The 52,868-nt window shown below is 54.7% G+C and carries 71 protein-coding genes and 1 tRNA gene (2 of these 72 only partly in view); 21 read left to right on the top strand and 51 right to left on the bottom strand.

The annotated features are described in order from the left end of the window. Window positions 1-138: the 3' portion of a hypothetical protein gene (locus BM074_RS22480; RefSeq protein ID WP_091925755.1), read on the top strand. 99 nt of this gene lie to the left of the window's left edge; only the last 138 of its 237 coding nucleotides appear in the window; its start codon lies off the left edge, out of view; its stop codon occupies window positions 136-138. 2,634 nt (window positions 139-2,772) lie between these two features. Here the strand turns inward: BM074_RS22480 and BM074_RS22460 are convergent. From BM074_RS22460 to BM074_RS22875, 5 genes are all read right to left on the bottom strand, one after another. Next, on the bottom strand, window positions 2,773-3,489 hold the full coding sequence (locus BM074_RS22460) for a class I SAM-dependent methyltransferase (protein WP_244533074.1): 717 nt from the start codon (window positions 3,487-3,489) through the stop codon (window positions 2,773-2,775). Window positions 3,490-3,491: 2 nt separating this feature from the next. Continuing rightward, the gene (locus tag BM074_RS22880) at window positions 3,492-3,710 is read right to left on the bottom strand and encodes a hypothetical protein (protein WP_139217711.1); all 219 of its coding nucleotides are present in this window, start codon (window positions 3,708-3,710) and stop codon (window positions 3,492-3,494) included. A gap of 308 nt (window positions 3,711-4,018) precedes the next feature. Further along, a complete protein-coding gene (locus BM074_RS22455; protein WP_091925741.1) occupies window positions 4,019-5,869 on the bottom strand; it encodes a sulfatase-like hydrolase/transferase in 1,851 nt (616 codons plus the stop codon). Next, the gene (locus BM074_RS22450) at window positions 5,866-7,263 is read right to left on the bottom strand and encodes a methyltransferase domain-containing protein (protein ID WP_244533072.1); all 1,398 of its coding nucleotides are present in this window, start codon (window positions 7,261-7,263) and stop codon (window positions 5,866-5,868) included. The genes BM074_RS22455 and BM074_RS22450 overlap by 4 nt, the downstream gene beginning before the upstream one ends. Window positions 7,264-7,265: 2 nt before the next feature. Continuing rightward, entirely contained in the window at window positions 7,266-7,493 is a 228-nt protein-coding gene (locus BM074_RS22875) for a hypothetical protein (RefSeq protein WP_139217710.1), read from the bottom strand. 226 nt (window positions 7,494-7,719) lie between these two features. On the opposite strand from BM074_RS22875, the gene BM074_RS22445 reads away from it, so the two are divergent. The 3 genes from BM074_RS22445 (at window position 7,720) to BM074_RS22435 (ending at window position 11,558) form a co-directional block, all read left to right on the top strand. After that, the gene (locus BM074_RS22445; protein ID WP_091925735.1) at window positions 7,720-8,775 is read left to right on the top strand and encodes an acyltransferase family protein; all 1,056 of its coding nucleotides are present in this window, start codon (window positions 7,720-7,722) and stop codon (window positions 8,773-8,775) included. 51 nt (window positions 8,776-8,826) lie between these two features. Beyond that, window positions 8,827-9,717, top strand: a complete 891-nt coding sequence (locus BM074_RS22440; protein WP_091925733.1) for a glycosyltransferase — start codon at window positions 8,827-8,829, stop codon at window positions 9,715-9,717. A 62-nt stretch (window positions 9,718-9,779) separates the two neighbouring features. After that, window positions 9,780-11,558 (top strand): methyltransferase domain-containing protein, encoded by a 1,779-nt coding sequence (locus tag BM074_RS22435; RefSeq protein WP_175499106.1) that lies wholly within the window; start codon window positions 9,780-9,782, stop codon window positions 11,556-11,558. Here the strand turns inward: BM074_RS22435 and BM074_RS22430 are convergent. The 5 genes from BM074_RS22430 to BM074_RS22405 form a co-directional block, all read right to left on the bottom strand. Beyond that, window positions 11,555-12,394, bottom strand: coding sequence for an NAD-dependent epimerase/dehydratase family protein (locus tag BM074_RS22430; protein ID WP_175499105.1), 840 nt, complete (start codon window positions 12,392-12,394; stop codon window positions 11,555-11,557). The genes BM074_RS22435 and BM074_RS22430 overlap by 4 nt on opposite strands. Window positions 12,395-13,004: 610 nt before the next feature. Continuing rightward, window positions 13,005-13,373, bottom strand: a complete 369-nt coding sequence (locus tag BM074_RS22425; RefSeq protein ID WP_051614472.1) for a DUF1515 family protein — start codon at window positions 13,371-13,373, stop codon at window positions 13,005-13,007. A gap of 222 nt (window positions 13,374-13,595) precedes the next feature. Beyond that, window positions 13,596-13,955: a hypothetical protein gene (locus BM074_RS22415; RefSeq protein WP_091925708.1), complete on the bottom strand. Its 360-nt coding sequence runs from the start codon at window positions 13,953-13,955 to the stop codon at window positions 13,596-13,598. After that, a complete protein-coding gene (locus BM074_RS22410) occupies window positions 13,952-14,257 on the bottom strand; it encodes a hypothetical protein (RefSeq protein ID WP_091925705.1) in 306 nt (101 codons plus the stop codon). The genes BM074_RS22415 and BM074_RS22410 overlap by 4 nt, the downstream gene beginning before the upstream one ends. A gap of 2 nt (window positions 14,258-14,259) precedes the next feature. Further along, window positions 14,260-14,691, bottom strand: coding sequence for a M15 family metallopeptidase domain-containing protein (locus tag BM074_RS22405; protein ID WP_091925702.1), 432 nt, complete (start codon window positions 14,689-14,691; stop codon window positions 14,260-14,262). Between the two features lie 108 nt (window positions 14,692-14,799). On the opposite strand from BM074_RS22405, the gene BM074_RS22400 reads away from it, so the two are divergent. Beyond that, window positions 14,800-16,503 (top strand): hypothetical protein, encoded by a 1,704-nt coding sequence (locus tag BM074_RS22400; protein ID WP_139217709.1) that lies wholly within the window; start codon window positions 14,800-14,802, stop codon window positions 16,501-16,503. Here BM074_RS22400 and BM074_RS23390 read toward each other — a convergent pair. The 28 genes from BM074_RS23390 to BM074_RS23385 all read right to left on the bottom strand — a co-directional run bounded on the left by BM074_RS23390 (window position 16,500) and on the right by BM074_RS23385 (window position 37,237). After that, the gene (locus BM074_RS23390; RefSeq protein WP_244533070.1) at window positions 16,500-16,973 is read right to left on the bottom strand and encodes a hypothetical protein; all 474 of its coding nucleotides are present in this window, start codon (window positions 16,971-16,973) and stop codon (window positions 16,500-16,502) included. The genes BM074_RS22400 and BM074_RS23390 overlap by 4 nt on opposite strands. Before the next feature lie 2 nt (window positions 16,974-16,975). Further along, complete coding sequence (locus BM074_RS22390) at window positions 16,976-18,454, bottom strand: hypothetical protein (protein WP_091925696.1); 1,479 nt, start codon at window positions 18,452-18,454, stop codon at window positions 16,976-16,978. Then, complete coding sequence (locus BM074_RS22385) at window positions 18,454-18,642, bottom strand: hypothetical protein (protein ID WP_091925694.1); 189 nt, start codon at window positions 18,640-18,642, stop codon at window positions 18,454-18,456. The genes BM074_RS22390 and BM074_RS22385 overlap by 1 nt, the downstream gene beginning before the upstream one ends. A gap of 13 nt (window positions 18,643-18,655) precedes the next feature. Continuing rightward, window positions 18,656-18,955 carry a hypothetical protein gene (locus BM074_RS22380; RefSeq protein ID WP_091925691.1) on the bottom strand — a complete coding sequence of 100 codons (300 nt, stop codon included), beginning with the start codon at window positions 18,953-18,955 and terminating at the stop codon, window positions 18,656-18,658. After that, window positions 18,952-19,434: a hypothetical protein gene (locus BM074_RS22375; RefSeq protein ID WP_091925688.1), complete on the bottom strand. Its 483-nt coding sequence runs from the start codon at window positions 19,432-19,434 to the stop codon at window positions 18,952-18,954. The genes BM074_RS22380 and BM074_RS22375 overlap by 4 nt, the downstream gene beginning before the upstream one ends. A gap of 1 nt (window position 19,435) precedes the next feature. After that, window positions 19,436-19,876, bottom strand: coding sequence for a hypothetical protein (locus BM074_RS22370; protein WP_091925686.1), 441 nt, complete (start codon window positions 19,874-19,876; stop codon window positions 19,436-19,438). Next, on the bottom strand, window positions 19,876-20,259 hold the full coding sequence (locus BM074_RS22365) for a hypothetical protein (protein ID WP_091925684.1): 384 nt from the start codon (window positions 20,257-20,259) through the stop codon (window positions 19,876-19,878). The genes BM074_RS22370 and BM074_RS22365 overlap by 1 nt, the downstream gene beginning before the upstream one ends. Then, window positions 20,252-20,656, bottom strand: coding sequence for a hypothetical protein (locus BM074_RS22360; RefSeq protein ID WP_091925681.1), 405 nt, complete (start codon window positions 20,654-20,656; stop codon window positions 20,252-20,254). The genes BM074_RS22365 and BM074_RS22360 overlap by 8 nt, the downstream gene beginning before the upstream one ends. A gap of 3 nt (window positions 20,657-20,659) precedes the next feature. Beyond that, entirely contained in the window at window positions 20,660-23,257 is a 2,598-nt protein-coding gene (locus BM074_RS22355) for a phage tail protein (RefSeq protein ID WP_091925679.1), read from the bottom strand. A 9-nt stretch (window positions 23,258-23,266) separates the two neighbouring features. Next, window positions 23,267-23,704 carry a GNAT family N-acetyltransferase gene (locus BM074_RS22350; RefSeq protein ID WP_091925676.1) on the bottom strand — a complete coding sequence of 146 codons (438 nt, stop codon included), beginning with the start codon at window positions 23,702-23,704 and terminating at the stop codon, window positions 23,267-23,269. Beyond that, window positions 23,701-24,378: a hypothetical protein gene (locus tag BM074_RS22345; RefSeq protein WP_091925673.1), complete on the bottom strand. Its 678-nt coding sequence runs from the start codon at window positions 24,376-24,378 to the stop codon at window positions 23,701-23,703. Before BM074_RS22345 ends, BM074_RS22350 begins: the two co-directional genes overlap by 4 nt. Continuing rightward, the gene (locus tag BM074_RS22340) at window positions 24,378-25,007 is read right to left on the bottom strand and encodes a hypothetical protein (RefSeq protein WP_091925654.1); all 630 of its coding nucleotides are present in this window, start codon (window positions 25,005-25,007) and stop codon (window positions 24,378-24,380) included. The genes BM074_RS22345 and BM074_RS22340 overlap by 1 nt, the downstream gene beginning before the upstream one ends. After that, complete coding sequence (locus tag BM074_RS22335; RefSeq protein ID WP_091925651.1) at window positions 25,007-27,076, bottom strand: tape measure protein; 2,070 nt, start codon at window positions 27,074-27,076, stop codon at window positions 25,007-25,009. Before BM074_RS22335 ends, BM074_RS22340 begins: the two co-directional genes overlap by 1 nt. After that, window positions 27,076-27,225 carry a hypothetical protein gene (locus BM074_RS23150; RefSeq protein WP_153666398.1) on the bottom strand — a complete coding sequence of 50 codons (150 nt, stop codon included), beginning with the start codon at window positions 27,223-27,225 and terminating at the stop codon, window positions 27,076-27,078. Before BM074_RS23150 ends, BM074_RS22335 begins: the two co-directional genes overlap by 1 nt. Window positions 27,226-27,257: 32 nt before the next feature. Beyond that, window positions 27,258-27,641 (bottom strand): gene transfer agent family protein, encoded by a 384-nt coding sequence (locus BM074_RS22330; protein ID WP_091925646.1) that lies wholly within the window; start codon window positions 27,639-27,641, stop codon window positions 27,258-27,260. Next, window positions 27,638-28,078: a phage tail tube protein gene (locus tag BM074_RS22325; protein ID WP_091925644.1), complete on the bottom strand. Its 441-nt coding sequence runs from the start codon at window positions 28,076-28,078 to the stop codon at window positions 27,638-27,640. Before BM074_RS22325 ends, BM074_RS22330 begins: the two co-directional genes overlap by 4 nt. A 22-nt stretch (window positions 28,079-28,100) precedes the next feature. Continuing rightward, window positions 28,101-28,505, bottom strand: a complete 405-nt coding sequence (locus BM074_RS22320; protein WP_091925642.1) for a DUF3168 domain-containing protein — start codon at window positions 28,503-28,505, stop codon at window positions 28,101-28,103. After that, a complete protein-coding gene (locus tag BM074_RS22315) occupies window positions 28,502-28,912 on the bottom strand; it encodes an HK97-gp10 family putative phage morphogenesis protein (protein WP_175499104.1) in 411 nt (136 codons plus the stop codon). Before BM074_RS22315 ends, BM074_RS22320 begins: the two co-directional genes overlap by 4 nt. Continuing rightward, entirely contained in the window at window positions 28,912-29,259 is a 348-nt protein-coding gene (locus BM074_RS22310; RefSeq protein ID WP_091925795.1) for a phage head closure protein, read from the bottom strand. Before BM074_RS22310 ends, BM074_RS22315 begins: the two co-directional genes overlap by 1 nt. Continuing rightward, window positions 29,243-29,425 carry a hypothetical protein gene (locus BM074_RS22305; protein ID WP_091925639.1) on the bottom strand — a complete coding sequence of 61 codons (183 nt, stop codon included), beginning with the start codon at window positions 29,423-29,425 and terminating at the stop codon, window positions 29,243-29,245. The genes BM074_RS22310 and BM074_RS22305 overlap by 17 nt, the downstream gene beginning before the upstream one ends. A 52-nt stretch (window positions 29,426-29,477) precedes the next feature. Next, entirely contained in the window at window positions 29,478-29,777 is a 300-nt protein-coding gene (locus BM074_RS22300; RefSeq protein ID WP_091925636.1) for a head-tail connector protein, read from the bottom strand. Further along, complete coding sequence (locus tag BM074_RS22295; RefSeq protein ID WP_091925633.1) at window positions 29,777-30,853, bottom strand: collagen-like domain-containing protein; 1,077 nt, start codon at window positions 30,851-30,853, stop codon at window positions 29,777-29,779. Before BM074_RS22295 ends, BM074_RS22300 begins: the two co-directional genes overlap by 1 nt. Beyond that, window positions 30,853-32,205 (bottom strand): phage portal protein, encoded by a 1,353-nt coding sequence (locus tag BM074_RS22290; RefSeq protein ID WP_091925630.1) that lies wholly within the window; start codon window positions 32,203-32,205, stop codon window positions 30,853-30,855. The genes BM074_RS22295 and BM074_RS22290 overlap by 1 nt, the downstream gene beginning before the upstream one ends. 3 nt (window positions 32,206-32,208) lie before the next feature. Continuing rightward, complete coding sequence (locus BM074_RS22285) at window positions 32,209-32,499, bottom strand: hypothetical protein (RefSeq protein ID WP_091925628.1); 291 nt, start codon at window positions 32,497-32,499, stop codon at window positions 32,209-32,211. A gap of 70 nt (window positions 32,500-32,569) precedes the next feature. Continuing rightward, window positions 32,570-34,540 carry a phage major capsid protein gene (locus tag BM074_RS22280; protein WP_091925625.1) on the bottom strand — a complete coding sequence of 657 codons (1,971 nt, stop codon included), beginning with the start codon at window positions 34,538-34,540 and terminating at the stop codon, window positions 32,570-32,572. Between the two features lie 12 nt (window positions 34,541-34,552). Beyond that, window positions 34,553-36,226 (bottom strand): terminase large subunit, encoded by a 1,674-nt coding sequence (locus BM074_RS22275; RefSeq protein ID WP_091925622.1) that lies wholly within the window; start codon window positions 36,224-36,226, stop codon window positions 34,553-34,555. Next, a complete protein-coding gene (locus BM074_RS22270) occupies window positions 36,226-36,654 on the bottom strand; it encodes a hypothetical protein (RefSeq protein ID WP_091925619.1) in 429 nt (142 codons plus the stop codon). Before BM074_RS22270 ends, BM074_RS22275 begins: the two co-directional genes overlap by 1 nt. A 421-nt stretch (window positions 36,655-37,075) precedes the next feature. Beyond that, entirely contained in the window at window positions 37,076-37,237 is a 162-nt protein-coding gene (locus tag BM074_RS23385; protein ID WP_244533083.1) for an HNH endonuclease, read from the bottom strand. Window positions 37,238-37,595: 358 nt separating this feature from the next. Here BM074_RS23385 and BM074_RS22255 point away from each other — a divergent pair, with 358 nt between their 5' ends. Next, complete coding sequence (locus BM074_RS22255) at window positions 37,596-38,123, top strand: DUF4142 domain-containing protein (protein ID WP_091925611.1); 528 nt, start codon at window positions 37,596-37,598, stop codon at window positions 38,121-38,123. A gap of 142 nt (window positions 38,124-38,265) precedes the next feature. After that, window positions 38,266-38,445 carry a DUF3606 domain-containing protein gene (locus BM074_RS22250; protein WP_091925609.1) on the top strand — a complete coding sequence of 60 codons (180 nt, stop codon included), beginning with the start codon at window positions 38,266-38,268 and terminating at the stop codon, window positions 38,443-38,445. A 283-nt stretch (window positions 38,446-38,728) separates the two neighbouring features. On the opposite strand, the gene BM074_RS22240 is transcribed toward BM074_RS22250, so the two are convergent. The 10 genes from BM074_RS22240 to BM074_RS22195 all read right to left on the bottom strand — a co-directional run bounded on the left by BM074_RS22240 (window position 38,729) and on the right by BM074_RS22195 (window position 43,755). Beyond that, window positions 38,729-38,806: transfer RNA gene (locus BM074_RS22240), tRNA-Met, on the bottom strand. A gap of 150 nt (window positions 38,807-38,956) precedes the next feature. Further along, on the bottom strand, window positions 38,957-39,541 hold the full coding sequence (locus BM074_RS22235; protein ID WP_091925605.1) for a transcription termination/antitermination protein NusG: 585 nt from the start codon (window positions 39,539-39,541) through the stop codon (window positions 38,957-38,959). A 40-nt stretch (window positions 39,542-39,581) separates the two neighbouring features. After that, the gene (locus tag BM074_RS22230) at window positions 39,582-40,154 is read right to left on the bottom strand and encodes a helix-turn-helix domain-containing protein (protein ID WP_091925602.1); all 573 of its coding nucleotides are present in this window, start codon (window positions 40,152-40,154) and stop codon (window positions 39,582-39,584) included. 11 nt (window positions 40,155-40,165) lie between these two features. Then, window positions 40,166-40,396: a hypothetical protein gene (locus BM074_RS22225; protein WP_091925599.1), complete on the bottom strand. Its 231-nt coding sequence runs from the start codon at window positions 40,394-40,396 to the stop codon at window positions 40,166-40,168. Continuing rightward, a complete protein-coding gene (locus tag BM074_RS22220) occupies window positions 40,383-40,997 on the bottom strand; it encodes a YdaU family protein (protein WP_091925595.1) in 615 nt (204 codons plus the stop codon). Before BM074_RS22220 ends, BM074_RS22225 begins: the two co-directional genes overlap by 14 nt. Beyond that, window positions 40,994-42,031, bottom strand: coding sequence for a radical SAM protein (locus BM074_RS22215; RefSeq protein WP_091925592.1), 1,038 nt, complete (start codon window positions 42,029-42,031; stop codon window positions 40,994-40,996). Before BM074_RS22215 ends, BM074_RS22220 begins: the two co-directional genes overlap by 4 nt. Continuing rightward, window positions 42,028-42,384: a DUF1064 domain-containing protein gene (locus tag BM074_RS22210; RefSeq protein WP_091925589.1), complete on the bottom strand. Its 357-nt coding sequence runs from the start codon at window positions 42,382-42,384 to the stop codon at window positions 42,028-42,030. Before BM074_RS22210 ends, BM074_RS22215 begins: the two co-directional genes overlap by 4 nt. A gap of 2 nt (window positions 42,385-42,386) precedes the next feature. Then, complete coding sequence (locus tag BM074_RS22205) at window positions 42,387-42,590, bottom strand: hypothetical protein (RefSeq protein WP_091925586.1); 204 nt, start codon at window positions 42,588-42,590, stop codon at window positions 42,387-42,389. Beyond that, on the bottom strand, window positions 42,587-43,276 hold the full coding sequence (locus tag BM074_RS22200) for a hypothetical protein (RefSeq protein ID WP_091925583.1): 690 nt from the start codon (window positions 43,274-43,276) through the stop codon (window positions 42,587-42,589). Before BM074_RS22200 ends, BM074_RS22205 begins: the two co-directional genes overlap by 4 nt. A 164-nt stretch (window positions 43,277-43,440) precedes the next feature. Continuing rightward, the gene (locus BM074_RS22195) at window positions 43,441-43,755 is read right to left on the bottom strand and encodes a hypothetical protein (protein ID WP_244533064.1); all 315 of its coding nucleotides are present in this window, start codon (window positions 43,753-43,755) and stop codon (window positions 43,441-43,443) included. Here BM074_RS22195 and BM074_RS22190 point away from each other — a divergent pair. Further along, window positions 43,754-44,185: a hypothetical protein gene (locus BM074_RS22190; RefSeq protein ID WP_175499094.1), complete on the top strand. Its 432-nt coding sequence runs from the start codon at window positions 43,754-43,756 to the stop codon at window positions 44,183-44,185. The two genes, BM074_RS22195 and BM074_RS22190, sit on opposite strands and share 2 nt — an antisense overlap. An 11-nt stretch (window positions 44,186-44,196) precedes the next feature. Here the strand turns inward: BM074_RS22190 and BM074_RS22185 are convergent, their stop codons facing one another. Continuing rightward, on the bottom strand, window positions 44,197-44,460 hold the full coding sequence (locus BM074_RS22185) for a hypothetical protein (RefSeq protein WP_091925574.1): 264 nt from the start codon (window positions 44,458-44,460) through the stop codon (window positions 44,197-44,199). Beyond that, window positions 44,457-45,320, bottom strand: coding sequence for a DUF2312 domain-containing protein (locus tag BM074_RS22180; protein WP_091925571.1), 864 nt, complete (start codon window positions 45,318-45,320; stop codon window positions 44,457-44,459). Before BM074_RS22180 ends, BM074_RS22185 begins: the two co-directional genes overlap by 4 nt. 225 nt (window positions 45,321-45,545) lie before the next feature. Between BM074_RS22180 and BM074_RS22175 the strand changes: the two genes are divergently transcribed. The 4 genes from BM074_RS22175 to tcmP are packed head-to-tail and all read left to right on the top strand — an operon-like array spanning window position 45,546 to window position 47,586. Then, window positions 45,546-46,214 (top strand): XRE family transcriptional regulator, encoded by a 669-nt coding sequence (locus BM074_RS22175; RefSeq protein ID WP_244533062.1) that lies wholly within the window; start codon window positions 45,546-45,548, stop codon window positions 46,212-46,214. Between the two features lie 11 nt (window positions 46,215-46,225). Further along, window positions 46,226-46,516, top strand: coding sequence for an NINE protein (locus tag BM074_RS22170; protein WP_091925565.1), 291 nt, complete (start codon window positions 46,226-46,228; stop codon window positions 46,514-46,516). Next, window positions 46,516-46,755 carry a hypothetical protein gene (locus BM074_RS22165; RefSeq protein WP_091925561.1) on the top strand — a complete coding sequence of 80 codons (240 nt, stop codon included), beginning with the start codon at window positions 46,516-46,518 and terminating at the stop codon, window positions 46,753-46,755. The genes BM074_RS22170 and BM074_RS22165 overlap by 1 nt, the downstream gene beginning before the upstream one ends. Before the next feature lie 3 nt (window positions 46,756-46,758). Further along, entirely contained in the window at window positions 46,759-47,586 is an 828-nt protein-coding gene (gene tcmP / locus BM074_RS22160; RefSeq protein WP_091925558.1) for a three-Cys-motif partner protein TcmP, read from the top strand. Here tcmP and BM074_RS22155 read toward each other — a convergent pair. After that, a complete protein-coding gene (locus BM074_RS22155) occupies window positions 47,583-48,335 on the bottom strand; it encodes a DUF5131 family protein (protein ID WP_091925555.1) in 753 nt (250 codons plus the stop codon). The genes tcmP and BM074_RS22155 overlap by 4 nt on opposite strands. A gap of 298 nt (window positions 48,336-48,633) precedes the next feature. Between BM074_RS22155 and BM074_RS22150 the strand changes: the two genes are divergently transcribed. The 9 genes from BM074_RS22150 to BM074_RS22120 form a co-directional block, all read left to right on the top strand. Then, on the top strand, window positions 48,634-49,065 hold the full coding sequence (locus BM074_RS22150; protein WP_091925552.1) for a hypothetical protein: 432 nt from the start codon (window positions 48,634-48,636) through the stop codon (window positions 49,063-49,065). Continuing rightward, the gene (locus BM074_RS22145; protein ID WP_091925549.1) at window positions 49,065-49,286 is read left to right on the top strand and encodes a hypothetical protein; all 222 of its coding nucleotides are present in this window, start codon (window positions 49,065-49,067) and stop codon (window positions 49,284-49,286) included. The genes BM074_RS22150 and BM074_RS22145 overlap by 1 nt, the downstream gene beginning before the upstream one ends. Window positions 49,287-49,404: 118 nt before the next feature. Beyond that, on the top strand, window positions 49,405-49,578 hold the full coding sequence (locus BM074_RS23145; RefSeq protein WP_175499103.1) for a hypothetical protein: 174 nt from the start codon (window positions 49,405-49,407) through the stop codon (window positions 49,576-49,578). Further along, on the top strand, window positions 49,575-50,093 hold the full coding sequence (locus BM074_RS22140) for a siphovirus Gp157 family protein (RefSeq protein ID WP_091925546.1): 519 nt from the start codon (window positions 49,575-49,577) through the stop codon (window positions 50,091-50,093). The genes BM074_RS23145 and BM074_RS22140 overlap by 4 nt, the downstream gene beginning before the upstream one ends. Then, window positions 50,093-51,094, top strand: a complete 1,002-nt coding sequence (gene bet, locus BM074_RS22135) for a phage recombination protein Bet (RefSeq protein ID WP_091925543.1) — start codon at window positions 50,093-50,095, stop codon at window positions 51,092-51,094. The genes BM074_RS22140 and bet overlap by 1 nt, the downstream gene beginning before the upstream one ends. An 18-nt stretch (window positions 51,095-51,112) precedes the next feature. Next, window positions 51,113-51,628 carry a hypothetical protein gene (locus BM074_RS22130; RefSeq protein ID WP_091925540.1) on the top strand — a complete coding sequence of 172 codons (516 nt, stop codon included), beginning with the start codon at window positions 51,113-51,115 and terminating at the stop codon, window positions 51,626-51,628. 165 nt (window positions 51,629-51,793) lie between these two features. Beyond that, window positions 51,794-52,393 (top strand): hypothetical protein, encoded by a 600-nt coding sequence (locus BM074_RS22125; protein ID WP_091925536.1) that lies wholly within the window; start codon window positions 51,794-51,796, stop codon window positions 52,391-52,393. Then, on the top strand, window positions 52,390-52,542 hold the full coding sequence (locus BM074_RS23140; RefSeq protein WP_175499102.1) for a hypothetical protein: 153 nt from the start codon (window positions 52,390-52,392) through the stop codon (window positions 52,540-52,542). The genes BM074_RS22125 and BM074_RS23140 overlap by 4 nt, the downstream gene beginning before the upstream one ends. Then, on the top strand, window positions 52,542-52,868 hold the 5' portion of the coding sequence (locus tag BM074_RS22120) for an HNH endonuclease (protein WP_091925532.1). The gene runs 78 nt beyond the window's last position; the window shows 327 of its 405 coding nt (coding positions 1-327); the start codon lies at window positions 52,542-52,544; its stop codon lies beyond the right edge, outside the window. Before BM074_RS23140 ends, BM074_RS22120 begins: the two co-directional genes overlap by 1 nt.

The following is a 52,868-nucleotide window of genomic DNA, read 5'->3' as shown; positions in this document are numbered from 1 at the left end:
ATATCCGAGCAGGACGAGCGGGAGGTTTACGAGTTCGCACTCCAGTTGCTGGAACAGAACCAACCAGAGGGACCGGCAACAGTGTTCGAAATGGCGCGGGAAGTAATCGAGGAGCAACTGAGACCAAGCACTCCTTAAAAAAAGCCCGCCGGTTATTGGGCGGGAGTGGGTATTGGCAACGTTAGCGGGAGCAATCTAATGAAAAATGAGTTGGAGCCTCCATCACCGGAAGGCGTCGCGTGTGATACAAAACTTGCCCGACCATTAGCAGAACGCTTGGCGATAAAACCGCACGAAGGCCCGCTAAAGAAAAAGAAGACTTGGTTTAAGCGGGGAATGAAACATCCAGAGTATGCTGACTTTGCTCTTACTGTGACGATCGACTTTGCGTACGGGGGTATGACATCCTTTTCACTGAAACCGGGCGACGATCACTCAGTGCCGTGCCGGACAACCGCCCCTTATGATACCTTTTGTGTGGATTGGGATCGCCCTTGCGTCCCCTCTAAGAGTGCTGTCGTCAGGGGCGGAAAAACATACAGTTGGTACGTCTAGCAGGCACGCCAGCTTGGTGCGAAACACAAAAGAGCCCGCCAACCGGATAACCGGCGGCGGGCGATTTCTTATCTCAATGATGGATGCTGGCTTATCCGAGTGTGCCAGCCACCGCCTATACGTCGAGGCCTCACCCGAAATAGGGACGGAGAAAAGCTTTACGTCGTAGCGACGAAACCGAAGGGCCAACTCTCGCTTTTTGTCAGCCGATGATATTACCGGTCAGAGACTTGGAGAGAAAGCTTATGGACGGAGCGACCTTCGTATCTGTGGAATCATCAGAGGTTGTGGAGCAATTGGGCCCCGCTGGACCAATTCAGCCTGAAACAAAGCGGGCGATTGATTGGCCCATGGTCATAAAAGCTCTCATTATGATAACTGCTGTGCTCGCATACAGTTACTTCGGCGCGATCTATACTCTCTCGCAATAGGACGGCATCACTGGCAGAGCGATAAAGGTTGGGCTGAACGGGTCGCGGGACCTGATGGCTCGGTCGTGTCAGCCTGGTTCTTCCGTTCTTTGATGCGAGATCGGATCATGAATCGTCGCTTTGCAAAGCGGCCGTCGGGCCCAAGCATCCCCTGCTGCACTTTAAATCGTTGGATTCAAACATTGTTTGCGGAATGAACTTCGGGCTGATCAAGTCCGATTCGCGCCGTGGCCGTTGCTGTCCGGGGTCGCCTTGTCGATCTGCCTTAGCATTTCTGCTGACAGAGTTGCTTCGCTCGCGGCGAACGTATAACGGTGGCTTTAATCTCTAGTCGGGTAGTCTGCTTTGAAAAATGATTCTCTTGAGGGCCTGCGAGGACTCGCGGCTCTAGGTGTGCTCCTTGCGCACATCTTACTCGCATTGTTCCCTTATCTCGCGCACTATTCGCCGCGTGCTGGCGACATCCCCCAGGCTCATTGGTGGGAAACGTATCTGTCTCTGCCAATCTTTACCGTGTTCTTTAACGGGAATTTTGCGGTATCGATATTTTTCGTTCTCAGCGGCTACGTACTAACCAAAAAATTTTTTGAAACGGATGACATTCGCGTTCTGAGGAAAGGCGCCATAAAGCGCTACCCTCGGTTGGTAATCCCTGCGGCTTTCTCAGTAATCTTCGCTTGGAGTCTAATGTCGCTTGGTTGGATAAGAACCGATCTAGTACCTAAGCTTCAAGGCGCAGGATGGCCCACTAGTCAATATCGGACGGTCTACACGTTCCAAGAGGCTTTGTGGAATGGTTTCGTTGGTGCCCCAATTTTAAACGATATTGCACTGAACGTTCCCCTCTGGACAATCCAAATTGAACTTTTCGGCTCACTATTCCTGTTTGCTGCCTAGGTTCTCGTTGGCCAGCGTAGCCTCCTTCTAACCCTTGCCGCTTTCCTAATGTTCACACTCTTTTTTAAGCCGGGAACTGTGCTGCTGATGCATTTCCTGACGATTTTTGCTGGCAGTTGCCTCCACCGGATACGGGAATGGTTGATTAGCTACCAGAAGTTGGCAACGGCATTGATCTTTCTCGGCCTATACATCGGTGGATACGATACTTCAGCGGCGTATATGTGGTTGGACCTGAATTTCGGTTCCCTTCCCTTTCCGCTTCCAGACCTGACTGGGAAAGAACGACTACTGATGAACATAATTGGGGCATTGTTTATCGTGTGCGGCGTTTTGGGGAGCACGAAAGCAGCAGGCCTTTTGACTTCGCGAGTACCAACGTTTCTCGGCAGGATTTCCTTCTCCAGCTATCTCATCCACTGGCCAATTATATGTTCATTCACCTTCGCAACCATGGGACTTCTTATGCTGGATTGGGGGTTTAACCACGAACTCGCCGCCGTTATAACAATACCGCTCACGATTGGCCTGATATTGATGATCTCCCATTTCTATGAACGTCTCATAGATTCCCCAAGCACAAGTTTGGCCAACTGGTTATCGGCACGCTTTTGGGATGATAAAAGGACGACAATCCCTATAGGGGTCGCTACAACTCGCGGCTCATCTTTATAACGCACCACCCAATATAATATACCAAGCGTTGCAGCAGCCGACATTCTTGGGAAAACGCGCCAATTAAATAAGCCAGGCGCCTGTCACGGGGCTTACCTAGAATAGGCAGCTATGCAGTCGAGATGAAAAGTAAGCACTTAAATTAGAGACCCCAGCCAAAGTCGCGATTATGATCGCGGTCCGAAAACGGACGATATTGGTTAGCATCGTTGCTCTAACTCTTCTTCATCCAGAACGCACCGCCGCTCGGTTCCACGCCCGCGAGCGGCCCGTTGTTCAATACTGCGTTAAGCGCGGACAAGACCTCTTGCTCCATAACGGTGTAAGCGAGTGGCAACACAATTTCATCACCCATAGCACCACCAAGCAGGTACATCATTAAGAGATACTGCTCATTATAATAACGCTCCGTCCATTGCGCTGGATAGTCTTCAGGCAAAAAAACATCATGGATGCCGTAAAAGCAACCCGCTTTTAAAAACGGCAATATCATTGTGAAAAACACTGTTACATCTGAATATTGGAAACTACGGTGAGAATTGTCAATGAAGGCAATGTCACCGGGCTGTAAGCGCGCGAAAATGGACAAATCGACATCCTGAAGGCCGGTCCGCACAACCTCATCGCAAATCTTATCTATCTCGGCTCGCGGTAAAGGATCGATCGAAATTATTTTGGTTTGCAGGCCGTGATCGCGGACAGCTCGCTTGGCAAACTTGGTTGAATTTCCAGATCCAACCTCAAGGTAAAGGTTAGGGTTGTTTTGGACGAGCAAGCAATAGATACTAATGCCGTCGAGAACAGACAACCAACCATTCGACCAATACGGCTGCTCAATATCAGCCGGTTCATCCAGCGATATGCGATGAAGAAAAGGCTGCAATTCACAAAATGAAGCTAGTAGGCGTTTGTATTCTTCGCGCCGTTTCACGATCAACGACTTCCATGGGTTCCTACGCGTGGGAAGTAGGGATAGTCGAATTCTAAAACAAAACGACCATTCCTGCGTTCATTTTGATGCAGAAGCATGTGCTTGATCTCAGATATCTCAGCACGAAGCTGCGCGTTTTCTACCAACGCGGTGTTTCGTTGGTGTCTGAGGCGCGCAATCGCCGGAATTTTAAAGGCAAGATGCTTCAGCGAGTTTGTCATGAAGGCGTGAGATCCCAAATGTATTGGAAAACATTAAAGTCAACTTATTCACACTTGCACTGCTATAATGATCTCACTACCGGAGATATCCCGAACTGCAGATTGATCGAATTAACTATTATTCAATCTCGACAGGACTAACTAGGATCGCTGCGGAATGAACCGCGGAGGATACAGCGTGTGAAACCAAAATAGAGCGACCGCTCATAATATCAGGAATTTCCACTTGCTGTTAGCCTCGTAAAGGGCCCCGGCGGGCCCGCGGGTATGGCTTACTTGTCGGCTTCGCATGCGAGCACAACTCACGATCACCAAGCAAGGCCCACAACGTTTTTTGTATTCTCAATTCGCAGTTTCAGCGCACTCGTCAACATAGTCTGCGCCTCCAACTCGGTGAGCTTACACGGCGGATTGGGCGCGTCGAGCACTCCGGAACTAAATTTGTCACTGCCGCCAAATACGGCGTATCTATTGCAAACAATGCCTGTTATCAGATTTCGGCCGTTGTTAGTCTCGCTGGATCGAACCCACCCACTTTTCGAGTTTCGTGAGCTAACAACATTTGCACTAAATATCATTCGCGATTGCCCGAGGGACTGCACTTCAAGCAGGCTGTCACCTTCCATCCAATTAGGTTTTTGCACGCCTAAGACAGAAAGAATCGTCGGGGCTATATCAATACGCTGGACAGATTGGGCGACTACGCCTGGACTAACGCTTGGAAAGCGAACCATCAAAGGTATACGCTTATGAGCATTATATCCCTGTCCATGATCCGATGTAATTACAATAAAGGTGTCGTTCAAGATTCCTTGTTTGGTCAAAAAGGTGTAAGCAGCCTCAATAGTATTATCAAAATCGCGAATAGAATCTTCGTAGAATTCCTTCTGCCAAGGACGCTCTTGCTTCAAATTTGCCGACGCCACTCGTGAACTAGGATTAAACATTGGACCGTGCGAGCCCATGAAATGCGTATTGATAAAGAAAGGACGATGATGCCGGGCAATGCGTTTTATTGCCTCGATGCGATCAACATCCGTGAGAGTTGAGCTCGTTCCCTCTATTTGATCCATTGGATTATCGTATTCTTTAATAAAAGTAGCGTCCATCATTAGCTCCACCGCGTAACCCACGGTGTGCAGGACGAACTGTCCCAGGGGTCCGTCCCCCAAATAGTTTGTTGTCAAATTGCGATATCGCTCGTCCTCACCGTTGTTTTCGTCAAAGGCGTTGGTAAGGTTTTGGTCCCTAGCATCGGCAAAATGCGGCACTGCCAAGTTCGCCCGGTAATATCCTAGTTGCCCCAGCAAATGCGGCAACGTGCGCTCCGCGAAGTTTGTGTCGAGCGAATCGGGGGGATATACCACGCCGGTGGTGAGGGGAGATATTCCATTCAGAAGTGAAACGATTGATCCGGTGGTGTTACCATTGTTAGTATAAGCGTTAGTATAAATTGTGAATTCATCACTATGCTTGCTTAGGAACGGCGTTGTATCGGCACTATACCCGTAGATTCCCATGCTCGAAGCATCCAACCCGTCCGAGGAGAGGATGAGAACGTTGAATTTATGTTTCACATCTTGGCTTGATACTTTGGCCGCAGCACTCGGCGCCATGGTGAGAAATATTAGGTAGCCAATTGCGACGGCTGAAAGCGCGCACAGGGGGATGATTCCGAGATTTGTTGCTCGATATGCCAAAGCACTGAGAGGCGAAAGTAGTAGCTTCGCCCCTAAAGCGCTAATTATGAGGAAGGTGAGTTTCAGTGCGAAGCTGTCACCCACCTTCAGACCTACGCCGAAAAGCGTATAAGACCAATTTTCTCCAATTGTTATTAGAGTCACCACAAGAATAACATATGCAACAAGCGAAGCTGCATTCTGCGTCCATTCCAATTTTCCCGAAATACCCGATAATAAACTACTAACTGTAAATGCCAAAAGCGCGACAACAACAGTCAGCGCGAACATTCCTGATAAAACGGAAAGTTTATCGACCAATGGTAAACTTGCTAAAAAAGAAACCTTAGTGACTTCAAAGACAAAGCTGTAAGAGGTGAAAATCAACGCGGCAAACAATACCACCCAAAAGCCGAATCTTGCCACTTTGAATTTCATTTGACTTTTTGAGGTAGTTTTATAGTGTGCCGAGGAATTCATTTGTTCTCTTTTTCGAAAAAGAACAGCGTCCGTCCAGAAGTGGATATAGTTTCTGTGCGATCTATCCGACCAAATTTAGATAAATGCCCAGCAAACTCTTCCATAGAGTAGTTAGGGAAAATGTCCTCCCGTAACGCCAGCATGCGCTTAACTGTTGGGTCATCTTTGGGGACAAATTCGATCACGCCGCGCGGCGCAATTGCAGTTAACCAACGGACGACCTGATCGAGCGGAACGTTCTTTGCGATGGCCAAATGATGTTCGAAAGCAAGAGCTATCAATGCGTCGGCTTTTGTCCTTTGATCGAACCCCAACCGCTCGGATTGCTGCCAACCTTGAGAAGGACTAGGATTAGATGCATCGAGCCATAAGGGCAAAAATTGTAGCTGATCCGCTTGAGCTCGCGCGAATGCTAGTTCCAACGCGTTCTGATCGAAATCAAACCCAACCACATATTCAGCCCCACCGTTGAGAGCCGCGACGGAATAATCGCCAGAGTTGCATCCTATATCTACAAGCAGCCGTGGCTTTAAACGATTGGTGAATTCCGAAATCAAGCGAGCTTTAAGTTGAGCTTCGTCACCGGTATACGTGTTTTCTTTGGCATATTCACCCCAGACCGTTTGCTTTTCACCGGCAGGTTGGAGTTTCGAAATCCAATTATGCATCTGTTGCAGTAATGCTCGATAATTGGATTTCTTTAACGTATGTCGATTCTTTACCGAGGAAACCGCAGCCGCGGGGTCGGAAACCGATTTTCTCTCAAGTCGTGCCTGCATCATCACATGTAACAAAACGTTGAATGATAACCGCTTTGCTATAGGGATTAACTTCGCGATATCCGCAGTGGAAATTCCCTCCAAAGCACCTCTAAACCAATTATTGTGACTGACACCTGTGAGTGACCGCAGCAAAAGTGGATTCAGAAACTGCTCGCAAAATTGTCGATGCCCCAACCAGAATTCACCATCTCTATATGGACGTATCGAGAGGAGATCGATAAAAATTGGATCTGGACCTTGGAATTGCACGTTATATGCGGATGCGTCTGTAAGAACAAACCCCTCGTCAAAGAGCTCGAGTTGAACAGCCAAGTGACATAAAGCGGCAGCTTTTAATTGGCTAAATGTCCATTCGTATGCATACGAAATATACGGTATCTTGGGGTGGCGCAGAACGTACTCTGCAGATGGTATATTTTCCGGCCAGTTGTTGTGAGGGACCTCATCGAACCCAATGAGATTCCCTTGCTCTGCTAACAACTTGACGACGGGGCTATCGCGAAACTTTTCGTAACTCGCTTTAGCTGTTGCCTGTACAGTCCGGAATATTTGATCATTGTGCGAAAACACGTGGCCCGATGGGTCACGAAACGAGCCTGCGATTTGTTCCAAAGCTATTCGCCTTTAGCCTGATTTTTCTTTTTGCTAGCCTTGGCGCCTGTGAACCAGCCTTTCAAGCGATAGTAGTATCCGGATACTACGACCGAAACCGTCAAAGCCCCTCCGATAATTCCCTGCAAAATCATACTGCCGGTACCCGGGTCCAAATAGGCATAAGCACTGCTGCTTAACAAAACAAAATAGGATGCAGATAGAGCTGCTAACGTGGAGTATCTAAACATCGTCCGTCCCTTTATCGAGGTGGGCCAAGCTGGCGGTCGTGGTGTGGGCGTATCAAAAAAAACACGCCAATGCATTCAACAGCGATTGATTTTTGATAAAACCTACGGGTTTGTCACAAATATGTCACATGCCAAATTGGCAGTCGCCTAGAAAATCAGGGGATAGGCTAACTAGGTTGTTTGGTACCGCGCCAAATGTTATGGCACGCCATTGGGAGAACCGCGGATGGAAGCAAGTCACAATCGAGAGAATAATTTGAATTTTTTGCGATTCGTCGCAGCCACTATCGTTGTTTTTGGGCATAGCCAAGCCCTAGTAGGAGATGTCCAGACTCAGGTATTACGTGGCTCGATAGCTCCAGTTGGCGTGATGATTTTTTTCGCAATTAGCGGCTTTCTAATAACTGACAGCTGGGAAAGACGACCATCTCTTATTACTTTCTTTTCAAGTCGCTGTTTGCGGATATTTCCCGCTCTGGTGATAGTAACTATCCTATCCTCCTTGGTTTTGGGTGTATTAGTTACAAGCCTCTCACCTAAGGATTATTTTTCCAATATAGGGACGTGGGAATACCTTTGGAACATTCTACTATATGTGACCTATTCTCTACCTGGCGTGTTTGAGCATAACATTGCGCCACACGCTGTAAATGGTTCGCTTTGGAGCTTGCCCCCTGAATTTCTTTGTTACGTCATTGTCAGTCTAATCGGAACGATTACGATAAAATATCGAATACATGCATATATTTGTTTGGCTATTATTATCGCGTTCATGTGCTTTTATTACCCAATTTACCGCGGCCCACAACTGGTATTCTATGGAACTGATATTTTCCAAGCAGCTAATGTAATGATATACTTCATGGTTGGAGCATTGATTCGATTGCTGAAGATACCATTGAATGTCCCGATCGCCGTTGCTGGATTGGCTCTAAATTTTTGGCTTCCATCACAAATCTCAAGCCTGGGGCCAGCCGTTAATTGGATAACAGTTAGCTATTTCGTCTTGGCATTTGGCTTTAAATCAACCCCACTGCTCAACAGTTGGGGAAAACCCGGTGATTTCTCCTACGGAATTTACCTGTATTCATTTCCTATCCAACAGACGCTTGGGTTCATTACCGAAAATCGACTGTCAGCTGTGCCGATGTTCCTTTTCTCGTTTGTTTTGGCTCTTGCGTTCGCCGTCGCCTCTTGGCATTTGGTTGAAGCTCCCTCGCTAAAGCTGAAGCGCTACGCCTTACCTGCAAAGAAAAACAATATTGCGCTCAAGCCTATGTAAAGGAGCGCAACTGGTCGCCCCACTGCATGCCATCTCACGTTTGGAGACACAATGCCAACATCAGTAGTTCAACAGTCAATCCTCTATGGGAACAAAGTCGAATCGATTGAGAGATCGTTGGAAAGCATTGCAAGGGCGGCTCTGTTGGGACGGCAGTTCGGTATCGACGAATACACCGTGAGTTACGGTGATTCATCGCCCGTACCTTCACTTAGCACCCAACAGTTGAAGAGTTTCAGAGAACGATTTCCGGCACTCAATATTACGTATGACTTTTTTAACACCAATCTCGGTTCGGCTGGGGGGCACAATCGCCTCGCGGCATCCGCTACAGCCGACTTCATTCTAATTCAGAATCCGGACGTGATTCCATCGCCTCGTTTGCTTGAAAATCTCGTTGCGCCTTTTTCGAATCCTTCGGTTGGCATGGTCGAGGCTAAGCAATTGCCGATCGAGCATCCTAAAGAATATGACCCAGTAACCGGCGATACGTCCTGGGCCAGCACCGCATGCGCTATCGTCCGCCGGGACACATTTGAACGATTGGCCGGATTCGATTCGGAAACATTCTTTCTGTATTGCGACGATGTCGATTTTTCTTGGCGGGTTAAGGAACTCGGCCTTCGGGTCATTTTTCAGCCATCTGCGATTGTATTCCATGACAAGCGGCTTACTCAATCAGGTACGTGGAAGACCACGCCAACAGAACAATACTATTCTGCGGAGGCAGCACTCCTTTTGTCGTACAAGTGGTCTCGGCAGGATCTTACTGAAAAAATCCTCGATAGCTTTTCCAAGTCGTCTGAGCCTTTTTATACCAAGGCGGCAGCAGAATTCAGACGGCGTCAAGGCGAAAATTTATTGCCGGCAAAGCGAGACTCCAATCACCTCATCGCCCAATTTATAAACGGTAATTACGCACAACATAGGTATGCGCTGTGATAACGAACTCCTTCCACGAGTACAAAAATGATTACGCGTCCGACAACGTCTATGGACACACGGTGGATCTATTAAAGCGGAACATCGATCACAACGATAAGGGGCTTATTCACCTTGACATCGGATGTGGCTATGGAAGCATCGCGGAACATATTTCCCATTTGGGTCGGATTTACGTGGGGGTTGATGCGAATCAGTTGGGGCTGGCCTCACTGGCAAGCAGAGGCTTTGAAACGCATCGACTCGTTCTGTCGAGTCTTGAAGAAAATATACACATGCTACGTGAAATAGTCGGTCCGCGAACTGTCGGCTCGATAACTCTGCTTGACACTCTTGAGCATTTACCGGACAGCGAAGCCATACTGGGAGCGTTATACGAGATATCTAAGGCTCACAACGCATTACTGATCGTTAGTGTACCAAACATTGCTCACCGCGATGTGGGGTTTAAACTAGCGCTAGGCAAAATCAATCACACTGAAGCAGGTTTACTAGATCATACGCACGTTCGAATGTTTGATGATAACTTTTTAACCGAAACCCTCAGACATTCTGGCTTCTACATTACCGATCGGAACGATGTGCGTAAGGCGAAAAGCGACCAATTCTTTCCCTCCAGTCATCCCGTTCTCCAAGAAGGAACAACCATTAGGACCTTTCTTAATCAGTTGAGGTCGAATGTTGATGACAGCGGAACAATCAATCAAATAATTGTTTCCTGTCTTCCCGGTGAGAAGATTAGTAAAGTTCCCTTTGAACGGCCGGCGCCCGAAACGAGGCCATTTCTAACGATCGTCACGCGTACTCAAGGCAAGCGTATCGCCTCTCTGGTCGAGTTGCTTACGTGTCTTGCGGGGCAAACGTGCACAGATTTCGAGGTACTAATCGTCGGGCACAATCTGTCCGTCGACGATCAAATCGCGGTAGAGATTATCATCGAGGACCTTCCAACCTGGCTCAAGGACAGGGTCCGGCTCATAAGAGTCGAGGAAGGGAATAGAACTCGTCCCTTAAACGCGGGCTTTGCTGCTGCTAAGGGTGAATACATCGCCATTCACGACGATGATGACATCCCCTTGGGGCATTGGGTGGAGACTTTTAAGGCTGCGGCTGGCAAAAAATACGGCTGCATATTGCGCTGTGTGTCCGTGACGCAATCTATTAAGACCGTTAATGTAAACGGCAAGACAGCGATCCGCGCGGTCAGTCAGCACAATAAACCATATCCCCAAGCCTTTAACTTCCTAGAACACTTCAGGGATAATCATTCCCCGAATAATACGCTAGCATTTCCACGTGGAGTTTATCACGAACTAAAAATTCATTTTGATGAAGATTTGACAACGGCTGAAGACTGGGATTTTTTGATGCGTACGGCTTCGATTGTTGGCGTGGCTTCCACAGAGGAAATCACCGGAATTTATCAATGGAGCGATCAAAACTCCATTGCGGAACATCAACAAGACGAATGGATTGCCAATGCTCAAAGAATCCAAAACAAACTTAATCGGCAAGCATTACTTCTTGCGCCGGGAACGTTTAAACAAGCTTTGAGTGCGATGAATGGCACATCCCGGCCCTTAGCGCGACATGAAGATTTAAAGCTCGATAGTTTATTGGAACAAAGGCAAAAATTAACCGAAGTGGCTGATATCTTAAGTTCGCGATCTTGGCGAATTACTATTCCAGTTCGGTTCCTGAAGCGAATTTTTGGCGTTAGGTCTCCAACTTTTCGAGATTATGTTAACCTTCCGGCAGAAGACCTGGCGAGAATACACGCAGACATGAAACGATCGACGTCTTGGCGAATCACGGCTCCGCTGCGCAGATTCAAAAGTTAACTGCCCAGTCTAAGCTCGCGAACTCTCTGAATCTTTGCCGGATCACCCCAAAGTGCACGTGAATCGTATGGCCGCATGGGAAAAGCGCCCCAGACAGGTTTAATGTGTAAGTGGTTTTCTTCGATAAACCGTAGCACCATAGTTTTGAGTGTAACTGGCTCACCAGAGCAACAATTCACGATGCCAATCACACTAGCTTGTTCAGAAACATCTGCAACTTGCAGTCCCAGTTCGTTAACATGAATGAAATCGTACAGGAGTTCGCCGGTGTTCAACGGGAATTCTGTTTTTCCTTCAGCTTCAGCCCGAAGCAATTTGGTGAAAATCGAATTGTTTAACATGTCGTCGCCGTAAATATAGTAGCACCTAATCCATTGATCGACAGCGCCGAATTCTTTGCACATCAGAGTCTGGACGGACCGCAGATAGTTTTTTGCGATCCCATATGCATGCAGAGGAAACGTGGGTGTCGCTTCATCGACAGGACCAATATGATAGCCGACTTCGTGCATTGTCCCAACGCCAACGATGTGCTTCAGACCTGCTTCTAGCATGCGGCGCAAGAAGGTAACGTGTTGCGGAAGATTGGAGAGATGCTTCGAACTGGCGTGATTGAACCCATCTTCCCAAGCGAGACGAATCAAAACATCGGGTTTTCCCGAGATTTCGTATAAGTTCCGGTTATCATTGAGAATATCTAGTTGAAGGTACTCCGCGCCGACTGCTCCACCTGAGACAGTTCGGCTTGCAACGACCACTTCGTGCCCCCTTGAGATCAATGCGCTGACTACATGCTGCCCAACGTATCCACAACCACCCGTTACGAGATATCTCACCCTGGAATTCCTCTGAAACACTAATCCCGCGATCAATCACACTCTACAGAGTAAGTGTCAACCGTGCCGTGCGCGCCCAACGTTCTGCCATTAAGGGTCGCGATTTCAGCGCTCAATACAGCGTTTCTCTATCCTAAAAATCTGTAAGGGCTTAAATTGCGGCTATATACTTCCCCACACGTGGAATTTATTATTCCGATACAATCCAAGGTAGTAGGAAAGCCATCGGTTGGAGGAACTATGACAAGTGATACCGATCCTTTTGACTAAAGAATTCAACGATATAATCAGAAAGGGTCTAAAGCCTGTAATCGAAAAGCCGTTGAGGTTGTATCCTCGGGACGAATGGGTGAAGATGCACAAAGGCGATTCAGCGATTTCACAACCCATAGTTGCCTCAGGCGAGAAAAGCGGTAAAGGCTCGTAGGCAGTGTCTTAGACTGCGTTTCGTCAACCACCGAACCTCACAGCTTGGATAACCGCCAAACCCATTACGCGCCATCCTTCTAGGGACAGCAAGCGCAAGGATTTGCCGTCAGCGGTTTGGGGATTTCGGATGGGGACACATGGATCGATCTCATAGATAGCTCCAATACCGGCAGAACGTTTTCTATCTATGAAACAGCCGCGAGACCCATTCAAACGAATTCGCAATGCTTACCCCGAGCGCGGTACCGCCGATCCCAACGACGCCAAGTGCACCTAGACCCATCAGTTTCCATTTGCGAACCTCGTCGGTCACAATCTTGCTGTCCTTCACCTGCTCGGTAATCGTGGCAATATCGGTTTTGATATCACCTACCTCGCTGACCATCTCATCGATCCGCCGATGAACAATGGCGCGTTTTTCGTCGGCTTCGCGATTTTCAAGCGCGGCCCGTCGCTCCGAGGCTTCCATATCGCGGCGCAGGCCCTGAACCTCTGCGGTCAGGATGCCGATGGATTTGTAGATGTCATTTAAGTTGAGTTCGCCCATCATCGCGGCTTTCCCGCCAAACCGTCATAGAAGCCCGCACAGCGCCCCACCCGCTCGTTTGCCCTGTCGAGCGCCTGTCGTTCTCTCTTCCAGCCTGATAGGGCTTCTGCGCCGACAACAACCGGCGCATGAGGTTCGATCTTGCGGCAATCATCCGGCCAAAACGGGAGATTGCGATCCGTCTGCGCTTCACCTTGCACCGTCGCTGCATCGCGCAGCTGCTTGTCAAGGCTTGAGCAACCAGTCCCGATCAGCATCGTCAACAAGACAAGAACGGCCAGCGGCCCTAAGTTTCGCCTCATGTTCGGCAATCTCGGTTTCATGCTTTTCGACCTTCTCCGCCTCAGCGGCACGAGCGTTCTTCAATTGGACCTGGTAGGCGTCAATAACGATCTGATTGGCATTGCGCTCGCGCTGGATTTTGTCGGCCTTCGCTTCGGCAGCAGTTGCCCGCGCCTCGGCCACATAGCCGCGCCGAGCGTCGTTTCGTTCTATGGGAATGATGACGAGCGCATAGAACGCCGCGGTGACTGCTGCCCCGGCAAGCGCCGAGACCGCAGCCTTGAAGCCTTCGAGGATTGTCATGGCCCCTCCTCCGCGATTGGAGGGACCGGATTGACCGGTGCCGCTGGAGTGACCTCCTCGACGCGTGTCTCAACTCGGCGTCCGCCTGCGCCGAACCGGCGCTTGTTCTGATCATCCCAGATTGCGCCAAAGACGTAGGAGCCGAGAGTACTGCCAGCGAGCGTGAGCGCACCGACGGCAACTGTCTCGCGAAGTGAACTCTCTCCGCCGGCAAGAGTGATGTAGGTGACAATGCCCCCGCACCAAAGAATGGTGCCGATGACCAGGCTGCGCCGAACACGCCATGCGTCAGGATCGATCATGATCAACCCTCGTACAGCTTCGACTTCTTGGCCCAATCGCGCCAAGGGTCGAGTTCGTAGTGTGGCTTATCCCACGCATCGGACGTGGTTTTGTCGCCGTCCCTATTCCAGTCACCACCCCAGCGCAGTGGTATTTTCTCCTCTTTCGCGATCCGCATGATGACCTTCGACAGCGCGATGAAGGCCGCGGTATTGTTCCAGTCGTATGGAGCCGGGAAGAGATCGAACGCGATGGCCGGAACATAGTTGTGCGCCGACTGACCGAACCGAGCCTTGCTCTTGCCGCCGGCAAAGGCCCGCTCCTGCTCCACCCGGCCGCGCGTGGCATCGAGCACCATGAAGTCAATCTCCTTGATCGCTTCGTTGGCAATGTCTTGCAAAAGCGGATGGCACTTAGCCAGAGCCGCTTTGGATTTTGATCCAAAGGAGGGCATGGGAGTTCCTTGATTTTGGTTGAATTCGGTGACGCAGTTGGCGCGTAGGCTTGATTTTATTCAGCAAACCGTATTGTGGTGACGACAGATTACAGAAGGCATCTATTCATGACGGCAATATCAAGCGACACATCGAACAGGCGCATCTTTGGAATATCGGCAATATTAGGAAGCCTGGTTTTCGTTGCGTTCATGGAGGCTGTGACGCTTCGATACTTGGTATTGACCTATTCTCCGGTCACCTTTTGGGATAGCTGGGATAACATCACCCCGCATCAACTATTCTCGAAGTTTTTCGAGCATCACAACGAGCATCGCATAGCGATCCCTAAGTTGTTTTATCTTGTTGATACTTACCTCAATGCTGGCAGACAGACGCTTTTGATCGCTGCAACCCACGTAACGATTGTAGTTAACGGCTTCCTGTTTGGTTACATTGCGTCGCGATTATTTCGAGTGCCATTGCTCCAGCAAGTGGCGCTATCCTTATTATTTTGCGGCCTATTTCTAAGCCTGCAGCAGCGCAACATACTTGAATGGGGCTTCATGATATGCTGGCCTCTGGTGTACCTGTTTGTGATTTGCGCTTATGTCGTTTTGATTGAAAAACGGGGCAATCGTCCGCTTCTCGTTTCATTTCTACTCGGGCTATGCGCCGCTCTATCTCTCGCCAACGGAGCGCTCACCTTCGTCCCTATAGCTGTTCTAGCTGCCTTCTCCCGCAACATTCGGCTGTTAGGCTTCTCAATCGTCGCAACCGCTGCCTTGTTGGCGCTTCATTATTGGGGACTTAAGCCGTCTCCGTTGCCGGAGTTTCAGGGAGGACCGTTTCAGTACGCGATTGAACTTGTGAAATACTCACTCGTGTACGTAGGGACGCCGATCGCGCTTGTATTAAACTTCCTTTTTGTCAGCGGTCCCGACCCACTTCGCATGGGGGGGCCGGGAGTTGACCCTTGGCTGCCGCTCGTCTGCGGATTTGTCGCTGTCGCGACATTCAGCGCCCTCGCATTGCGGGTAATGGTGCATCGGCAGGATGATCGCGCGTCCCTAATTCTGGTAGCGATAGGCGGGTTTGTGCTTGTTTCGGCGCTCGCAACTGCGATGGGACGGGCAGGCCTTGGTCTCGCGACCGCGACCGATGGCCGTTACGGTATGGGAGCCACTTTCTTTTTGGCCGCAACCGCGCTCCTACTGGCTCACTTTTTGTGGAATCGTATGGCGGTTGGACGTGTCATCGTTGCGCTTTTTGTCGGTGTGCTGGTGATCACCACGGCGTTCCAGCAAGTTCATATCGCTCGCCGTGACCGGGAATGGGCCAACCTTCGGAAGATGCCAGCGGCCGCCCTGCTTAGCGGCGTTGATGATCAATATGTAATGGGACTCGCTTTTCCGTGGCAGGATCAATTCCCTGCGTTGGTGTCAGCTGTGAGAGCGGATCGTCTGGGTGTGTTTTCTGATCCGTGGACAGACTGGCTCGACAAGCCTTTGACCTTGCCGATCGTCCAAGGATGCCAAGGCCACATGGACGGTAGCGATCCTATTACCAGCGCGCCGGGAGCACTTCGATTGAATGGCTGGGCCAATACACCCGGCCATCTTATCGGCACTCAGCGTCTCGTCATTACCGATGCGACCGGCAACGTGGTCGGTTACGGCTTCAGTGGGTGGGCACGCCTCGACGTGCCCGCGGCGCTGCCAAATATCAAAAGTAACTACACCGGCTGGTATGGCTACGCGCGCGCAGATCACAAACCGCCCCTTAAGGCCTACGTATTGTTTGGCGAGGGGGCCTGTGCTCTTTCGGGTTAAAGTTCTGCTGCCTCGGTAAAGAACACATCAACTTGCTCGGCTGTAAATCCGAGCGCAGCAAACCCCTGCTGCAACATTTCATCGCTGCGCAGAAATGTGCCACTGTCGGCATAGGCAGCCTGCGTGCGCTCGTCCTGTGTCGCAATCCACCCTTCGACCGTTGAAAGCAGGCCAGCGTCAATTAACTGCAAGCGGAACTGCCGGCGCGAGACGCGATCAGGAATTACGGGTGGGGGCGGCGGAGGCACGTACTCCACAACAACGCCATCAACCATCTTACGCCGGCCCTGATTGGTAAGAAACTCGATCCATTGAGGCTCCGCGATTTCGACAGCCTCCAAGGGAATTTGGCACGCCGGATTGGGCAAGCCATCCACGATTTTATAACCGTGGACATCCTCGTTGAAAAAGGCCTTCGGAAGGCCTCCCTCATCAAAAACACCAAAAATCTTCATGTTGATAAATTCCATCTTTAAGGATTCACGAAACCCATCACCAGCCAGTAGAAGGCCTGAGTGGCAACGCCGACAGTGCCGCCGCTGTTAACGAAGCGAGGCTGAATAGCAAAACTGGAAGAGGTCACATTTGTCGCGACAAATGCCAGCGATGATGTGCCGGCCATCGCCCCTATTCCATGAGCTATAACGGCAGTCACCGAGGCGAGAGCTACTGGAAATGTAATGGTGTGATCCCCCGTGCCTCCGCTGTCGTATCCGCCCTGCATGACGAAGCCATTGGGAAACTTCACGTAGCCTGGAGATGACACGAGCTTAGTTACACCAAGGCTTGTCAAAAACGCATTACCGTCTGCATCATCAAGAAGCGTTCGAACAAAAGCCGTCAGGTCTGTCAAAGCGCTTGAGCTCGCACCCGTAAGATACGGAAGCTTGTTTGCAGCAGGCGTGCCAGCAATATTGACTGACGCTAAGCCCGCAGCCGTTATCGGGCCGCCATCCTTCAGCGTCTTGCTGTTTGCACCGTTCCATAGCGCCAGATTGGCGTCTGCGTTCGTAGCAGGCCCGCTAACGTCGCCACTGCCCTTAACGGCAATTGCCTTCCAGTAGGCGTTTGAGGTCGTCGGCAGCGTCGGAGGCGCGTTGCCAGTGGTCGCCTGCAGCGCAATCCACGACGAGCCCTGGTTGATAACGACATCATCCTTCAGATACGCCGTCGCCCCTGCATAGTCGCCCTTGAACACAAAACCATTGCCGGCCGCTGCAAGAAGGAACCATTGCGTGTTTGAGGTCGTCGGCAAGGTCGGCGGTGGGTTGCCAGTCGTCACTACACGCGCAATCCAAGACGATCCGTTCTGCAGTACAACATCGCCGATGGCGTAGGTTATCGCCCCGCTATAGTTGCCCTTGGACTGAAACGTGCCGTTCGGGCCGGTTAGGTAGGCAGGAACCGACCAGTCGCCCAGCGTGTTCGACGCCTTGAAGTAAACCGCCGATCGACCGTCGCCGACGTTTGCGACGAGGACGGTAAAGCCTGCGGCCTGTCCGTCATAACCCGCCCGCTCCGCGAGGGTTTCGACCTTCGCATCAACATCGATGCCCTGCGTAAGCTCCTGCCGGGACACAAGCGTCATCGCGCCCGCGCCGGTAAAGATCGGAATGAGATCGAGGGCGCCGGCCAAGGCCGAGAAGGCGGTCAGGTTGCCATTGCCAAGCAATTCAATGAGTGCTCGCGTGGCTGCCGTATAGCGTGAACCATCCGGCTGGTAGCGGATGGCATACGAGCTCGCCGCAAGCGCACCTCCCGTCCAGGCTTCCCTGAGCGTAATCTGGGTGTTGCTGTCGACCGAGGCGATGATCGCGTCGAGGTTCTTCACCTTGAACGTGTCGCCGGTCTGAATGTCGGCAGCGGCCCAAAGCGTGCCAACACCGGTCACAGTGACGCCACCGGCGGTGACCGAGACGGTGCCGACCTCATAATCCGGACGAATAGCCATCAAGCTTTCCCTTTATCCTTGGCCCGCATTTCAGCTTGCAGCGCTTCGATCGTCGCCGTGAGTTCATGCAACTGCTGGGCGAGGAGCAGATTACGATTGCGCAGGAATTCATTCATGGCCGCGTATTCGTTGAGCGCAGCTTGAGGAGCGATCGGCAATTTGCCGTCCGCTTGAGGTGCTTTGGACATTTTGGGTTTCCCTTTAGAGACTGGCGATGATTTCTGAGATTTCGGCCGCGGAGGTTGCAGCGTCGACACGGGCTTGCGCGGCCTGGCGCTCGATTTCGATGGCTGCAACACGGTCGATCATTGACCGGTAATTCTTCTCTATCTCTCCCGCCTCGTCAGCATCACCAAATCGGTGGGAGTCCATGCCCTTTACGATGTAGAGAGCAAACTTCGGCCCCATCGCCTCATTGATGCGCGGGAGGAATGCCTCGTCGACCGCTTCCCGGCCTTTGGCGCGCTCCGCCGTCAGGTCTTTCTTGCCCTTAATCTTCATTTCGCGGTGACCTCAAAGTGCGACCCGTCGACGAACGGGAAGCCCGCCTCAAAGCGATAGGTTCCTGCATCCTTGGTCGAGAAATGAAGAACGCCGCCTTTGATCTCATATGGCTCACCATCGATCGTCATCACGCACGGCCGAGGAAGGCCTTTCAACGTGAACGTGTCTTTGCCATCAGCCTTGATCGCGGCGCTCTCGGCGGCAAGCCTTGGGCGCGCTACGACCTTCCCATTTTTCACGTAATGGAAATCATGCGTCACGTCGGGATAGACGAAGCCTTTGCTGCCAACGATCTGCTTGCCCTTCTCGTTGAGAATCGGCTCGCCCGATGGCGTGAAAAACGGCTCGCGCGGGAGTTTCTTGCCGCGGATGTGCAACCAATCGCCCTTTGACAGAAAGTTGTCGATGATCTCCTGGCTTTCAGGGTCGCTACGAATATGGGTGATGAAGCCGCGCTCATCGAACTGAAGCATCATGTCAGAAGCCTATCCGGTAATCGAAGATGAGATAATTGATGGTGTAGTTGAAGCTCGACGAGAAACTTGTGAAAGCGAAGTTGACGCGATCGGTAAGCACCTCGACCTTGAACGTGCTCCAACTGAAAGCGAAGTTATTCCAAGGCGTCGAACTGTCGCCAAATCCCTTGATGGGATAGGTCTCACCAGGCAACGACGCCCCAGCGCCGGCGAGGACATTCGTCATGACGAAAGGCTTCACGGAATAGGTCTTGCCGAACAGCGCCGTATGGTTCGACGTGCCCGAGCCGCTGCGGCTGCCTGCGATCGATCCCTTGATGAACTTGGCTGGCGAGCCATGATCACCGTTGAAGAGCAACCCCGCGTCCGCTGCGGCAAAGACGTCGACGCCCGCGCGGGACAATCGAAACACGCTCGGCTCAATCCAAAGTCTGTTGACCATTAGGGTTTGATGCTCCGCGTGACGATGTAATAGACGGTTGCGTCGCCGGTCGGCATGCCAATGGTGGTTCCGGAATAACGAACGCAGACCTGTCCGCTGCTCGTCGATAGGTACTGGAGCCGAAGCTTGTACTTGTCATTCGATAGAAAAATCAGCGGGTAATATCCGAGGTTCGCCCAAGAGAAGCCGACAAACGCACCGTCAGTGTTGCCGCCGCCGTGAGTTACGACAAAACTGCCCGACTGCAGTATTTGAAACTGCTCGAATATCGTGCTCCACGAAAACTGAAACTTGTTGGCTGTCAGGACGTCGACGCCTGGCTGCGAGACGAAACCACCCATGCCGAAAGTCGGATGATTGCCGAGGAGAATGCGATTAACCATCGGCCATACTCCGCAGCACCAGATAGCCGGCCGTGTAGCCGATAGAGCCAGGCGTATAGAACCTGATGTAGTTCTGCGTCACCGACGCATAATAAGTGACGTATGCTGTGTTGGTGGTCGTGACATCGCCGATAATAAGCTCGGTTGATGAAAGATATTGCCAATAGTAGACGAGCGGCACGAACGGCAGGGTCTCACCGAAATTAACCTCGGTGTATGCCGAGGTGTTGGGCACATTGACAGAGCCGATCGCGTAGACGATCGCGCTATCCTTCCACGTGCTGTCGAATGCCAGTCTTTCAGGCTCAAGCGCTGCGGTGACATCGAAACCGGGTTTTGACATCCTGATGCGATAATCACCGCCGCCGAAGTCGCCGATTAGAACGCGGTTTACCATTGATCAATCCGCGATCAGAATGCGTCGGTTGGTAAGGTCGACCTGCATTTTGCTGTCGCTCGATCGCAGCATGCCGGCCGTCACCGTGTTGACGCGCGTAGCGTTCATCGTGAGCACACCGCCCTGAAAGATGAACGGGAACTCAGGCGTCGAGCCGTTGGTGATCGTAAACCGATCCGCCAGCACCATGACTGTCGAGATGCCGCCAGCCTTGGCGCTGATGAACAACGCAGCCTGGACGGTAGCCCCGCCGCCGGTGGCGCTCGCAGACAGACCGATCGTGGATAGAGCGCCCGCTTCCGTTGCCTCGACCGTGGTGCGGAAAAGACCCGATGCCGAGAAGTTGCCGACGCTGACATTGAGTGCGGTGATGGCATTGGCATTCGCTATCGTTTTGCCGTCGACCACCGCAATGCTTGCCGAAAGGCTGTCGATCGCATTCGCAATGTCGGTGTCGACCTTGACAGTAAGCTCTTCAATGCGGATGACCGCAGCTTCGGTCGCTGTCGCCACTACCTGAATTTCACGCGAGTATTTGGCGCTGACCTTGCCGACTTCGGCGAGAAGCTCGAACTTGTCGAGCGCCGATTGAGCGCCGTTTTGTGCCGCAAGCGAGTTGAGGCGATCCATCTCGTCGCGAGCGTAGTGCGTGCCCTCGGCGAGCCATTCGAGGTGCCCGCTCAGCTCATTGTTGATCTCGTCGACGATATCGCCGAGGTAAACGTCCTCCGAACCGAGGAGAATGTTAAACGTCATGACATTGAGCCATGCCGACCATTCGACCGGTCGCGGCGTGCCGGGAATGTATCGGCCGCGCACGCCGTAAAGCGTGTTGGGCAACAATCCCTGACTGATCAGGACCGAACCCTTGTCGGGCTGATCGGTGCGGCCCTGATAGACCGTGATCAGGCTTGTCGCGAGACGCACCTCGAACTCGACGCCGATTACGTCGGCCTGGTCTCCGTCCCACGACAACAGGATTGCGGGCCTGCGAGGTGATCCGTTGTTGTCGAGGATGACGGCTGGCTCCACATTCCAATCGACGATCGGCTGCGGTTGCGGCCGAACCGGGCCGACCGGACCAAAGACCGGCGGGGTGTAATCGTGCTCCTGATCCCAATCGTAGTCGGACGGGTCGACCTCAGTGATGTCGAGCATCACGTCGAGGTTGGCGCGATCGGACACACCATCAACGCGGAAAAGCTTGTCAACGTAGCCGTTGCGCTCGGAATTCCAGATGATCACGTCGCCAGGCTCAAGCACCCAAGCGGCAGGGCCAAGCACAAGCGTATGGCGCCGCGCCCGCCGAGCCTCGGCCAATGCCGATTTCATCAGGCGTTGCACCTGCGACGAGCGATACACCATATCGAGTTGGATATCGGCCATCAGCCGGCGATTGCCGTCGAGCGCTTCGAATGCCGCGTTGTGGATTGCCGGCGCCGTCTTGGTATTCCATCCCTCGGCCGGCTCGGGATAGGTCGCGTTTACGCCGTTGATCGTGTCGGCCAGACCAAAGAACGGCGTGAAGTCCTGCTCCTCGGTCGACAGAATGTCCGAGTCCGCAAAGGCAAAGACCGCCGCATCAGGCTCGCCGACGTGGATTTTATACACGCCGCCGATTTCGGAAAGCTTGCCCTGGCAGCCGGTCAGCAATGCCTCGATCGCATCGGCGATCTGCGCGCCGACATGGATTTCGCCGCCGGTGTAATATTGCGGCTCGGGGCCGACAGGACCGGCAATTAATGCCCGGCATTTGTTGATCTGGGCGATCCAGTCAGTCGGCGGCAATCGAGCAGCGCTCACACCCTGCAGGCCGTAGAACCACTGCGAGCCGTAGTTAAAGCCGCGCAAGAGGTTGTAAATCTGCACCGCCGGCAGATCGTCGCCGTCACCGCCCCACGTCGCCGGATTATCCCAGCGCTGCGCACCGGCACCGCCGACCGAACTATCCCGCGAAGGATCGTAGAGACGCGCGCCCTGCACCTCGAACTTGAACTGAGGAAAGCCGGTGAAGAATTCCGGATCCACCTCGGCCGTAACCACCGCATAGGCAACGCCATAGCCGATGCGGCTCGATTGCCAGGGATGCGACGAAGATGAGACCCGATTGACAAGCAGGCTGTCTGCTGCGCTCTGCGTGCCATCGTGGAAGCGTATCCACAGATGGTTGTCGCTGCCCTTGCGGTATTCGGGGATCTGGAAACCCTTGTCGTCGGGATCGAGTGTGCCCGAGATCGTTACGGGCTCGCCGTTCACCCAAAGCTGGATGATGCCGTTGATCGGAATATCCGAAATGGCAATGACCTGTGTGAAATACTCGTTCGGCGTCTTGCCGCCATCGCCCCATGTGTTGGCATAGACGAGCGAACCGGCCGTGACCGTGTGGCCGAGAATGATCGAGCGGGCAACGTCGCCGCCTGACTGCAACTGGCCGTTGATGCTGAACTGAGGCTTTTCTGGCTTGCCGGCGATGGCCTTGGCAATGAGATTGAGGCCGATGCCAACGGCTGCCTTGAGCAGGATGGCGCCAAGACCACCAGACAGAAAGGTGCCGCCCAGCAAGCCGCCAATGGCGGTCGCCAAGCCTGTAAATACAGCCATTGATTTGCCCTAAGACGCGATCGGTTTCATGAAATGGCGCTCGGCGGCGATGTAGCCGCGGCGCTCATAGAACTTTGCTGGCAGCGGATCGTAACCCAGCCCCACCATGTTGACGAAGGAACAGCCCTGCTCCTCGGCCCAAGCCTCATAGGCCGCGAGCATGTGCAGCGCATCCTTGCCCCGATATTCCGGCTCGATCCACCAAATGACCTCGGTGGCCGCGCGAACCGGCGCGATCGGCAAGAGCCCAACCTGAGCGGCAAGCACGCCCTGCACGCCGTCCCGGTCCAATACGATGCAAATCTTTTCCGGATCAGTGAGGAACTGATCGAACAGGATCGAGGCATAGGCCGCGTTGAACGGGATCGGCAGGCCCGACGCCTCATGGAAGTTCTTGGCGAGCAGGAGTACCCTGAACTTATCCGCCGTTGTCGCGCGCCGGATCATGCGCCCCTCAATACGACAGCGCTGGCAAGGCGGGATGAGCCCGTTGTCGTGACCTTCCCAGCTTTTTGGCCCCAGAAAAACTCGGTCTCGCCGACGGTCGTCACGTCCTGATAGAAGTTATCGGTGGCATTGCGCTTCTTCTGGCTATCGTTCGATCGCGTGTCGGGATTGCCGCGCGTCATCTCCTGCGTATGGCTGGCGCAAGTGAGGACAATGCTGCCGGCCTCGTTCTCCTTCGGCGTGTTGATCGCGACGAGATCGACGAACCCGACAAACCGGCAGAACGCCGGGACGAGCAACTGCCGCGAATCCACGTCGAACATCCCACGGTAAATCTCGACACCGGCCTGTTTCAGATCATAACCGCGCACAATGTTCTCGACGCCGGGATCAAGCTGCGACAGCGATATGGTGACATTGCGCACGGCGATCGTCGTCGTCTCGGGAATGTCGCTGATCTGGATAAGCGAGCCCGAGCCCTCGAAATTGCGCGTGTTGGCAAGTCCGGTGTCCGGATTGACCACCTGCGCCTGAACATCATCGACATCGGACCAAAAGCCATAATTGAAAGGTGCGCCGGTAACGAGCGCCCGCGCTTTAAGCCAGAGGAAGTCGCGAGCGATGAGACGCCTTGCCTGCAACAGCGCCAGGTTGCCAGCCGAGATATTACGCATCAGCGGCTCTCCATAGCTTGAAAGGCAATGACGGCCCTGCCGGTCGCAATATCCGCTGTTGACGAGAATGAGCCTGGAACTAGCGTCATCAGGCAGGCGGGACGCAGTACCGAAACCGCATCATTGATCGCAGTCACCGGCCACAGGTGAGGCCGGATTTCGAACAATGGCGACAGACCCGCACCGCTCGCCGTGAAGTCCTCGATCACCTGATGCAAGTTGCCGTTGCCAATCTCGATATAGTCGCCAACCCTGCCGGTATATCCGGCCGGCAGGTTCTTGATCCGAATGGCCTTGCGGCTCGTCGCGATCGTGTCGAGCTGCAATCCCGAAACCGTTCCTATGCCGACACCGCCAGGATAAGCGATCGGATAGCAACGCGACTTCGACCAAGCCCGAAACTGATTGAGGCCGTTCTCCAGCGCCTTGAAGCGAGCGCGCCAACGATCGAGTTCATTCGGCTTGAGCAAGCGTGACTGGAACGCAGCGGTCCAGAGAGGCGAACCCAAATCCTTGACGATCGTTTGCCCGCCAGCCATGCGGCTCTGCTCCTGACGCCACAACAGGTCGAACTCGGTCGACCAGCCGGGAAACTCGGTCAGGAGGTCATAGGGAAATGTGATCGCCATTACAGGTTTCTCGTCTTCTGAGCACGGCGGACGGTATCAACGACCCGAGCCGAGAACTCTTGCTTGTCTTTCAACTGCTCGCGCCGGAACTGCGCCAATTCCTCGCTGGTGCCTTGGAAATTATTCTGCGGCGCGTAGGTGACGTTAACGCCACCGTTCGCGCCAGCGATGGATTGAATGTTCGGCATCCTCGGCGCCGACCCGACCAGGCCGCCCGAGGCATAGCCTTGAAGCTTGCGAAGGTTGTCTACCCCTATGCGTTTCGTCGCTGCCGCATCCATGACGAACTCGCCCTTATGGACGATGCCGGCCGGTTGATATATCCCGCCCTTGCCGGTGTATCCGCCGCGGTCGAATCCTATCATCTTCCCCAGACCACCAAAGATGCCGCCGAATGCGCCGCCGCTCGAATTGCTTGTCTGCGGTGCAAACAGCGCGTCCAGGGCATTGTGAAGCAGCATCTCGCCCAGCTTCTTGAGTATGCCGGAAAGGGCATCGCTGAGGCTCTCGGCGCCGGTGATCGCATCCATGACACCGCTCTTGAAACCGTCATAGAACTCGGTCGCGGCCTGCTCGGCGCGGTCCTGCGCTTCCTGCACATTGCGAAGTTCATCCGCCTGGCGCGCGTATGCGGCCGAGATGGCGCCAATCTGCGATACCTGTTCCGAGGAAAGCTTGATGTTGTTGAGGTCGGTTTCGCCCTTCTTGCGGGCTTCCTCGCGCAGGTCGGCGAGAGCGCTTTGCTCAAGGTCGAGCGCCATCTTGCGCTTTTCCTGCTCCTCGTACGACTTGCCGACGAGCTCGGTTTCCTGACGCAACGCCTCGGTGCGGTCCCTGACCGACTGAATGTCGTCGTTGAACCGGCTTTCCGCAGTGCGCGGGACGCCTTTGCTCTTCGAGCCAGTCTTCTTTTCCTTTGCCGGAACCTTGTAATCCGCAAGCGTTACCGGGCGGATTGTCTCGCCGCCGGTTATGTCGGCGCTTGTGCCGGGCTTGCTTTCGGTCGCCGTGGAGCCAAACGCATTATTGATGCGGTCTTGGATTTGACGCTGCGACCGGTACGGCGAAGCTCCCATCGAGCGGCCAATTTCATCGAGCCCCGTTGCCGCACCGAATGCAGCCGACATTTCGAGGGCGGCGTCCGTAACCGAACTCACCCATTCATGAAGCGTTTGCAGCGGCCCGATCAGCGTCGTGATGATGGCCGCGGATTCGCTCATCGCCTTGCCTATCTTGTCGATCATCTGGGCGAGCAGGCTTGCAGCATCCGAATTGTTGTCGAATTCACGGGCCGTATCGATGAGGATGTTCTGCAAGCGCGTGAGGCCTTGGGAAACGGTAAGCTGGGATCCTCCGACCTTATCCTCGAGGATGACCGCACCAGCTTCGAACGCGCGGAAAAATGCTTCGGACGAGACTTTGCCGTCCTTCACCAGGCGCGTGAGCGCCGACACGGAACCGCCAGCCTCTTTCAGACCGGCGGCGACCGCCTGCAGCAACGGCTGCGCACCATCGAGGAGGGAGTTATATTCTTCGGCCTGGACAACGCCATTGCCGAGCGCCTGGCTCAACTGGAGGAGAGCGCCGCTCGACTCTTCGGCCGACTTTCCCCCTACACGAAGCGACAGAGCGACATTATCGGTGAATTTGAGGAGTTCGGCCTGGTTGACGCCGAGGTCTTTGGCAGACTGAGCCCCGCGGCCATACAGCGTGACAAGATCCTCGATCGGCGCCGCATTACGCTGGGCGCTGGCAAACAGACTGTCGTAGACCTTATTGAGTTCCTGACCCGATAGGCCGGCAACCTTGAGCGCATTGCTGATGCGCGTCGATGCGTCGATAAGTGACTGCGCGCCTTTCAAAGAACCGGCAGCGGCGAAGGCACCCAAGGCACCTTTGCCAAACCCGCCGGCGAAGGATGCGGAAATGCTCTTGTTTGCACGACGGACGCGGTTCTCTATCGCGCCCATCTGCTTGTTTGTGACACCTACGGCGCGGTTCATCGCGTTTTCGTACTTCTTGATGTCAGCCGAAAGCTGAACAACGAGCCGCTCCAAATCTGTCGCCATCAGCCTGTGATCCAATCAAAAAGCTCGTCTTTTTCAGCGTCAGTCAGTTTGCCGTCGTCTTTCGGCGTGTTGGCTTTGACGTAGCCCTCGACCGCCGCCATGAACTTCCACATTGACATTTTGTCGATTTCATTAGGTGAGAAGCCCATGGCAGCGCCGTTGCCATAGATGGCAGCAAATCTCAGCTTTCCGTTGGGGAGGTCGTCAATTCTCTCTCCGCCGGACTCGCTGCCTCGGTTTTTCCCAAGCTTTCCTCCGGGGCCCCCATAAGCCCGGCCGATAGCACCGCTTGAGCGTAGATGATGGATTCGAGCGGCGGGCGCGCTTCAACGTAATCTTTGACGAGTTTGAGCGCCTTGACCGGCTCCAGCCCGCCACCGATGAGACCCCAGCGGATCACTTCGCGAATGTCGTTCATCTCCCATGTCTGCGAATAAAGACGCTGGAGCACGACATAGGGCCCGGCGTTGCAGGCCTCTTGCACCTTCACCAATTCGCCCCAAGCGAGGCGAAAGGTGTAGGTATCATCGCCGAAATCGAGTTCGATCGATGCGTCACGGCTCATGGAGCGGTTGCCCGAACCATTTCGCCATCGGACTGCAGGGACACATTGATCGTCGCCCGCTGGCCGTTGTTCGCCCCGACTTCGACGCTCTCAATATGCATCTTGCCGGTCCAGATGATCGTTTTTGCGGGAAACTCCCACTCGACCTTTACCGGAACGGATTCGATGCTGTCGAAGGCTTCAAGCCAGGTGTCAACGCTTTCTGAAGCCAGCACGCCCTCGCCAGTGACGCTCATTGAAAGGCTCGTTGCATCGCGGCCCAGCCAGTCAACCTTGTCAGGATCGGTGCAGTCTGGGATCTGCACCTCTTCGAGGTTCTTGGTCAGCGTGATCGAGCGCTGCGTCAGGCCGCAAGGTGCGGAGTAGACAATCGGGGTCGCGTCATCACCGAGCAGGACTCGGATTTTGCCGCCTTTAATCGTCGTAGCTTGTGCCATTGGTGTCTCCTATCGATGGCAATCAGGGTTGTTCCGCAAAAGCCTGAAAGCTGATGGCGGCATGGCTCGTTAACCCGTCAGGGTCTCGGAAAACGCGGGTGATGTTGTGCCTGAAGTAGACGAGCGCATTGTCTGCGATCGTCAAATCCGTACCGATCAGGGCAGCGCGAACGGCATCGCTGATGCGCTTCACCTCGGGAAAACCCGAGGAGCGCGACCAGCAGTCGATTTGCATGGTGATCTCAAAGCCGGTGACACAATCAACGTCGTCGCTGATTTCATCCGCCGGGCCGAAACTCACATAAGGAAATGTTGGCGTGGCCGGAACAGCATCATAGATGCGTTGCCCGATCAGCGCCGATACGGTCGCGTCAGCTTTCAGGCGCGCAACAATGGCGCCCTGTAGCTCAAGGATTGGCGATGTCATGATGCGGCGACTTTCCTGGCAGCCTTGGTCGTGGCGCGCGAGATACGTGATTTCGTGCGCTTTCGCAGCGCCCTATAGGAAACGAAGAAATAAGGATGCGCCTGCATTTTCTGCGTCCCGAACTCAAGCCATCGCGCATAGTAGGCCTCGTCGCTGCCGGCAAAAACGACGAGTGAAAGATCGCCGGCGTTCGCCTTTGCCAGAACCATGGAGCCTTTCGGCGCCGCGCCCCACGACCAGCCGATCGAGCGAGCCAAAGCTCCGCTGTCCTTCGGGGCAAGCGATCGCGCCAGCAATACGATCTCGTCGGCACCCTTTGCCAAGGCAGCGCGAATTTCTTCCTTTGCGAATTTCGGCATCAGCTTGAGCTTGCGCACAAGTTTGTCCTGCCCGATTGCCTTGACCATCAGAGCGCTACGCCACTCTCGCAGAGAAGATCGATGAACTGCCGGTCCAATTCCGGTGTCACGTCTCGAACCGCGAAGTAGGTCAGCGAGCGCTTGTCCTGCGCGAACCAATCTGACGTGATTTTCCTCGTCTGTGAGGTAGAGCGAACGCGAATGACCTGCGTGTGCTTTCCCTCCAGGCGGCTCGCCAGCACGCTCTCGCCGCCGCGAAGGTGAATGTAGGCGGCGCGGGTCGAAAACTCCTCGACGAATGCGCCCCGAGTGTTGCCATATCCGTCCTCGACCTCTTCCCGCTTGCCGAAGGCAACGGAATAGAACAGATCACCGGCATTAGGCTTTTTCGCCATCGATCGGCTCCTTGCGAGGCTTCTCGACTGTCACGGCAGCGCCGGCGGCAATTGCGAGATCGGCGCATTCCTGCCTGACGGTCATTTCCATGCCGGCGAGATAGCCGATGGTCGTTCCCTGAACCGGGCGATAATCAAAATTCTTCGTGAATTTCACGCGGGCCATGGGTGTCTCCTATGGATGCATCCGGCGATAGAAGAAGGTAACCCGTCCGAAATCATGCGAGCGCCGGATCACGCAGATGATAGATCAGCGCCGTCACCGGATGCGGTAGCGTGCCAAGATCGAATGCTTTATCGGGGTTGCTGTCGGTGTTCTGGTATAAATGCCCTACGAGCAGAATGGTGGCCACAACCACGGCATTCGGGACAGGGTCGGGAATATCTGACTTGATGTAGCCGGCAATGCGTTCGGAGGCTGCCTTGATGAGCAAGGCGAGCAGTGCGTCATCGTCGGTATTGTCCGCGTCGATACGAAGTCCCTGCTTGACCTGTTCCAGCGTCGCAAGATCGGCCATTACCATTTGCTCCCGTCCGGCCCAAGTTGAGTGAGGTCCCGGCCGTCCCGGCCATCCTTACCCTTTGGACCATCGCCGCCCTTTTCGCCCTGCTTGCCGTCTCGGCCGCGTTTGGCTGCCAAAGTCCATGCCTTATTGACCTCCGGCTTATCTACCGTCTCTTCATCGCAATGCCAGAGTGAGCCTCCCCATGTCACGGTGTCGCCGCGAACATAGGTTTGCCCGTCCTTGAAAACGCCGCGATAGATCATCATCGGAACAGCGAACTTGAATTCCTTGACGAGGTCGCCCCGCATGAACTTGAAAGAAAAGCCACGCTCTCCGTCGTGAACGACTTCCAGATCGTCAAAGCCAAGGCCGTCGGAGCCATCTTTACCGTTGGTACCGTCCTTACCGTCCAAACCCTTTTCACCTGATTGACCGTCTTTCCCGACAACCGGACCAAGGTCGCGCGTGGTTCCATCGGTCAGGGTAACGACTAGGGAGCCGCAACGGTCTATGAGAGCGCCGGCAAGACCGACGCCATCTTTTCCATTGCGGCCGTCGGCACCTCGCTCGCCGTCATTACCGTTAAGTCCCGGGGCACCATCCTTACCATCGACGCCATCGCGGCCGGGCTGTCCGTCTTTGCCGGGCTCTCCTGGCGCACCGTCGACGCCGTCTTTGCCATTTATGCCCGGAGGGCCCTCTTTTCCATCGACCCCATCACGGCCGGGGTCGCCGTCCCTACCCGGTTCGCCCTGCGCGCCAGCGACACCGTCCTTGCCGTCTTTACCTGGGGCGCCATCTTTGCCATCGTTGCCGTCGCGGCCATCTATGCCCGGTTCGCCCGGCGCACCGTTGACCCCGTCTTTGCCATTCAGGCCCGGCGCACCGTCTTTGCCATCGACACCGTCACGACCATCTTTGCCGGGTTCGCCATCTGCGCCACGTTGGCCGTCAACGCCACGCTCGCCCTTCAGCGGTTCACGCTTCTCCAATGCTTCAATTCGTGCTGAGAAGGTGACTACGGCCTTTTCGACATAGCCTTTGACGGTCGCAACAACCTCTTGGCCAAATGCTTTGCCATCAAACATTAGGCGAACCCCTTTATAATTTCTGCCATCGCCTTGGCGGCCTCGGCTTCGTTGTCGTTTTCTGGCGCTGGCGCTCCTGCCGGAGGGGGCTTGGCGAACGGGTCGCCTTCATCGCGCTTGTTCAGCGCTTCGAGGCTATAGTTTTGCTGCTGCATGTAGATCGTATCGCCACCTTTGACCTGAGGCTGATTCATCCTCTTGAGCGCAGCATTTGGCGTCATGATGGATCCGCCAACCGCCTCGGCCAGCGACTTAATCTGAGTTGCCGTATCCATCCGAAGCAGGTCATCCAGGTCGAACTCGGTACCGAGGGTTTTGCCTTCCTTGGTACGATCGAGCCCGAGCCCTTCATCGAGGCAAAGCTCAATGCTTTCGATGTGGATTTGAAGGCACTGGGCATAGTACTGCGCATCGAGCGCTTCCACATTGTTGTTGAGAGGGGCTGCGCCGACGCCAACCTTGTAGGCGGGCACACCGAACACCGAACAGACTGTCTCGGCCGACCACTTGAGCTGTTCGATCAACTGAGAATCGGTGGCTTTCATGGTCATGGCTTCGTATTTGAGGCCATCGCCTAGAACCGCAACCTTGCCGACATTCTTACCGCTGTAGTTTTGGTCCCAGTGGTCTTTCAAACGCTTTGCAGTCTCGTCGCTGATCTCACCGGGAGCGACAAGAATACCGCCCGGATTGGATCCGTTGCCGAAGAACTGGGCGCTGTTGCTCTGAATGCGGATGCCCTGAACAGCAGCAAGCCCGCAGGCATAGATGGGCGACGTACCGACGAGGGGATGATAAATCGTGTTCCAGCGATCGTGAATGATGTCGGACGCGGGAACCGTCACGTTGTTGGCGTGCTGCGCAGACAGATCGTCGCGCATCAGTTCGTAATAAACCGCGCCATCTTCGGCAACCAGAGGCTTCACGCGGCAGGGATCGAGCACATAAAGGGCAACAACAATCCCGCGCAGGTCGCGTTCCTTGAGCACATATGTGTTGCCATGGATCAGCTTGGATTCCATCCACGATGTGTAGAACTGGATCCTGTTCTGAAAGCGGTTCGGCTTGCGCAGCACCGGTGAGAATGCTGGATTGTCGACCTCGTCCCAGATGCAGTTCGCGTCCTTTTGAACAAGGCGCATGCGCATTTTGGCAATGTCGGATGATATAAGCGAGATACAGCGAAACACCGTCGAATAGGTGAGGACGGTGTCGAGCTTAACCTCGACGTTCTGCTGCCAGGCGCCGCTGAATGACTCTCGTACAATTCCCCACCACCCGCCTCGATTGTCGACAGGAGATAGCGATCCCGATGCTTTCTGGCGGGTTATGGTGAGGCCAAGAATTCGCATGGCTCAAGCCTTTGCCTGGGCTTTGGCGATCTTCTCGCGCAGTTTTTCGGCATTCCAGCCATTGAATGCAGCTTTGCCCGCAATAGCTTTGTACTCGGCGCGCAATACAGCGAGATCGCCAACCGGTTCAGGCATAGGAATGGTGGGAACGGATGTGCCGGCCTCATCATCGACAAGCTTGGCCTTCTTGATCGCAATCAAGAGCCTGGCATCGCGTGGACCAGCTTCGAACTGCTCACCGGCCTGCAGGCGGCGAGTGGCGTAGGTCATGGACTTGGTGGCAATAAGCTTCATCTGAGGCCTCCATTCGAACAATGCGAAGAAAGGCCGAGCGAACCCGGCCTTTCGGTCTTCAATGGCTGGATCAGCCGCCGTAGTTGGCGCCTGTGATGTACTGAACGACATCGGCGCGGCGCTTGGCCCAGTTAATGAAGCGCTCGGCGCGAATGCCGACCATGTTGTGCTGCCACAGCGAAACCATAACGGTCGAGGCAGTCGGCGGGCTGGTGGGTGCACTATCCATCTCGAGCGAGGCTTCGCGGGAAACGTCCAGCATTACCTGACCGTCGTCAGCGAGAAGGATCTCGCTTGCCTTGGCAAGGATGATGCGCGAGCCAGCAGGAATTGCAGGCGGGCCCGCAACTTCAGCCTGAGCGGGGATGTTCTCAGAAAGAACAACAGGAAGCCCGAAGAACGTGCCTCCGCTCGTACCGTTGATAGCAAGACCCGGGAATTCCGGCTGACCGAGGGGATTTTGCATGAGCGCCAGACCAAGAGCCTGCGTTTCCGTCATGACAAAGACCGCACCGGCCATGGACATGTTGGCTGCCAGGAACTTGGCAAACAACGCCTTGACGTCCGCACGAACCGCATCAGCATCGGTACCGCTGGCAACGACCGGAGTTACGCCATTGGTGATCGATGCCGGCGACACGCCAACCGATACCGCCTTTGCCGGATCAACGAAGTCCCTGTCCATTGTCTGGACGATCGTGTTGATCAGGTCCTGGCGTACCAGCGCCTCAGCCGAAGGATTGGAGAAGCGGACAAGTTCATCGGTCAAAACGACGATACCCGCCAGCTTGGCGAAACCAAGGGTAATCTGGTCGAAGGCAAGTTCCCCGACCGGCTTCGGCTTGCTTTCACCCACCCACTGTGCCGCAGCGCCGGCAGTCTGACGGGGTATCTTGATGTTGAACGGAACACGACGAAGCCCCGGAATCCGGCCGATGATGGTCTGCGGACGCAGCAAGTCAACGAACTCGGAAGCCATGTTCTGGTATTCGACGAGCGGCTTGGCCCAATCAGCATCCGTCGTGGTGCCAGCGGCAACAGCAGCCTTCAGAACGGTTTCGACCTCCGGCGTATCGCCCCAAGCCTTGGCAACCTCGGCCGCCTGCATCAGGTTACCCTTACCGCGAGCCAAAGCGATGGCATATCGGGTGAATGCGGTGCCCTTTGGCAGGGCGGACTTGGCAACAGTCGGTACGGCACCGCCGCGAGCATCGGAACCAGACTGCTGGTCTTTGACTTCAACCGGCTTGGCCTTTGCCGCATTAGACTTTTCAAGGGCCGAAAGACGAACGAGGTGAGCGTCAATCGACTTCACTTCTGCTTCAAGGCCATCGTATTCCTCGGTCTGCTCTGCATCGAGGGTCACACCCTCTTCTGCAGCGACATTCATCAGTTCTTCCATGCGCGCCGACTTGGCTACGCGGGTCGCTTCAAACGAAGCGATCTGTTCGGCAATGGTTTTCATTGCTTTCCCTTTCTTCGGGTCTGGTGTGATGGTTTTGACTACTTTTCCCGAAGCGCCGGGCTTTACAGGCCGATCACTGTCCCTGGGCTCATTGCCGGTCGCGGCAAGCACGGGGGCGTCAATCGACTTGATCAGTGAAATGGTGGCGTCGGCGTTTGCCGGGATCGTCACCAAGGAGAGTTCGTAAACCTCCGATTTGACAAAGCGGATACCGCCATCGTCGAGGAATGCGTATTCGATGGCGCGGAAGCCGATTGACACAGCGGCGACCAGGCCAGCTTTGACGGACTGCCAAGCCTCGTCGACACGGTCTTTCAGCGCGCCCGGCTCATCAATGGTCGGAAGCTCCGCCTCGAATGTGATGCCATCCTTGGTTGGCTTGTCGAATTTGACCAAGCCGACTGGCTTGTCAGACTTGTGTTGCCAAAGAAGAGGCATGGGGTTCTTGAAGGCAACGCCAAGGGGTTCAACGATGTCGCCGACCCGGTCAGGGCTGGGTGTGGTGGCAGTGCCGCGTATGACACGACGTTCTTCCTCGACCGCTTTCACGGTCAAGATTGAATAGGCACGGTTCATTTTGGGGTCTCCTTAGCCGACCATCAGCATTTGGTACTTCGGCTCTCGCTTCACTTCCGGATTGCGGCTCATCACCGTCACGGCGTCGAACAACGCCATCACCGGGTCGATCTTCGCATCACCGGCGTTCTGTTTCGTCGCGCGGATCGCGGTTGCGGTCGGCTCGATCTTGAGATTGCCAACGCACCAATTCATCAGCGCTGAGCCGGAATGGCGCAGCGTGCCGTTCGTAAGCTTGCGCTCGGTGGTCTTGATGGCGTTCATCATGGCGTAACCTTGCGGTGCGCCAATGATGTTCTTAGCCTCGTCGTTGACGCCGATATCGTCCAGAGCGTCAACCAGTTCGCCGAGCCCGGCCGGATCGACCGCCACCGCGGCAAGGAGGTTCCGGTCCTTGATGTCCCGAATGATATCGACGATCTCTGACAGGTCGTCGAGCTTGTCGTCGACGATCGTCAACTCTCCGGCGCTCTCAAAGTCCCGTAGCTTTGAAGCAATAGACTTGCGCCGATCGAGCACGCCGACATGGCACCAGGCATGAGACCAGCAGAGCCAATCTTTCGTCACGCGATGACGCCCGACAAGTGTCAGGCCGAACAAGTCGTCGAGACCCCCGCCGTCGACGCCGGGAACGATGACCTCGCACATCTCAAGAATGTGCTCGAGCGTGATGGTTTTGTCCGCCCGAGCCTCCCAGAAGTCGGCGCCCGGCCAACGATTGGCCCGCAAGTTCATGCCGATTTCGACGTTCAGGTGCTTGGCGAGGAACGTTCGCTTTGTGTCGCCGTCGCCGTTAAGTTCCTTTACCATCTCCTCCTCGAGCCATTCCCGGCTTACGGAGCGCTCGATATTCGGGTTCGTGATGTAGAAATTATCAGGGTCGAGGTAAGTCTCCGCCTCGACCATCCCCTTCGGAAACTCATAGAGCACGCCGAGGCTCTTGCGATCTGGGATTTTCCCGTCCCGAACGTCGCGGAAATAATCGAGTTTGGCCTTGAACACGCCAGCCGGCGGCGCGTCCGATTGCGTCGACAGGTAGATTACAAACCCCTCGGGTTTCGAGATCAGGCCGCCGGTCGCTTCTCGGAGCATCGCGTCGGCGTTCGGCTTCTTGCCGAACAGCCAAAGCTCGTCGACGAGGACGAATGCTGCCTTCTTGCCGCCGACCGTATCGGTGTCGGCCGCGACTACCTTCAAAGTCGCCTTGGTCAACCGGTGGGTGATCTGGCGAAAGTTGTCCTGAATGTGCAGGAGGTCCGTCAATTCAGGATCCGCCCGCACCATGTCGGCGGCCGGCTTATAACTGTTGTTCGCGACTTCAAGCGTCGGCGCGAGGATGAGCAATTCGCAGGAATGCCGCCAATTGCGTATCAGCGCCGTGACCATGATTCCGGCGGCGATCGTTGACTTGCTGTTCTTCTTGCTGATGAGCAGGAAGAATTCGCGAATATGCCGCTTGGCCGCTTCGTGGTCATAGGCTCCGAAAATAGCCCGAACGAAGTCGAACGCCCATTCCTCGCAAGCCTCGCCAAACGTCGGCTGTCCAGGCGCATCAACAATCTTGAGCGACTTGAACACCGCGAGCGCTGCTTCCGCCTCGTCGGGAAACAGCGGCTCGAACGGTATCAGGGACTGCCGGGCAACAATGCGCTCCTCCCAATCGAGACAGCCAGTACTCCACTCCATCACTTGTTATGGACAACCAGTTTCGGTGCCGTAGGAGGAGCAAACTTGCCGCCGACGCCCTTCGCGGCCAACTGCTGCTCTTCTTTCTTGCCGAGTTTCGACCGCTTTGGCTCTTCACCTCCCTTGACCGCCTCGATAGCGCCGGCAGTCCTGCCCATCTCCTCGAGCTTTTTTTGTGCCGCGACGTTGCCCTCGCGTGCAGACTTAAACAGAAGTCCGATTACTTCTTTTCGGCGCTGCGCATGGCCGTCAGCCAACTCATCTGCGAAATGCTTTCGAAGGGTGTCAGGATCGATCCCCAGGGCGCGAGCAATCACGTTGTCGCTTTCGCCCACGAACTTCAACTCCTCGACCGTTTGCCGATCCGCGAGAGAAGGCCGATACGACGGGCGCCCTCTCTTGTCAGATGCTTTGCTTTTTTCGGTCATTTCGGTCCTTTGCAGGAAATTTCGATGTGGCGGAAAAAATTGTGCGAATGCGAGGCACGCGGGTCTAGGCCGGAAAGGGCCCGCAGACTTTTACCTACCCCCCGTCTCCCGTAAGAACGGGTGGCTGAACGCCTCATCAAATGAATCGATCAAGCATCGCAATTCATCGCGGTTTAAGGAAGGTTTGGCAGCATCGGAGGATGCCAAACAACATCTATCAGTTTAGACGTATCAAGTGGGGCGATCCTAAGCCAAAGTTGAGGGTTTTGCTCGAGGACTTTCAACGACGGTTATGGCTCGACCGCCTTTCAGTTAGGTCTTTCTGTTTGCTCGTTTCAGCCTTGGCTCTGGCGAGCTTTGTCTTGGCTGTTATCTTGTTCAGGAATTAGCGCTTCGCTCGTGCTCGCTGACAACTGTGAGGTTAGCGGTGACGTCTGTCACGCTTCTGTTTCTCGCTGTCGTGGCACGTCTTGCACACGCACTGAATGTTGGTGTCCTTCCAGAACAGGTACTCACTGCCTCGATGGGGTATTCTGTGGTCGGCTACCAACTTAGAGGTGTTGGGTTCCAGCTTCCCGCACATCTGGCAGGTGAAAAGGTCTCGTACGAGGACTGACATTCGCAGCTTTTGCCAACGTGCTGTCTTGTACCACTTACGCCAATGCTGGGTGTCATCCCTATACTGAGAGCGCTCTGCTTCGTTGCCTGGTGCATATCGCTTCAACCTTGGGGCCAACGTCCCAACCGAGGGTTTCAGGGTCTTGATGGCCATCCATTATCTCAACGTGCGACTGAACCACTAGATTCGACTTGCGCCGGTATTCACTTTGGTTCCGGAAACCGGAGAAAGTCCTCATAATTGAGAAGGCTAGCATCGGCTTGTGTGCTTGGAACAGTGTTCTCTACCCCGCGTTGTTCGCTCAGTGCAAAGGAGAACCCAGATGAACAAGCTTGTAATGACTGCAGCTCTATTAATGATGTCAACGTCGGCGTTTGCCCAGACGACGGCTGAAAAGACCGGCGTCAACTCTCTGATCGGGGTGGCCCCCACAACGGAAGATTTCGTCACGGAAGCTGCCACCAGCGACATGTTTGAAATCGAGTCGAGTAAGCTCGCCGCGGAACGGGCTGACGATCCCACCAAGGTTTTCGCCAAGCAGATGATTGCGGACCATCAGAAGACGTCGGCGGAGCTGAAGCAATTGGTTGACAGCGGGAAGGTCAAGGCCCCAATCCCGACGGCCATGACATCAGCGCAGAAAAGCACGCTTGATAAGCTCAACGGTCTGCAAGGTGAGGATTTCACCAAGCAGTATCACTCCGATCAGGTTTCGGCACACAAGGACGCAGTTGACTTATTCAAGCGCTACGGCGAAGGCGGCGATAATCCCGACCTTAAAACGTGGGCCGCTACGACAGAGCCGGCCTTGGAACATCATCTGATGATGGCCCAGGATCTCGAAAAGTAAGCAACAACTGGAACCCAAGAGAGCGCCGTTCACCATGAGCGGCGCAATCGGGTTAGTGGCGTAGCCGCTCTTAAAAGGCGGCCGGAACCTAAATCCCCTGCGGCTGTTGAGTAACAATCAGCAACGGCAGGGAGAAACCCAAATGTCAGACGACAAATCCAAGCAGGACAATCGAGACCGCGCCAAAGTATCGGCAAGCGAGGACTACGAAGTCGACTACCTGATGACGAAACATGACATCAGCAGAGACCGAGCGCTTGAGCTCATCAAGAAGCACGGCGGCAGTCGCAAGAAGATCGAGAGCGAACTTGGAGGCCGCTGACCCATGGCCGCCTATGATCTGTTGTGGACGACGCTTCCAGTCTTGATCGCCGCCCTTCTCTCCTCCATTCCCGAGATCGGCCCACCCAAAAGTGGTCATCGTCATCTTGCTACTGAAGGACGGTAGAATGGAATATCTTTGGTTTGCCCTAGTGTTTGGCGGTCCTATCGTCCTCGGCGCAATCCTTGCCTTCGGCATGATGCAACGTAGGCGTTTAACCCAACGAGAAAAGCGGGCCTCGGAAGAGGCTACCAAGCGCCTTTACACTTCAGAAGACGAATAATGGTTGCGGACGCAGGATTCGAACCTGCGACCTCTTGGTTATGAGCCAAGCGAGCTACCAGACTGCTCCACTCCGACAAAGGTTTGCAGAATAGAAATCCATTTGCCGCGAGCTATCTGCTCAGGCTGGGTTTGACCGGCGAGTATTCCCTGTCCAAAGGTCCGCACTGAACATCAAATCATCCACCTGCGCGTATATACTGATTTGGTTCCTATCAAAAGGATATTTTCACGAAACTGGGGATAATTGCCTAGGCTCGAATTCGACCGGCGTTAAGCGCCCGAACAAATCGATCAAAGCAATAATGCGGCCAGCCTTCGTGACCTCATCTACAATCCCGCCGAAGGTTGCGAACGGGCTTACGAGATCGGTGACGAATACACTTGCGCCGGCGGGATACCGCATCAGGGTGGTTTCCTTTTCTGTCTTTGCTTCCTCCTTGCGGTGAATGCGCGCCGCCTTGGTGTCGTCGAATTTCAAATCGACTTCGGCAAGGAAGATTTTCTCGACATCTTTTGACGGGATCAAGATCGGTCGACCGTCGACGCCGAGGATGCACTCCACGCCGTCGCTCTCTCGCACAGCATAGAAATTGACGTTGCGCGGCGCGAATCCCACGAACAGATATCGTGGCATCAGGGGCTGTTCCTTTACCACATAAGTTTTGGTCCGGCGGTGCTGAACCTCCACACGGCGCCGGGGAAAGTACGTATCGAACCCGGCCTTGCGGATATTTACGCACGCCTTTTCCTCGCCCTTCACGGTCGTGCGAACGACATACCAATGTTTGTCCGTATCAATTGCCGCCTTCATTACCTGTCCTTGAAATCGGGGCGTCGCCTCCCCTTAAAAATTAAGCTTCGGGCTGTTCTCGGTTGCCGCGCCAGACGCCCATCTTCTTCAATGCGTGAAGAACTGTCGTATGATCACGTCCGCCGAAGAGCTTGCCGATCTGGGTCAACGAGAAATGCGGACACAAAACGTGGATATCGGCCATGGCAGCCTGCCGCACGGCTACCACCGCTCGCGCTCGAGCATCGCTCATCACCTCCGAGTAAGAGAATGGCGACCGACGCACGTGATGTTGAATGATTTCGGCTGCGCGATATCGCACCTCCATTGCACCAACAATCGCCGCGGCCGATTTGTATTTGTCGACCAGGTGGCTTAAGCGAAGCTGCCCGATGTTCTCCAGAAATTGCGCGCGAAACAGTTCCTCTTGCTGCGCGATCTCCCACTCCTGGGCAAGCCTCAGCGTGGTCGCGCGTCGGCTTTGTTGCTTGGCCAATTGAGCCGCGTCTCGGGCGGCGCGCCGATGCTCTGCCGTTTCCTGCTTGCGGCGTTTCTCCCAAACCTGCTTAACAAATTTCGGGTTCATGCCTCGATAGCGACGATCGGGAATTTGTTCTGCTGTTTCATCCACCATTTCACGCACTCCTACTGGATAATTAGCTGGCCTGGCTTGACGCCGGCGCGAGCCATGATTTCCCGCATCTGCTTGCGGTACCGAACCTCATCGCAAAGCTGCGCCGTGGAGGGGCAATAGGCCTTGTTGACCTCCTTGACCTCGCCTTGACGGAATCTCTCGACCGCTGCCAGCACGTCGACACATTCGAAGTCCTCGACCGCATCGAGGTAGGCGCGGAGTTGCAAGTCAGGATCGGACATGGGCGATTGCGGGAAACTCCCGAACAGTTTGGTCAATGACTTTGTCGCCTCGATCTTCTCCGAATTGTTCATTTTCCTTGAGCTCCTGGATCAGTGAACGTGCTGCGTCTGTTGATTTCCGAACATGGACAAATCCATTCGGTTTTCGCGCGCTTGCGCGCTCAGAAAAACTGGTAGGTTTTTCTATATGGCTTCTGGCTTCTGGAATGGCATTGCCATCGCATTGCGAACGCATTGCATCTGCATCGGATGGCCTTTGTTTTTGTTTACTTTTCTTCCATCGGGCATTTGCGGCCTGAAATCCTACCTCTGATTTTTCCGAAAGGTAGACTTGCTCTTTTTCGACACGTTCGTTCCACAGACCATTCACGACGCGGACGATCTTTCCTTCGGAAACGAGGGTCTCAAGAGCGGATTTGAAAGCTGAATTTGACGCTCCGCAGAGCCTTGCCAATCGGGCGTGATCCTCGGGGATTGGCTCACCTCGCTCGTACATGGACATGATCAAAGTGATATAAACGCCTGTCTCGACAGCGCTCATCCCGCGCGTTCCAGCGAGCCAATCCGAGGGAAAGAACCGTATCCAAGGATTCTTACTCATGCCGCTACCTCGAATAGATTGCCTTGACCGATGGTTAGGCGACCTCTGGCATTCACGTCATACTCTTCGAAGGGAACGAACCGATAGGCTTTGCGGATTACCCATCGTTGGAACTCGCCAAGCGTGCGTCCTGCGATCGCAGCGTTCATGCCGCCCAGTGGCAAGGTCTTTGCACGGCTGCCGAAGATCATTGGATATGGGCGGATACCGAGCGACACCATCTTGTTGAAGCGATAGAACAATCTCTCCCACGTTTCGCTTTCGTCGAATCCGACCAGCATGTAGACCAAGAGGTGTGATGGAGGCACACCGGCACCATCGAGACGCTCGACGCCGCGCATGAATATCTTCTCATCCTTCAGGTTGTCCCAGGCCGTGTAGAGGCGACGGGCCCTAAAGCTGTCATCGTAGTAGGGAACCTGTGCGATCGCTCTAGCGGCTGCCTCTGTGATCAGACGGATGTTTATCCCTTGGTTCAGACAGACCTTGAAACCGCCGTCCAATATCTCATTGAGCCGGGCCCGCCATTGATCCTCGGGTTGACCGAAGAAGTCGTTGTCAAGCAGATGCAAGTGCTTCGGATATGTGCCGCCGCGCCAGATTTCATAGATCGTGTTGACCGATCGCGGCTTGCCCTCTTTTTTCGGTACGACGCAGAACCCGCATTTCAGCCGGCAGCCGCGCTGTGTGAAGCCTATAGAGGCGTCAAACGCCGCATAGATCGAATAGTCGTAATGCTCGTATTCTTCCTGCCCGATCATCTGTTCGACGGTTGACAGGTTGGAAAGGTTCCAGGTTCCGCCCACGATCGCATTCGGAAACTGTTCCTTGAAGACGGCAACACGATCTGCGCTGTAGGAGAATATCGCTGAGCCATAAACTGTCTTGTACTCAGGCTCGTATAGGCCGCGCTCGACATGCTTGGTGAAAACCACGTCATCGCCCAGAGACTTATGCCAATGAGCAAGTTTCATCAGTGCAAGGTTCGGTAGTTTTCCGTCGATCTGGGTGAGCCGAACCGCCGCGCTCCTCATGACTTCACCAGAACGATGTCGTACCCAAAGACGGCCCGAAACAGCTTTGCCTTCAGACGGAACGCGGGAGTGGAAACCCCTTTCACATCCTCGCAAACACGTTTCTTGGAATGGTTGTGCCAATAGCGGAAGTCGCCGATATAGGTGCAGACCTCTATGCCATTCACGGTCAGCTTGAATCGCGGCTGCAATTCGAGCTCGGTGATCTCGCCAGCCGCCTGCAACAGCTTCAGTTCGCAATAGCGCTTACCCTCCGCCTTGCTTTCAAAGCGGATGCCATCAATCCAAACGGGTTCGTTGCCATATTTGGTTGGCTTTGCCTGCGACATCGCGCGGAATTCGGCAGCGGTCATTCTCACGCCGCACCTCCATCGCGGTCAGCGGCAGCGGAATAATCGGACACCGCTTGCTTCAATACAGCCAGCTCCCGCCAGCGAGTTTCTATCTCGTGCTCTGGACGCTTGCGCCGCCCCTCGGAAAAATCCTGAAGCCAGGTTGCCTTTCCGATGACGAGCTTGTTGAGCTCGTCGGCCATCTCATGATTGGGAATCCTGCTCATTCGGCAGCCTCCGCGAAAAGGTTCGACTGGCGGGCGTCGGAATGGCGGTCGAGCATGCGGAGAACGGTCTCGCCTTGATGCAGATTGTCCCAAACGAACCAAGCGTTGAGCATCGGCGGAGCGCCCTGCCCAGTGAAATCGATCTTCCAGCGCATCAGGTAGACGCGCGCCGGCGGATGTTGCGCCCAAAAATGCTTGAGACCACCGGCACCCGGCCAACCCCAATTCATCAGCAGCGCCATGTATTCGACGTTGAGGACGTCGAGGGCATGCTTCAGCCAGCGAGCCTTACCGTTGCCCCAGCCGCATTCAGCGAAAGGGGGATTCGTGACGATGGCGTAGGATGGGGATGTCGCTTCGGTATAGTCGTAGAAATCCCGGATTACCGCGCCGATTCCGCGATCGACGAGATCAGACGCATTGACGTCGAGGCCGACCGCTTCCATTTCGCGAACCATGGCGCCATCCCCCGCGGCTGGTTCCCAAATCATACGGAACTGCCTCAGCCTGCCGATCTCAGCCGCTAGTAAGGCGCGCGTCGGCTCCGGAGGCGTTGGATAGAATTCGTCTGGCTCCCTCTCGAGGTGCTCTACCTTCTCATACGAGCCGTCGAGGTTGCGCTGAACGACCGGTTTTGACTTCTTGCCAGTGGCGCGAAACAGACCGCGTGCGGAAGGCGCGTTCATAGGCGCACCTCGAGCGCGAAGTATGGAAGCAGGACGAGCAAGGCAAGGAGAGCCGATGCTACCACAAGCCCGACAATTTCTTTGGCAGTCAAAGGCGCACGGTTATCGTTCACTTATCTACCTCCTTGATCTCCGGCGCGATCCATTCAGCCAGCGAAGCCGCTTTATCGCGAAGCTTCGCCGCGATCCGTAGCCGACGCTGAGTTGACAGCCATCGCAGCAATACGGGCGGTCTCGGATTTGAATGCTGCATGGGATTCCTTCGCTCGAATGACTGCGCGCATCTCTTCGATCTCGCGATGGTCGATCCGTGTAGTTTCTTTGTTGAAAATCGAGCGGACACGGCGGCGCGTCCATTCTCTGTTCCGGGTACTCAAAGCACGATACGCACGGTCCAACATGCTCTTGACCGGTTCGCGTACACCGCGATGGCCGATCACGTCGTCGAGTAAGTTGGCGGCCAGATCAGCGTCAGACATGGCTGGTCCTTCCGAAAACTTGGGTGAGATTTCCACGGGCTTGGGAGATGTTTCCGACAATCTGGGCGACTCCGCTCATATGGTTGACCACATGAGCGAGCCACTGAACAAAACGGAGACAGCGACGAAGCACGTAAATGATGGGGCCAACAACCAGAGCGATGGGGATCACGAGGTTGATGACTCGTCGGAAAAAAGGATTGGGTTTCTCGTAGAAGGCGTACTGTCCAGCGCACGAAAAACGAGAAAAAAGACGGGAGAAGCCAACGCCGCGGCTTCTCCCGTCAGCATGTCCGCAGCTCCGGGAGGTGTTAAGAGCGCGAACAATCCTATTAACAGGCTGGCCGTCCGAGCGCGCATGCGCAAGAACGGCGTCAGTTTTGTCGGACACGCCAATGAGAATTTCAGGGCGGAAAAGCAAATCAAATGAAGCGCGGTCCATTATGCAAGCCTCGCCAGGATAGCCGGAAGGCCGTCGGCCACGCGCAGATCGTCAATAAAACGCAGCAATCCGTGCCAATCGAATTTTCGGCGAGACATCCCGTTTTTTGAAACGATGTATTCGTAACGGTGTCCGCTCAGCTTGTAGCCGTGCTTTTCAAGATTCGATCGGATCGCAAGAAAGTCGGTGCTTTCACCCCGCGAGAACCTGCGTGGCCCGCCATTGCGGTCCGTCCAGTCGGAGATCATCTGCTCGGTCGTCATGCGACCTCGCCTTCAACCGCGATCAGCTTCGAACAGGAGTAGCAATGTCTCAGCCCAGACGCACCGCAAGCCTCAGGCTTTTGGCAATGAGGACGGTAGTCGCGGATCGACTTCGTCTGGTCCTTCAGAAACGACGGTGGCTCAAAATTGGCGACGGCTTGCTCGGAATTGCACCCGGTTATGGTATTCCCGCTTTCGCGGCCCTGACCGACGATGGCGGAACCATCGCTTTTTGCGCTGCCCGGTTCCGAGCTTTCTGGTTGGCCGTCGGCAACCACCAAGGAGGACGGGTCAGGGGTGAAATTGGTTGCGCCGACTTCCACGGCGCTGCTGGCGCGCGACGCGCTGCTGTCTACATCGCCCTGCTCCATGTTGGCCGCGATAAGTTCGCGGCTGGGGTCCATCCCATCGGGCGCCTTGCCGTGGGAAGCTGTGATCGCGCCCGTCTCCGGATCAATGTGTTCAGCGGCTTCACGCTCGATCATAATATCGACGGCAGCGATGAGAGCCTTGCGGCCTGTTTCGGTCTGAACTGCGCTTGCAACACTGGCAGCGAGCTTCGCGCTGACTGGAAATTCTTCAATGTTTTCTCGTGCACGCGCAGACGCGGGCGCCCGACCACCGGTCTCGTAAGCCGTAAGATAGAGATCGAAGATCGCCTCGCGCTCGTGCAGGGTGTCACGGCCGACCTTCTCGACCTTTCGCAGATGTGCGACGACATTCCCCAGAACGGTCTTGTCATAGCCCCGGCCCTTTGCCTCAGCATAAACCTCGCGGATGTCTTCGCCGAGCGTGTCCTGTTCTTCCTTGAGGCGGAGAATGCGATCAATGAATTGTTTGATCTCGGCGTCAGCGCTCATGCCGCATTCTCCTCAATAGGAAGAAAGTCGTCAGCCGATAGCTTAAGCCCCAGGTCATGAGCAGCTGCGAGAAGGGCCGGCACATGTTTGAAGGGAATGGTTCCGCCGGTACCGCCCGAGTCTTTGGATCGCATCCAATTCGAAACACGCGTTCGATGAACCCCAGCGATCGAAGCGACAACTGAGGGACCACCGAGGTTTTTGATGATAGTGCGAGCTGGTTCCATGGCACGGAATGTAGCGAATATAGCAACAAATGCAAGTCAATATGTAGCGAATATGGAAAAAGACAGAATTGTGACGAACAGCTATGCATTCCGTATGTTGTCAGAATGGCTACAAACTGCCCTGGACGAGTCGGGCGTCTCGCAATCGGAGCTTTCTAGATTGCTGACGGAGCGGCTCACCCGTTCAATCGATCGCGCAGCCGTAAACAAGATGCTGAAAGGAACTCGCACCATATCTGGCGAGGAGTTATTGGCAATCGAGGCCATCACGGGGACTACCGCACCGAAAGAACTTCACGTTCCACTAAAAGGCAAAGTAGGAGCTGGAGCTGCAGTCTTCGCCATAGATGATGGCGGGGATGATACGGTTGAAGCGCCCGCGGATGCCCGTCATGGGACAGTAGCAGTTCAAGTCTCTGGAGACTCAATGTTTCCTGCGTATGAAGAGGGCACATTACTTTATTATTCAAAGCTTCTGCCCCCTTCGGAACTTGTCAACAAAAGGGCTGTAGTGCAGCTAGCGGATGGGCGGATCTTTGTAAAGATCGTTCGTCCAGGAATGGACGCTAGCCGGTGGACGCTTACAAGCATCAACGGTCAATACGCTGACATGGTCGATCAGATAGTGGAGTGGGCGGCGCCTATTGATTGGATTAGGCCAAGATAAACGGGGTTGAAATGGGACTTTCTACACAAGACAAAATGCTCATCGAGCAGCGGGTTACGAACGACGCAAAGTCAGTCGGTGCCGCGTATCTACTATGGTTTTTCCTTTGGTTTTTTTCAGCACATCGATTTTATCTGGGGCGGCCCGGATCGGCTATTCTTCAGATATTCTCGTACTTCATCTTAGTCGGATTTGTTTGGGTGCTTATTGACGCCTTCCTTATCCCAAGCATGGTGCAGCAGCAGAAAGATGATGTTCGGAAAAGGCTGACATTAGAAGCTTTGACATTTTCGGGGGCGTAATGGACCCCGTTCGCCTCGTAGTTGTCATGGCCTTTGATCGCTCCAACGAGGGCGACATCGTACCGGCATTTGAGGCCATGCAATTCGACAGCGAAGATCGCGCCATGCGCAGCGCCAGCGAGTTGGCTGGCAAGCACATCGGCGTGTTGGCCTGGGCGCGAGATGCTGAACCTGACGTAGGGGAATACGGACCGCCCGTAGTGCTGTTTCAATCTGGCTTAGTGCCAGACATGGAGTGAATATTGGGTGAGCTGGTCGATGGCGACGATGGTTTGCCGGCCGAAGTTGTCGGGGCGTGGGCCAAAGAGAAGGTCGACCTCCTCTGCCAATATGTCCACATTTCATCGGCACCCCGGAAAAGATACCTCCCGCCGGACAACACTGGTGGCGCAGCTTTCATTGACCTGTTCTGCGGACCCGGGCGCAGTTTCATAAAAGAGACAAAGGAATGGATCGATGCTGGTCCGGTTGCCGCCTGGAACCGATCGGTTGCCTGCAATGCGCCTTTTACCCGCGTCATCATCGCAGATGCTGATCAGGACAGACTAACGGCCTGCGAAACCCGTCTGATAAAACTTAACGCGCCAGTCGTGGCGAAATGCGGTCTCGCAAAAGAAACAGCGTTCTGGGCTCGCCAGAAGGCGCCGCAGTATGGCTTAAACTTCGCTTTTTTGGATCCCTACAGCCTTGAGGCCCTCGATTTTAAGATTATCAAGACCCTTGCCCTCATCAAGCGCATCGATGTGCTCGTTCACATCAGCACTATGGATCTCCAGCGAAATTTAGACCTCCATCTTACGAGCACTGACTCAGCTTTCGATGCGTTCGCCCCAGGATGGAGGGAGGCGTTGCAAGTACGTTCAAGGGCGAGAACGCGCGAGGATCTACTTACTTATTGGCGCGAGCTTGTCAGCAAGAGGGGCATATCGGCCTCCGAAGACGTTCGCTTAATCAAAGGAAGCCGCGGACAAAGGCTGTATTGGTTGCTGTTAGCGGCTCGGCATCAACTGGCTCTTAAATTCTGGAAGACGATTTCTCCGAAAGATGGCCAGCGGTTGCTCGACCTTTAGATAATCGCTGCCGGCATTTCGTCGTATGTGCGGCCGTTCAGGATGCGCCCAGTCGTTTTTTTGTTGCGACCACCCCACTGCTTGAAGAAGAAGGCCGCGCCGCTACGACGACACATGGTTTCGATTTCATCTACCCATTGAGGGTCCATCTGGCGCGCGGACGCTCCTGATTCTCCGCCGACAATCGCCCAGTGAATATCGGCGATATTTGCGTCGGCCACCGAACCTATCAATGGCTCGAACGAAACAAAGCGAACAGCAGCCGGGACTTTACGGAGGTTATCCAATCGATCGAGGACACGACTGTCCTCCACGCTGGTGCCGAGCCAGACATTTGGGAGTACAGGGAAATCGCCGCGGTTCAAAACTTGCGCCATGACTTCCGGACGCTTGGTCAAAATCTGGTAGGTATGGCGAGGTGTCGCTTCCATCACCGTCCAGACGCTTCGTATGAAATCCGGGGACACATCAACGTGAAAGAGATCAGACATCGAGTTAACGAACACTCGGCGCGGCTTCGACCATGTTGCTGGAATCGAAAGTGACTTCGAATCCGTGATCACCTTCCCGGTCCATTTTGCCCTGCCACCTGTCTTCCGTGTCAGACCCTGGTACTTTTCCGTGCCCATAGCTTCGAGCCTGGCCGCCATCCGCATCGCGTAGCAATTGGTGCAACCTGCTGTAAGAATTGTGCACCCCGCAACCGGGTTCCAGGTCGCGTCAGTCCATTCGATTGATGTCTCAGCCATAACGAATCTCCTGCGTCTCGAACATAGTGAATAATTTGTTTCGCGTTAATGTCGGGTGAATGTCTGCTGACGTCGACTGACACTTCAGACAAAACCAACACATTCTCACTCCTTGGAAAATGAGGGGTTCCGTCCCTCACCCTGCTCTATGCTGGCAAGCAACGCCTCCGTCGACTGCCATTCCTACATATCGGACTTTCCAGATAATCGCAAATTTGTTTCTAATATCGCTACATCAAGATTGACAGTGTGTAGCGATATGCGCTACAAATGATCCATTCAGTCACGGATGGATGCAATGAACATCATCAACCAGGAATTCAAAACGCCAGCGCAGATCGCAGCCGAAACCGGCTTCATTATCGAAAGCCTGGGCGACGCTCTTCGACAGTTCCAGGACACCAATTCCAAGCATTACGCTTGCGAAGCGGCGGTGAATGGGATGGCGGCATTCTGGGTTCGTACGAACTACAGCAACACTGCGTCAGCGCGGCTCACTGATACCGCCAATCTTACCGGCGACCTGAACACGGCAATCGCCTTGGTCCAACTGCCTCTGCCGGTCTGGACCATCTTTCAGCAGCTTGAAGCTCTGATCCCGCTGAACCGTGGAGCCGCCGAGCAGATCGTCGTCGAGTATTCCAAGCTTGGGCACATGCGTGATGTCGAAGAGCTGCTCGCCCGTGAAACGCACATTATTTGCAACGGCTTCAAGTCGAGGGGGATGTGATGCGCTATCGCGACTTCACCATCGAGCATCCGCTTGCTGCTCCGGCCTACGGCTTTCTTGGAATTCAGCAACAGTACGATGGCCCCGAAGATGACCGCTGCTTCCACGGCAGGACCGTCGAGGAAGTCAAGACAGAGATCGACGAGTGGTGGGAACAGGACGACCCCATAGAGGTCGAAGAGTTCGATGACGATTTCAACAATGATCTGACCGAGGAGTGATCCAGATGCAAAGTTTGCTTGTCGCAATCGTCTCCCTTTTGGGCTTCACCGTCGTCGTTCTCGGCACCATTGGAAGCACCCCGCAGAAGTTTTATTCGGCCCGCGCCGAGGTCGATCAATGACCGGAGAACAAATCTGCATCGCTGCCGAACTGGCGTGCATAGAACGCCTCTCCCGAGAGGAAGCTCTGCAGCACATTGAGGATCGCCTGCTCAAAGAGCCGAACGACGCTGTTCGGCGCGCCTTGAAGCGCACCTATCACAATCTCTTCGAACGGAAGGAACTCGCATGAGCGACGCGTCGCACAGTGTGCACCGCCAGGCCGAAGCGGCAAAACGGCTTCTCGCCAGTCTCCGAGAGAGTGGCGATGCCGATGACCAGGACATCGTTGAGACGGCAATCGAAGGCGAGACTTCGTTGCTCGAAGCAATCGCCGCTGCAATGGACGCCAATGACGAGGATGACATCCTGATTGTTGGCATCAAGGCCAAGGAAGAAACGCTCGCTGAGCGGCGTAAGGCAGCAGAGCAACGCATCGAACGCCGTCGCGCTGCGATGGAGCAGGCGATGATCATCACGGAACAGGAAAAGTTCACGCTGCCAACGGCGACGATCTTTCTCACCAAGCGCAAACCCAACATCGTCATCGACAACGAGGCGGACATTCCAGCCGCCTATTGGACCATCCCCAAGGTCGAACCAAAGCTCGACAAAAAAGCGCTCAAGGAAGCGCTGGAGGCCAAGGAAGAAATTCCAGGCGCCCACCTCGACAACGGTTCTGTCTCCATTTTCATCAGGAGGAAATAATGAACGCGGTTTCTCAGTATACCCATTCCAGCAAGCAGATTGCACTGATTCAGAGCACGGTCGCGAAGGACTGCAACACAGCGGAATTCAACCTTTTCATCGAGGTCGCGCGCGCGAAGGGCCTTGATCCGTTTCTCGGACAGATCATTCCAATGATCTTCTCAAAGGATAACGCGAACAAGCGAAAGATGACCATCATCATCAGCCGCGATGGGCAGCGCGTCATTGCGCAGCGATGCGGCGATTATCGTCCGGCAAGCAAGACGCCCACGTACGAGACCGATCCGGGCCTTAAAGGGCCAACCAATCCTCAGGGAATAGTATCCGCCACCGTCTATCTGTGGAAGCAGGACCCGAAAACCGCAGAGTGGTTTGAAGTGGCGGGACAGGCATTTTGGGAGGAATTCGCCCCGATCTCATTCGTTCCGAGCCAGTACAGTTACGTTGAGACGGGCGATACTTGGGACAATGGCAAGCCCAAGAAGATGAAGGTGCTGAAGGATGGCGCTGCCCCATCGCTGGATGACAGCGGTAACTGGTGCAAGATGCCTCGCTTGATGATTGCGAAATGCGCAGAGATGCAGGCGCTACGAGCCGGCTGGCCTGAGCAGTTCACCGGACTTTACGACGAGGCCGAGCTCGACCGGGCTAAGATGCTTGATTTGACAGCATCCGAAATCGCCGAACATGAGCGCGAGGAAAACCGGCTCAAGCTGATCGCTGGCAACGACGCCATCACTGTCACCTGGGGCGATGGGTGGGCACTGGAAAATGTGCCTGTCGGCAAATTCTTCGATCGCGCCGAGCAATTCATCAATGAAAGCGACCCGTTGACCGTGGCAAAATGGGCCGACGCCAATCGCGATCCATTGCGCACATTCTGGGCGAAATCGCCTACCGACGCGCTGGAACTCAAGAGGCTAATCGAAGCTGTCTCCAAGCGGAAGCCTGCCAATCTCTTGGACCAGCCGGCTGCCGTCCAAAACCTGATGGCCGGCTAACAACGGGAGGATTGGACCGTGCAAACCTTGCCGATTCTGTTTCAGTACGAGGGCGATGGAATATTCAAACCGGCGACTTCATTCCACGCTCGCGCCGCCGACAAACACTATGTTGTCGGTGAACTATACAATCTGATTGAGCATCACGACCGTTCCGACAACTCTCACCGGCACTATTTCGCCTCGATCAAGAACGGCTTTGACAACCTCGACGATTCCATGCTCGGCGAATACCCGACCGTTGAGCATCTGCGGAAGAAAGCGCTGATCCGGACCGGTTATCGCGATGAGCGCTCCATAGTCTGTGCATCCAAGGCCGAAGCTGAACGGGTAGCAGCCTTCATCCGGCCTATGGACGATTATTCTGTGGTTGTTCCACTCAACTGCGTTGTTCACGTCATGACAGCGAAGAGCCAGTCCGTTCGGGCAATGGGCGCAGCAGAATTCCAGAAATCCAAAGAAGCCGTTCTGAACTTCATCGACGACCTTCTCGGGGTTGAGCACGGCGCCACGGCGCGAAGCGAGGCCGCATGACATCCGTTCCGCTCCACGCACCCTATGAAGTCAGGCGGTCGCGCGAGCTCGCGGAGCGTTACGACGCAACCCTTTCCCGCCTGAAACAAGAGGTTGCCACTTGTGAACGTGTCCTAGCCAAGCATCTCGATCGTGTTCTTTCCGCTGAGAAGTGGGAGTTGACTGATGGCTGATCGCCCTATCCTTTTCAGTGCAACCATGGTCCAGGCGTTGCTCGCTGGCCGCAAGACACAAACGCGGCGGGTGATCAAGCAGCGCGGTCACGCAAGCCTGTTCGATGGATCGTGGACGGATGCTTATGTGCTCGATCCCGGTAACTCCTCATGGCGCTCGAGCGAATTGCGGTTCGCCATTGGCGACCGGCTCTATGTTCGCGAGCATTGGCGCACCTGGTCGACGTCCGACCATCTCCCGCCGAGCCAACTGAAAGTCGGGACTGCGGTCGATTACATAGCGGACGGTGGTGATGTGCTTCATGGCAAACCCCGCCAAGCCATGCATATGCCGCGTTGGGCTTCACGCCTGACACTACTCGTCACCGATGTTCGCGTGGAGCGCCTGCAGGACTGCAGTGAGGCGGACGCCCTCGCCGAGGGTGTCGAGCGCATTGTATTCCCTGAACGCGGTGATTGGGGATGGCCCCAACGGAAGTACCGCAAAATATGGGAGAACATCAACGGCGCGGGATCATGGGAAGCAAACCCATGGGTTGTCGCTGTTTCCTTTGATGTCCTCGAGCAGAACATCGACGAGGTGGCGGGATGAACTATCAGTACCAGCGCTACCTTATCGACAGCGGATATTACGACATCACCCCAGAGGAAGAGGACGCGATTTACGAAGCTGAGGAGATGGCTCGGCTTGAGGCTCACGCACGTGATTGGGACGAATGCGACCTGATGGAAGTGGCGTGATGGCCCGCCAAGTCGACGAGTGGACGGGCAAGACCGATGACACGAAAGCCCCGCCACGCGTGCGCCAGCGCATCTATGACCGGCACAAAGGCGTCTGCCATCTCTGCAAGCTGCAGATCAAGACGGGCGAGACGTGGCAAGCCGATCACGTCGTAGCCCTGATCAATGGCGGGAAGAATGCCGAGAGCAATCTCGCGCCGGCGCATTCTCATTGTCACCTCGGCAAGACAGCGCTGGACGTCAAGGAGAGGGCCAAGGTCGCCAAGGTGCGCGCGAAGCACACTGGCGTCACTCGGCCGAAGGGCTCGGTCAAATCCGCCGGTTTC

It is taken from the genome of Phyllobacterium sp. CL33Tsu (assembly GCF_900113985.1).
Taxonomy (GTDB): Bacteria; Pseudomonadota; Alphaproteobacteria; order Rhizobiales; family Rhizobiaceae; genus Phyllobacterium; species Phyllobacterium pellucidum.
The sequence above is the reverse complement of the archived record's forward strand: the minus strand, read 5'-3'. Positions and strand labels throughout refer to the sequence as shown.

Coding starts and splice junctions, on each gene's coding strand:
- BM074_RS22880 (WP_139217711.1), bottom strand. CDS start 3,710: ATGACAAACTCGCTGAAGCATCTTGCCTTTAAAATTCCGGCGATTGCG.
- BM074_RS22455 (WP_091925741.1), bottom strand. CDS start 5,869: ATGAATTCCTCGGCACACTATAAAACTACCTCAAAAAGTCAAATGAAA.
- BM074_RS22875 (WP_139217710.1), bottom strand. CDS start 7,493: ATGTTTAGATACTCCACGTTAGCAGCTCTATCTGCATCCTATTTTGTT.
- BM074_RS22445 (WP_091925735.1), top strand. CDS start 7,720: ATGGAAGCAAGTCACAATCGAGAGAATAATTTGAATTTTTTGCGATTC.
- BM074_RS22440 (WP_091925733.1), top strand. CDS start 8,827: ATGCCAACATCAGTAGTTCAACAGTCAATCCTCTATGGGAACAAAGTC.
- BM074_RS22425 (WP_051614472.1), bottom strand. CDS start 13,373: ATGATGGGCGAACTCAACTTAAATGACATCTACAAATCCATCGGCATC.
- BM074_RS22415 (WP_091925708.1), bottom strand. CDS start 13,955: ATGACAATCCTCGAAGGCTTCAAGGCTGCGGTCTCGGCGCTTGCCGGG.
- BM074_RS22410 (WP_091925705.1), bottom strand. CDS start 14,257: ATGATCGATCCTGACGCATGGCGTGTTCGGCGCAGCCTGGTCATCGGC.
- BM074_RS22405 (WP_091925702.1), bottom strand. CDS start 14,691: ATGCCCTCCTTTGGATCAAAATCCAAAGCGGCTCTGGCTAAGTGCCAT.
- BM074_RS22400 (WP_139217709.1), top strand. CDS start 14,800: ATGACGGCAATATCAAGCGACACATCGAACAGGCGCATCTTTGGAATA.
- BM074_RS23390 (WP_244533070.1), bottom strand. CDS start 16,973: ATGGAATTTATCAACATGAAGATTTTTGGTGTTTTTGATGAGGGAGGC.
- BM074_RS22390 (WP_091925696.1), bottom strand. CDS start 18,454: ATGGCTATTCGTCCGGATTATGAGGTCGGCACCGTCTCGGTCACCGCC.
- BM074_RS22385 (WP_091925694.1), bottom strand. CDS start 18,642: ATGTCCAAAGCACCTCAAGCGGACGGCAAATTGCCGATCGCTCCTCAA.
- BM074_RS22380 (WP_091925691.1), bottom strand. CDS start 18,955: ATGAAGATTAAGGGCAAGAAAGACCTGACGGCGGAGCGCGCCAAAGGC.
- BM074_RS22375 (WP_091925688.1), bottom strand. CDS start 19,434: ATGATGCTTCAGTTCGATGAGCGCGGCTTCATCACCCATATTCGTAGC.
- BM074_RS22370 (WP_091925686.1), bottom strand. CDS start 19,876: ATGGTCAACAGACTTTGGATTGAGCCGAGCGTGTTTCGATTGTCCCGC.
- BM074_RS22365 (WP_091925684.1), bottom strand. CDS start 20,259: ATGGTTAATCGCATTCTCCTCGGCAATCATCCGACTTTCGGCATGGGT.
- BM074_RS22360 (WP_091925681.1), bottom strand. CDS start 20,656: ATGGTAAACCGCGTTCTAATCGGCGACTTCGGCGGCGGTGATTATCGC.
- BM074_RS22355 (WP_091925679.1), bottom strand. CDS start 23,257: ATGGCTGTATTTACAGGCTTGGCGACCGCCATTGGCGGCTTGCTGGGC.
- BM074_RS22350 (WP_091925676.1), bottom strand. CDS start 23,704: ATGATCCGGCGCGCGACAACGGCGGATAAGTTCAGGGTACTCCTGCTC.
- BM074_RS22345 (WP_091925673.1), bottom strand. CDS start 24,378: ATGCGTAATATCTCGGCTGGCAACCTGGCGCTGTTGCAGGCAAGGCGT.
- BM074_RS22340 (WP_091925654.1), bottom strand. CDS start 25,007: ATGGCGATCACATTTCCCTATGACCTCCTGACCGAGTTTCCCGGCTGG.
- BM074_RS22335 (WP_091925651.1), bottom strand. CDS start 27,076: ATGGCGACAGATTTGGAGCGGCTCGTTGTTCAGCTTTCGGCTGACATC.
- BM074_RS23150 (WP_153666398.1), bottom strand. CDS start 27,225: ATGGGCTTCTCACCTAATGAAATCGACAAAATGTCAATGTGGAAGTTC.
- BM074_RS22330 (WP_091925646.1), bottom strand. CDS start 27,641: ATGAGCCGTGACGCATCGATCGAACTCGATTTCGGCGATGATACCTAC.
- BM074_RS22325 (WP_091925644.1), bottom strand. CDS start 28,078: ATGGCACAAGCTACGACGATTAAAGGCGGCAAAATCCGAGTCCTGCTC.
- BM074_RS22320 (WP_091925642.1), bottom strand. CDS start 28,505: ATGACATCGCCAATCCTTGAGCTACAGGGCGCCATTGTTGCGCGCCTG.
- BM074_RS22315 (WP_175499104.1), bottom strand. CDS start 28,912: ATGGTCAAGGCAATCGGGCAGGACAAACTTGTGCGCAAGCTCAAGCTG.
- BM074_RS22310 (WP_091925795.1), bottom strand. CDS start 29,259: ATGGCGAAAAAGCCTAATGCCGGTGATCTGTTCTATTCCGTTGCCTTC.
- BM074_RS22305 (WP_091925639.1), bottom strand. CDS start 29,425: ATGGCCCGCGTGAAATTCACGAAGAATTTTGATTATCGCCCGGTTCAG.
- BM074_RS22300 (WP_091925636.1), bottom strand. CDS start 29,777: ATGGCCGATCTTGCGACGCTGGAACAGGTCAAGCAGGGACTTCGTATC.
- BM074_RS22295 (WP_091925633.1), bottom strand. CDS start 30,853: ATGTTTGATGGCAAAGCATTTGGCCAAGAGGTTGTTGCGACCGTCAAA.
- BM074_RS22290 (WP_091925630.1), bottom strand. CDS start 32,205: ATGCGAATTCTTGGCCTCACCATAACCCGCCAGAAAGCATCGGGATCG.
- BM074_RS22285 (WP_091925628.1), bottom strand. CDS start 32,499: ATGAAGCTTATTGCCACCAAGTCCATGACCTACGCCACTCGCCGCCTG.
- BM074_RS22280 (WP_091925625.1), bottom strand. CDS start 34,540: ATGAACCGTGCCTATTCAATCTTGACCGTGAAAGCGGTCGAGGAAGAA.
- BM074_RS22275 (WP_091925622.1), bottom strand. CDS start 36,226: ATGGAGTGGAGTACTGGCTGTCTCGATTGGGAGGAGCGCATTGTTGCC.
- BM074_RS22270 (WP_091925619.1), bottom strand. CDS start 36,654: ATGACCGAAAAAAGCAAAGCATCTGACAAGAGAGGGCGCCCGTCGTAT.
- BM074_RS23385 (WP_244533083.1), bottom strand. CDS start 37,237: ATGTGCGGGAAGCTGGAACCCAACACCTCTAAGTTGGTAGCCGACCAC.
- BM074_RS22255 (WP_091925611.1), top strand. CDS start 37,596: ATGAACAAGCTTGTAATGACTGCAGCTCTATTAATGATGTCAACGTCG.
- BM074_RS22250 (WP_091925609.1), top strand. CDS start 38,266: ATGTCAGACGACAAATCCAAGCAGGACAATCGAGACCGCGCCAAAGTA.
- BM074_RS22235 (WP_091925605.1), bottom strand. CDS start 39,541: ATGAAGGCGGCAATTGATACGGACAAACATTGGTATGTCGTTCGCACG.
- BM074_RS22230 (WP_091925602.1), bottom strand. CDS start 40,154: ATGGTGGATGAAACAGCAGAACAAATTCCCGATCGTCGCTATCGAGGC.
- BM074_RS22225 (WP_091925599.1), bottom strand. CDS start 40,396: ATGTCCGATCCTGACTTGCAACTCCGCGCCTACCTCGATGCGGTCGAG.
- BM074_RS22220 (WP_091925595.1), bottom strand. CDS start 40,997: ATGAGTAAGAATCCTTGGATACGGTTCTTTCCCTCGGATTGGCTCGCT.
- BM074_RS22215 (WP_091925592.1), bottom strand. CDS start 42,031: ATGAGGAGCGCGGCGGTTCGGCTCACCCAGATCGACGGAAAACTACCG.
- BM074_RS22210 (WP_091925589.1), bottom strand. CDS start 42,384: ATGACCGCTGCCGAATTCCGCGCGATGTCGCAGGCAAAGCCAACCAAA.
- BM074_RS22205 (WP_091925586.1), bottom strand. CDS start 42,590: ATGAGCAGGATTCCCAATCATGAGATGGCCGACGAGCTCAACAAGCTC.
- BM074_RS22200 (WP_091925583.1), bottom strand. CDS start 43,276: ATGAACGCGCCTTCCGCACGCGGTCTGTTTCGCGCCACTGGCAAGAAG.
- BM074_RS22190 (WP_175499094.1), top strand. CDS start 43,754: ATGGCTGGTCCTTCCGAAAACTTGGGTGAGATTTCCACGGGCTTGGGA.
- BM074_RS22195 (WP_244533064.1), bottom strand. CDS start 43,755: ATGTCTGACGCTGATCTGGCCGCCAACTTACTCGACGACGTGATCGGC.
- BM074_RS22185 (WP_091925574.1), bottom strand. CDS start 44,460: ATGACGACCGAGCAGATGATCTCCGACTGGACGGACCGCAATGGCGGG.
- BM074_RS22180 (WP_091925571.1), bottom strand. CDS start 45,320: ATGAGCGCTGACGCCGAGATCAAACAATTCATTGATCGCATTCTCCGC.
- BM074_RS22175 (WP_244533062.1), top strand. CDS start 45,546: ATGGCACGGAATGTAGCGAATATAGCAACAAATGCAAGTCAATATGTA.
- BM074_RS22170 (WP_091925565.1), top strand. CDS start 46,226: ATGGGACTTTCTACACAAGACAAAATGCTCATCGAGCAGCGGGTTACG.
- BM074_RS22165 (WP_091925561.1), top strand. CDS start 46,516: ATGGACCCCGTTCGCCTCGTAGTTGTCATGGCCTTTGATCGCTCCAAC.
- BM074_RS22155 (WP_091925555.1), bottom strand. CDS start 48,335: ATGGCTGAGACATCAATCGAATGGACTGACGCGACCTGGAACCCGGTT.
- BM074_RS22150 (WP_091925552.1), top strand. CDS start 48,634: ATGAACATCATCAACCAGGAATTCAAAACGCCAGCGCAGATCGCAGCC.
- BM074_RS22145 (WP_091925549.1), top strand. CDS start 49,065: ATGCGCTATCGCGACTTCACCATCGAGCATCCGCTTGCTGCTCCGGCC.
- BM074_RS23145 (WP_175499103.1), top strand. CDS start 49,405: ATGACCGGAGAACAAATCTGCATCGCTGCCGAACTGGCGTGCATAGAA.
- BM074_RS22140 (WP_091925546.1), top strand. CDS start 49,575: ATGAGCGACGCGTCGCACAGTGTGCACCGCCAGGCCGAAGCGGCAAAA.
- bet (WP_091925543.1), top strand. CDS start 50,093: ATGAACGCGGTTTCTCAGTATACCCATTCCAGCAAGCAGATTGCACTG.
- BM074_RS22125 (WP_091925536.1), top strand. CDS start 51,794: ATGGCTGATCGCCCTATCCTTTTCAGTGCAACCATGGTCCAGGCGTTG.
- BM074_RS23140 (WP_175499102.1), top strand. CDS start 52,390: ATGAACTATCAGTACCAGCGCTACCTTATCGACAGCGGATATTACGAC.